The sequence below is a fragment of the Streptomyces sp. NPDC051217 genome (assembly GCF_044455465.1).
Classification (GTDB): Bacteria; Actinomycetota; Actinomycetes; order Streptomycetales; family Streptomycetaceae; genus Streptomyces.
The window spans coordinates 1-55790 of the sequence record NZ_JBITEV010000018.1 but is presented as its reverse complement, the minus strand read 5'-3'; the positions used below and the strand labels follow the sequence as shown (position 1 = coordinate 55790).

At 70.9% G+C, this 55790-nt stretch carries 52 protein-coding genes and 1 pseudogene; 34 read left to right on the top strand and 19 right to left on the bottom strand.

Annotated elements, in window-relative coordinates; translation table 11 throughout:
• The first annotated feature begins 67 nt into the window (after positions 1–67).
• Positions 68–1042 (top strand): glycine betaine ABC transporter substrate-binding protein, encoded by a 975-nt coding sequence (locus ACIBBB_RS30985; protein ID WP_398987858.1) that lies wholly within the window; start codon positions 68–70, stop codon positions 1040–1042.
• Between the two features lie 116 nt (positions 1043–1158).
• Positions 1159–2325, top strand: coding sequence for a hypothetical protein (locus tag ACIBBB_RS30980; protein ID WP_398987856.1), 1167 nt, complete (start codon positions 1159–1161; stop codon positions 2323–2325).
• A 113-nt stretch (positions 2326–2438) separates the two neighbouring features.
• On the opposite strand, the gene ACIBBB_RS30975 is transcribed toward ACIBBB_RS30980, so the two are convergent.
• The 3 genes from ACIBBB_RS30975 to ACIBBB_RS30965 form a co-directional block, all read right to left on the bottom strand.
• Positions 2439–3503, bottom strand: a complete 1065-nt coding sequence (locus ACIBBB_RS30975; protein WP_398987854.1) for an aldo/keto reductase — start codon at positions 3501–3503, stop codon at positions 2439–2441.
• A 189-nt stretch (positions 3504–3692) separates the two neighbouring features.
• Positions 3693–4844 (bottom strand): NADH-quinone oxidoreductase subunit D, encoded by a 1152-nt coding sequence (locus ACIBBB_RS30970; protein WP_398987852.1) that lies wholly within the window; start codon positions 4842–4844, stop codon positions 3693–3695.
• Positions 4841–5827, bottom strand: a complete 987-nt coding sequence (locus tag ACIBBB_RS30965) for an SAM-dependent methyltransferase (protein ID WP_398988020.1) — start codon at positions 5825–5827, stop codon at positions 4841–4843. The genes ACIBBB_RS30970 and ACIBBB_RS30965 overlap by 4 nt, the downstream gene beginning before the upstream one ends.
• A gap of 174 nt (positions 5828–6001) precedes the next feature.
• On the opposite strand from ACIBBB_RS30965, the gene ACIBBB_RS30960 reads away from it, so the two are divergent.
• Positions 6002–7204: a sensor histidine kinase gene (locus tag ACIBBB_RS30960; RefSeq protein ID WP_398987850.1), complete on the top strand. Its 1203-nt coding sequence runs from the start codon at positions 6002–6004 to the stop codon at positions 7202–7204.
• Positions 7205–7269: 65 nt separating this feature from the next.
• Positions 7270–7947 carry a response regulator gene (locus tag ACIBBB_RS30955; RefSeq protein ID WP_398987848.1) on the top strand — a complete coding sequence of 226 codons (678 nt, stop codon included), beginning with the start codon at positions 7270–7272 and terminating at the stop codon, positions 7945–7947.
• A gap of 78 nt (positions 7948–8025) precedes the next feature.
• On the opposite strand, the pseudogene ACIBBB_RS30950 reads toward ACIBBB_RS30955, so the two are convergent.
• Together ACIBBB_RS30950 and ACIBBB_RS30945 are read right to left on the bottom strand one after the other, a co-directional pair.
• Positions 8026–8427 (bottom strand): annotated as a pseudogene (locus ACIBBB_RS30950) (DUF5937 family protein); the annotation flags it as partial.
• 67 nt (positions 8428–8494) lie between these two features.
• The gene (locus ACIBBB_RS30945) at positions 8495–9733 is read right to left on the bottom strand and encodes a threonine aldolase family protein (RefSeq protein ID WP_398987846.1); all 1239 of its coding nucleotides are present in this window, start codon (positions 9731–9733) and stop codon (positions 8495–8497) included.
• A 153-nt stretch (positions 9734–9886) separates the two neighbouring features.
• Here ACIBBB_RS30945 and ACIBBB_RS30940 point away from each other — a divergent pair, with 153 nt between their 5' ends.
• The 10 genes from ACIBBB_RS30940 (at position 9887) to ACIBBB_RS30895 (ending at position 18147) form a co-directional block, all read left to right on the top strand.
• Positions 9887–10825, top strand: a complete 939-nt coding sequence (locus tag ACIBBB_RS30940) for a Rossmann-like and DUF2520 domain-containing protein (RefSeq protein WP_398987844.1) — start codon at positions 9887–9889, stop codon at positions 10823–10825.
• Complete coding sequence (gene panC / locus ACIBBB_RS30935; protein ID WP_398987842.1) at positions 10822–11895, top strand: pantoate--beta-alanine ligase; 1074 nt, start codon at positions 10822–10824, stop codon at positions 11893–11895. The genes ACIBBB_RS30940 and panC overlap by 4 nt, the downstream gene beginning before the upstream one ends.
• Entirely contained in the window at positions 11892–13685 is a 1794-nt protein-coding gene (locus tag ACIBBB_RS30930) for an L-aspartate oxidase (RefSeq protein WP_398987840.1), read from the top strand. Before panC ends, ACIBBB_RS30930 begins: the two co-directional genes overlap by 4 nt.
• On the top strand, positions 13682–14704 hold the full coding sequence (nadC, locus tag ACIBBB_RS30925) for a carboxylating nicotinate-nucleotide diphosphorylase (RefSeq protein WP_398987838.1): 1023 nt from the start codon (positions 13682–13684) through the stop codon (positions 14702–14704). The genes ACIBBB_RS30930 and nadC overlap by 4 nt, the downstream gene beginning before the upstream one ends.
• A complete protein-coding gene (locus ACIBBB_RS30920) occupies positions 14704–15501 on the top strand; it encodes a type III pantothenate kinase (RefSeq protein WP_398987836.1) in 798 nt (265 codons plus the stop codon). Before nadC ends, ACIBBB_RS30920 begins: the two co-directional genes overlap by 1 nt.
• A 164-nt stretch (positions 15502–15665) precedes the next feature.
• Positions 15666–16292 carry a hypothetical protein gene (locus ACIBBB_RS30915; RefSeq protein WP_398988018.1) on the top strand — a complete coding sequence of 209 codons (627 nt, stop codon included), beginning with the start codon at positions 15666–15668 and terminating at the stop codon, positions 16290–16292.
• Between the two features lie 13 nt (positions 16293–16305).
• The gene (locus ACIBBB_RS30910; RefSeq protein ID WP_398987834.1) at positions 16306–16485 is read left to right on the top strand and encodes a hypothetical protein; all 180 of its coding nucleotides are present in this window, start codon (positions 16306–16308) and stop codon (positions 16483–16485) included.
• 140 nt (positions 16486–16625) lie between these two features.
• Positions 16626–17123 (top strand): BlaI/MecI/CopY family transcriptional regulator, encoded by a 498-nt coding sequence (locus ACIBBB_RS30905; RefSeq protein WP_398988016.1) that lies wholly within the window; start codon positions 16626–16628, stop codon positions 17121–17123.
• Between the two features lie 10 nt (positions 17124–17133).
• Positions 17134–17667 carry an amino-acid N-acetyltransferase gene (locus ACIBBB_RS30900; protein ID WP_398987832.1) on the top strand — a complete coding sequence of 178 codons (534 nt, stop codon included), beginning with the start codon at positions 17134–17136 and terminating at the stop codon, positions 17665–17667.
• A gap of 144 nt (positions 17668–17811) precedes the next feature.
• The gene (locus ACIBBB_RS30895) at positions 17812–18147 is read left to right on the top strand and encodes an Lsr2 family protein (RefSeq protein ID WP_023539576.1); all 336 of its coding nucleotides are present in this window, start codon (positions 17812–17814) and stop codon (positions 18145–18147) included.
• On the opposite strand, the gene ACIBBB_RS30890 is transcribed toward ACIBBB_RS30895, so the two are convergent.
• Positions 18126–18821 (bottom strand): SCO3374 family protein, encoded by a 696-nt coding sequence (locus tag ACIBBB_RS30890; protein WP_398987830.1) that lies wholly within the window; start codon positions 18819–18821, stop codon positions 18126–18128. The two genes, ACIBBB_RS30895 and ACIBBB_RS30890, sit on opposite strands and share 22 nt — an antisense overlap.
• Positions 18822–19273: 452 nt before the next feature.
• Between ACIBBB_RS30890 and ACIBBB_RS30885 the strand changes: the two genes are divergently transcribed.
• Positions 19274–21799: an ATP-dependent Clp protease ATP-binding subunit gene (locus tag ACIBBB_RS30885; protein WP_398987827.1), complete on the top strand. Its 2526-nt coding sequence runs from the start codon at positions 19274–19276 to the stop codon at positions 21797–21799.
• 608 nt (positions 21800–22407) lie between these two features.
• Positions 22408–23064, top strand: coding sequence for a M23 family metallopeptidase (locus ACIBBB_RS30880; RefSeq protein WP_398987825.1), 657 nt, complete (start codon positions 22408–22410; stop codon positions 23062–23064).
• Here ACIBBB_RS30880 and ACIBBB_RS30875 read toward each other — a convergent pair.
• On the bottom strand, positions 23054–23635 hold the full coding sequence (locus ACIBBB_RS30875) for a TetR/AcrR family transcriptional regulator (RefSeq protein WP_398987823.1): 582 nt from the start codon (positions 23633–23635) through the stop codon (positions 23054–23056). The two genes, ACIBBB_RS30880 and ACIBBB_RS30875, sit on opposite strands and share 11 nt — an antisense overlap.
• A 143-nt stretch (positions 23636–23778) precedes the next feature.
• Here ACIBBB_RS30875 and ACIBBB_RS30870 point away from each other — a divergent pair, with 143 nt between their 5' ends.
• The 3 genes from ACIBBB_RS30870 to ACIBBB_RS30860 all read left to right on the top strand — a co-directional run bounded on the left by ACIBBB_RS30870 (position 23779) and on the right by ACIBBB_RS30860 (position 26555).
• Positions 23779–25368 carry an MDR family MFS transporter gene (locus tag ACIBBB_RS30870; protein WP_398987821.1) on the top strand — a complete coding sequence of 530 codons (1590 nt, stop codon included), beginning with the start codon at positions 23779–23781 and terminating at the stop codon, positions 25366–25368.
• A 248-nt stretch (positions 25369–25616) separates the two neighbouring features.
• A complete protein-coding gene (locus ACIBBB_RS30865) occupies positions 25617–26030 on the top strand; it encodes a helix-turn-helix transcriptional regulator (RefSeq protein ID WP_398988014.1) in 414 nt (137 codons plus the stop codon).
• A gap of 81 nt (positions 26031–26111) precedes the next feature.
• Entirely contained in the window at positions 26112–26555 is a 444-nt protein-coding gene (locus ACIBBB_RS30860) for a VOC family protein (RefSeq protein WP_398988012.1), read from the top strand.
• 55 nt (positions 26556–26610) lie between these two features.
• On the opposite strand, the gene cseC is transcribed toward ACIBBB_RS30860, so the two are convergent.
• From cseC to ACIBBB_RS30830, 6 genes are all read right to left on the bottom strand, one after another.
• Positions 26611–27924, bottom strand: a complete 1314-nt coding sequence (cseC, locus tag ACIBBB_RS30855) for a two-component system sensor histidine kinase CseC (RefSeq protein ID WP_398987819.1) — start codon at positions 27922–27924, stop codon at positions 26611–26613.
• A complete protein-coding gene (cseB, locus tag ACIBBB_RS30850) occupies positions 27921–28625 on the bottom strand; it encodes a two-component system response regulator CseB (protein ID WP_398987817.1) in 705 nt (234 codons plus the stop codon). Before cseB ends, cseC begins: the two co-directional genes overlap by 4 nt.
• A 19-nt stretch (positions 28626–28644) precedes the next feature.
• Positions 28645–29400: a hypothetical protein gene (locus tag ACIBBB_RS30845; RefSeq protein WP_398987815.1), complete on the bottom strand. Its 756-nt coding sequence runs from the start codon at positions 29398–29400 to the stop codon at positions 28645–28647.
• A 59-nt stretch (positions 29401–29459) separates the two neighbouring features.
• Positions 29460–30083, bottom strand: coding sequence for a SigE family RNA polymerase sigma factor (locus ACIBBB_RS30840; RefSeq protein ID WP_398987813.1), 624 nt, complete (start codon positions 30081–30083; stop codon positions 29460–29462).
• 326 nt (positions 30084–30409) lie between these two features.
• Positions 30410–31330 carry an A/G-specific adenine glycosylase gene (locus tag ACIBBB_RS30835; protein ID WP_398987810.1) on the bottom strand — a complete coding sequence of 307 codons (921 nt, stop codon included), beginning with the start codon at positions 31328–31330 and terminating at the stop codon, positions 30410–30412.
• Positions 31331–31497: 167 nt separating this feature from the next.
• Positions 31498–32247 (bottom strand): phosphatase PAP2 family protein, encoded by a 750-nt coding sequence (locus ACIBBB_RS30830; protein ID WP_398988010.1) that lies wholly within the window; start codon positions 32245–32247, stop codon positions 31498–31500.
• Positions 32248–32428: 181 nt separating this feature from the next.
• Here ACIBBB_RS30830 and ACIBBB_RS30825 point away from each other — a divergent pair, with 181 nt between their 5' ends.
• Positions 32429–33292: a hypothetical protein gene (locus ACIBBB_RS30825; RefSeq protein WP_398987808.1), complete on the top strand. Its 864-nt coding sequence runs from the start codon at positions 32429–32431 to the stop codon at positions 33290–33292.
• A gap of 124 nt (positions 33293–33416) precedes the next feature.
• Here ACIBBB_RS30825 and disA read toward each other — a convergent pair whose 3' ends face one another.
• Positions 33417–34550 (bottom strand): DNA integrity scanning diadenylate cyclase DisA, encoded by a 1134-nt coding sequence (gene disA, locus ACIBBB_RS30820; protein WP_398987806.1) that lies wholly within the window; start codon positions 34548–34550, stop codon positions 33417–33419.
• A gap of 44 nt (positions 34551–34594) precedes the next feature.
• Positions 34595–36007, bottom strand: coding sequence for a DNA repair protein RadA (gene radA, locus ACIBBB_RS30815; protein ID WP_398987804.1), 1413 nt, complete (start codon positions 36005–36007; stop codon positions 34595–34597).
• Positions 36008–36160: 153 nt separating this feature from the next.
• On the opposite strand from radA, the gene ACIBBB_RS30810 reads away from it, so the two are divergent.
• On the top strand, positions 36161–38083 hold the full coding sequence (locus ACIBBB_RS30810; protein ID WP_398987802.1) for a hypothetical protein: 1923 nt from the start codon (positions 36161–36163) through the stop codon (positions 38081–38083).
• A gap of 24 nt (positions 38084–38107) precedes the next feature.
• Here the strand turns inward: ACIBBB_RS30810 and ACIBBB_RS30805 are convergent, their stop codons facing one another.
• Positions 38108–38950, bottom strand: a complete 843-nt coding sequence (locus tag ACIBBB_RS30805; protein WP_398987800.1) for a hypothetical protein — start codon at positions 38948–38950, stop codon at positions 38108–38110.
• Between the two features lie 39 nt (positions 38951–38989).
• Between ACIBBB_RS30805 and ACIBBB_RS30800 the strand changes: the two genes are divergently transcribed.
• The 4 genes from ACIBBB_RS30800 to ilvD all read left to right on the top strand — a co-directional run bounded on the left by ACIBBB_RS30800 (position 38990) and on the right by ilvD (position 43600).
• Entirely contained in the window at positions 38990–39946 is a 957-nt protein-coding gene (locus tag ACIBBB_RS30800) for a Ppx/GppA family phosphatase (protein ID WP_398987798.1), read from the top strand.
• Between the two features lie 111 nt (positions 39947–40057).
• Entirely contained in the window at positions 40058–40972 is a 915-nt protein-coding gene (locus tag ACIBBB_RS30795; RefSeq protein WP_398987796.1) for a sugar phosphate isomerase/epimerase family protein, read from the top strand.
• Positions 40969–41580, top strand: coding sequence for a TetR family transcriptional regulator (locus tag ACIBBB_RS30790; protein ID WP_398987794.1), 612 nt, complete (start codon positions 40969–40971; stop codon positions 41578–41580). The genes ACIBBB_RS30795 and ACIBBB_RS30790 overlap by 4 nt, the downstream gene beginning before the upstream one ends.
• A gap of 169 nt (positions 41581–41749) precedes the next feature.
• Entirely contained in the window at positions 41750–43600 is a 1851-nt protein-coding gene (gene ilvD, locus ACIBBB_RS30785) for a dihydroxy-acid dehydratase (RefSeq protein ID WP_398987792.1), read from the top strand.
• 109 nt (positions 43601–43709) lie between these two features.
• On the opposite strand, the gene ACIBBB_RS30780 is transcribed toward ilvD, so the two are convergent.
• Positions 43710–45932, bottom strand: coding sequence for a PQQ-binding-like beta-propeller repeat protein (locus ACIBBB_RS30780; protein ID WP_398987790.1), 2223 nt, complete (start codon positions 45930–45932; stop codon positions 43710–43712).
• A 139-nt stretch (positions 45933–46071) separates the two neighbouring features.
• Between ACIBBB_RS30780 and ACIBBB_RS30775 the strand changes: the two genes are divergently transcribed.
• From ACIBBB_RS30775 to proC, 8 genes are all read left to right on the top strand, one after another.
• Positions 46072–46422 (top strand): hypothetical protein, encoded by a 351-nt coding sequence (locus tag ACIBBB_RS30775; RefSeq protein ID WP_398987788.1) that lies wholly within the window; start codon positions 46072–46074, stop codon positions 46420–46422.
• Between the two features lie 56 nt (positions 46423–46478).
• Positions 46479–47072 (top strand): hypothetical protein, encoded by a 594-nt coding sequence (locus tag ACIBBB_RS30770; RefSeq protein ID WP_398987786.1) that lies wholly within the window; start codon positions 46479–46481, stop codon positions 47070–47072.
• A 69-nt stretch (positions 47073–47141) separates the two neighbouring features.
• Positions 47142–47927, top strand: coding sequence for a class I SAM-dependent methyltransferase (locus ACIBBB_RS30765; protein WP_398987784.1), 786 nt, complete (start codon positions 47142–47144; stop codon positions 47925–47927).
• 43 nt (positions 47928–47970) lie between these two features.
• Positions 47971–48843: an RNA polymerase sigma factor SigJ gene (gene sigJ / locus ACIBBB_RS30760; protein WP_398987782.1), complete on the top strand. Its 873-nt coding sequence runs from the start codon at positions 47971–47973 to the stop codon at positions 48841–48843.
• Positions 48844–48912: 69 nt separating this feature from the next.
• On the top strand, positions 48913–50013 hold the full coding sequence (locus tag ACIBBB_RS30755; RefSeq protein WP_398987780.1) for an NAD(P)/FAD-dependent oxidoreductase: 1101 nt from the start codon (positions 48913–48915) through the stop codon (positions 50011–50013).
• 53 nt (positions 50014–50066) lie between these two features.
• Complete coding sequence (locus tag ACIBBB_RS30750; protein WP_398987778.1) at positions 50067–50837, top strand: ABC transporter ATP-binding protein; 771 nt, start codon at positions 50067–50069, stop codon at positions 50835–50837.
• Complete coding sequence (locus ACIBBB_RS30745) at positions 50834–51643, top strand: ABC transporter permease (protein WP_398987777.1); 810 nt, start codon at positions 50834–50836, stop codon at positions 51641–51643. Before ACIBBB_RS30750 ends, ACIBBB_RS30745 begins: the two co-directional genes overlap by 4 nt.
• A gap of 117 nt (positions 51644–51760) precedes the next feature.
• Entirely contained in the window at positions 51761–52570 is an 810-nt protein-coding gene (gene proC / locus ACIBBB_RS30740) for a pyrroline-5-carboxylate reductase (RefSeq protein ID WP_229700964.1), read from the top strand.
• Positions 52571–52597: 27 nt separating this feature from the next.
• On the opposite strand, the gene ACIBBB_RS30735 is transcribed toward proC, so the two are convergent.
• Entirely contained in the window at positions 52598–53188 is a 591-nt protein-coding gene (locus tag ACIBBB_RS30735; protein ID WP_398988008.1) for a cysteine hydrolase family protein, read from the bottom strand.
• 81 nt (positions 53189–53269) lie between these two features.
• Between ACIBBB_RS30735 and ACIBBB_RS30730 the strand changes: the two genes are divergently transcribed.
• Entirely contained in the window at positions 53270–54271 is a 1002-nt protein-coding gene (locus ACIBBB_RS30730; RefSeq protein ID WP_398987774.1) for a GlxA family transcriptional regulator, read from the top strand.
• Here the strand turns inward: ACIBBB_RS30730 and trpS are convergent.
• Positions 54238–55236, bottom strand: coding sequence for a tryptophan--tRNA ligase (gene trpS, locus ACIBBB_RS30725; RefSeq protein ID WP_398987771.1), 999 nt, complete (start codon positions 55234–55236; stop codon positions 54238–54240). The two genes, ACIBBB_RS30730 and trpS, sit on opposite strands and share 34 nt — an antisense overlap.
• Between the last annotated feature and the right edge of the window lie 554 nt (positions 55237–55790).

Here is a 55790-nt window from a genome sequence, read left to right as displayed (position 1 = left end):
ACGACCGTGTGACGACCGACTTTCCAGGCCTCCTCCCCAGGCCTCCCTCAACGGATGGTGAACTTTCATGAGCAAGACCTCGCGCATCGCGGGTGCGGTACTCGGCGCTGTCGTCCTTACCGGGTCGCTCGCCGCGTGCGGCGGCGACAGCCTGGAGTCGGACGGCGGCTCGGACAAGGGCTCGGGCTCCGACAAGAAGGGCTCCCTCGTCGTCGGCGCCGCGGCCTTCACCGAGTCCAAGGTGCTGGCCGAGCTCTACGCGCAGATCCTCGGCGACGGCGGATACGACACCTCTGTCACGACGGTGAAGAACCGCGAGCTGTACGAGCCGTCCCTGGAGAAGGGTGAGATCGACGTCGTCCCCGAATACGCGGCGACGCTCACCGAATTCCTCAACGCCAAGGTGAACGGCGCGGACGAGGCCCTGAAGAAGCCGCTCGCCTCCAGCGACACGGCCGCCACGGTCGCCGCCCTGGAGAAGCTGGCGGAGCCGCTCGGCCTGAAGGTGCTCCCCGCCGGCAAGGCGGTCGACCAGAACGCCTTCGCGGTGACCAAGGAATACGCCGAGAAGAACAAGCTCAAGACCCTTTCGGATCTGGGCGCGTCGAAGCTCAAGGTGAAGATCGCCGCGGGTGACGAGTGCGAGGTACGGCCGTTCTGCGCGCCCGGTCTCAAGGAGACGTACGGAATCGACGTCACCGGCATCGACCCGCAGGGCGTCGGCACTCCGCAGGCCAAGCAGGCGGTCAAGGACGGCAAGGACCAGCTGGTCCTCAGCACCACCACCGACGGCACGCTCGACAGCTTCGGTCTGGTGGTCCTGGAGGACGACAAGAAGCTGCAGAACGCGGACAACGTACTTCCAGTGGTCAATGCCAAGGACGCCGGTTCTCAGGAGATCGCGGACATTCTCGGCAAGCTCACCGACACCCTCACGACAGACGATCTCGCGAAGCTCAACCTGAAGGTCGACGCCGAGCGCGCGAAGCCCGCGGATGTCGCCAAGGAGTATCTGGAGTCAAAGGACCTGATCGGCAAGTAGCCGCAAGTAGTGGGAAGCGGCGGGAAGTAGAGGGACCGGAGCGGAGTCGGCAACGGACGGGGAAAGATTGTCCGGCCGACCCCCATTCCGGGGCGACGCGCGGTAAATTTCTGGCCATGCCACGTGGACGCCACCGCCATTCCCCGCCCCTCCACAGGATTCTGCCGCCGTCGGTCGTGGCCGGGGCCGCGGCTCTGTGCGCCGCGGGGGCCTGGCTCCTCGCCGAACCCGTGGCGCTCCGCGGCCTGGTGGTCGTCACCGCGGCCACCGGCGCCACCGGCGCCTATCTGATGCGCAGTTGGGACCGGGCCGCGGGTCGGCGCGTCGCCGAACTGCTGCGCGCGCAGGCGAACGAGGAGTGGAAGACCGAAGAGCGAATAGCCGAACTCGAAACCGATATCGACGAATCGCGCGAGATCCGCACCCGGCTCGACACCAAACTGCGCGCCAAGCGGGTGGAACTCGCGAAGCTGCGCGGCGAGCACGCCGCGCTCCTGCGCCGGTACGCCACGGCGGAGACCGCGCGCGCCAGCGCGCTGGAAGGCCGGCGGCAGCTCGCCATCGAAGCGGCCGCCGAGCCGAAGGCGCTGCCGCCCGCGGGTAGTACGCCCACCGCGTCGGCGTACTACCGCGCCGCGCAGGCCCTTGAGGACCTGACGCGCAACGGCGTGACACAGCACACGAAGCGGATCCTCGAAGAGGCCCGTCGGCGTGAACTCGCCGAGCGCGCGGCCCGGGACGCCGCGGCGGAGGCCGAGCGGGCGAAGCAGGCCGCCAAGGCCCGCGCCGAGAAGGCCGGGCAGGAGAAGGAAGCCAGGAAGCGGCGCGCGGCGGAAGCGGCGGCGGCCACCGAGCACACACGTCCCTCGTCCGCGCTTCCCTTGAAAGCCCGGCCGTCGACGTCCCTGCCCGCCACCCGCCCCCACCCGGGCGCCTCGGCGATCGTCCCGTACAACCGGCGGCACCGGCTCCAGCGGGGCCCCGAGGGAGGTTTCGACTTCTTCGGTACGCAGAAGGACGGCGCGTCGGCGATCGAACCGTCCGCCGCCGACGCGGAGGACGGCCCCGCCGACCCGGAGGCCACGCAGACCGGGGCCGGACAGCCCGCGCCGGCGGAGCTGGAACGGGCGCAGAGCGAGGACCTCGCCGATGTCACCGGCGAGGAGGCCCTTTCGGTGCGGCGCAGGACCGACGACCGGGCGGTGGGCCAGGTCATCGACCTGACCGAGCACGACGAGGCCGAGCCGCTGCCGCGGGGCCTGCGCAGCGCGATCGGCTCCTAGGGACTGATCCAGCCGAAAGGTCTTCGGGCCTGTCATCGAGCGGTTCGGAACTGACGGTGACGCCGAACTCCCGCAGGCGAGCGACGGCCCGTGCCGGATCGATCGAACACCGATCAGCCCCGCATCCGCTGCCGGTAGCCGTCGAGGAAGGGGGCTTCCGCCGGGTCGGGACGGTCGGTGGCGTTGATGATCCGGTGCCAGTACGGGTAGTACGCCGGGAGCTGGGTGGCCTCGTTGATACGGGCCGTCTCCTCGTCGGTCAGCAGCAGATCGGGCGCCGAGAGGTTGTCGAGCAGTTGCTGTTCCGTACGACCGCTGATGACCAGGCCGGTGATACCGGGCCTGGCGAGTTCCCAGGCGAGGATGAGGCGGGGGATGGAGACCTGCCGGGCGTCGGCGATCTCGGCGAGCAGATCGATGATGTCGTACGCGCGCTCCCGGTCCACCACGTGCGGTTCCGGCCAGTCGGTGCCCTGCCGGGTGGTCGAGGCGACGTCCTGGCCGCGCCGGACCTTGCCGCTGAGCAACCCCTCGCCCAGGGGACCCCAGACGAGGGTGCCGAGTCCCTGGTCGAGCGCCGCGGGGATGATCTCGTACTCGGACTCCCGGGCCTCCGGCGTGTAGTAGACCTGCTGGACGACCGGTGCGCTGAGGTGGTGCAGACGCGCCGTGTACCTCGTCTTCATGATCTGCCAGCCGTTGAAGTTGGAGATCCCCAGGTAGCGCACCTTGCCGGCGGCGACGAGCCGCTCGACGGCGGTCAGCGACTCCTCGATGGGTGTCTGACCGTCCCATTGGTGCAGGTAGAGCAGGTCCAGGTGGTCGGTGTCGAGACGGCGGAGGCTTTTCTCGACCTCGCGGATGATGTGGTACGCGGACGCACCGCCGTCATTGGGCCCGTCGGCCAGCCGCATACGTACCTTGGAGGCGATGAGGACATCGTCGCGCTTGCCCCGGAGTGCCTGGCCGATGAGTTCCTCGGACTGCCCGTAGGAGTACATGTTCGCCGTGTCGATCATGTTCACGCCGGCGTCCAGGGCGACATCGAAGAGTCGGCGCGCTTCATCGAGTCCCAGCCCGCCGATCTGCGCGAACTGCTTGCGGTCGCCGATGTTCATCGATCCGAGCACCAGTCGGGACACTTTCAGACCCGAATTGCCGAGAGTCCGATATTCCACGTCTCCTCCTCGTGTAGCCAGGATTCCGACGTCCCACCCGGCGCCCCGGGGCTCCGAAACGCCCGGCCGGCGCGGGAACGCCGCGGACACCCGTCCGCGCCCCCTCATCCAGCCTCAGGCCGACGCGGGAATCTCGCACCACGACAGCGGCACCGGCGAGACCCGGGGAGGCGGCTGCGGCGCGCCCCGCTACTTGTCGATGTCGCCGACGACGAAGAAGAGCGAGCCGAGGATCGCCACCATGTCGGCGACCAGGGTGCCCGGAAGCAGCTCGGTCAGCGCCTGGATGTTGTTGAAGGACGCCGAGCGCAGCTTCAGCCGGTAGGGGGTCTTCTCGCCCTTCGACACCAGGTAGTAGCCGTTGATGCCGAGCGGATTCTCGGTCCAGGCGTACGTGTGTCCCTCGGGCGCCTTGAGGACCTTGGGCAGCCGCTGGTTGATCGGCCCCGGCTCCAGATCGGCGATGCGGTCCAGGCACGCGTCCGCGAGGTCGAGGGAGTTGTGGGTCTGGCTCAGCAGGCACTCGAAGCGGGCCAGACAGTCGCCCTCCTCGCGCGTGACGACCTTCAGCGTGTCCTGGAGTTCGCCGTACGCGAGATACGGCTCGTCGCGGCGCAGGTCGAAGTCGACACCCGAGGCCCGCGCGATCGGCCCCGAAACCCCGTACGCGTGCACGGTCTTCGCCGTCAGGACCCCCACGCCACGGGTCCGGCCCCGGAAGATCTCGTTGCCGAGGACCAGCCTGTCGTAGACGTCCATCCGGGAACGGACCTCGGCGACCGCGTGCCTGGCACGGTCCAGCCAGCCCGCGGGCAGGTCCTCCTTGAGACCGCCGACCCGGTTGAACATGAAGTGCATCCGGCCGCCGGAGATCTCCTCCATGACGGCCTGGAGCTCCTCGCGCTCCCGGAAGGCGTGGAACACCGGGGTGATCCCGCCCAGTTCGAGAGGGTAGGAGCCGAGGAACATCAGATGGTTGAGCATCCGGTTCAGCTCGGCGAGCAGGGTCCGGGTCCAGACGGCGCGCTGCGGCACCTCCATGCCGAGCATGCGCTCGACGGCCATCACCACACCCAGCTCGTTGGCGAACGCCGACAGCCAGTCGTGGCGGTTGGCGAGCATGATGATCTGGCGGTAGTCGCGCGCCTCGAACAGCTTCTCGGCGCCCCGGTGCATATAGCCGATGACCGGCTCGACCTCCCGGATCACCTCGCCGTCGAGCACCAGACGCAGTCGGAGCACACCGTGCGTCGAGGGGTGCTGGGGCCCGATGTTGAGCACCATGTCCGTGCTCTCGGCCGCGCCGCCGATGCCGACCGTCGTGCGGGTGGTCTCCGTCATGCGGGCCAGTCTCTCAGAGCCGTGCCCACTGGAAGCATCAGCCAGCCGAAGTCCCCGAGGCCGCCCCGCGCGGTCAGTTCGGCGGCCTCGCCGGCGGTGGCGAGCGCGCGTACGTAGGAGGCGGGGTCGGCCGTGGCGAGAGAGAGCGGCGGGCGCTCACCGCTGACGCCGAGGCGGCGCAGGGCCTCGCGCTGGCTCAGTACGAAGGACCCCGCGCAGGACCCCGTGCCCTCGGCGCCCTTCGTTCCCGCCGAGCCGCCGGCCGCCGCGCACGCGTCGAGCGCCACATGGGCGGTGATGTCGCAGCTGCCGTCCGGCACCGGCCGTACCTCCCGGCCGTCCCGGAAGCCGGTCAGCGTTCCGAACAGCGGCCGGTCGCCCCGTACATGCGCGTAGTCGACGGCCACCGCGAGCCCCCGGTCCAGCGTTGCCACAGCCGCGGCCCATGCCTCGTCACGGGTGCGGCCGATCTCCGCCCGCGCGCCCGGCTCGGTCATCGGCCACCAGCGCGCCAGCCACTCCGCGTCCGGGCCCTCGACCGGGGCGCCGGGCCGCTCCGTACCGTCGGGGGCCACCAGGACGTACCGCACCGTCCCGTCGGGCCCGGTCTCGGCGACGTCCACCGGAATGTTGTCCAGCCACTCGTTGGCGAACAGCAGCCCCCGGACCCCGTCCGGCGGTCTGTCGGTCCACTCGACGCGCGGATCCGGCCGGGACGGGCGCGCGGCCCGTTCGACGGCGTACGGCCGCACGGCCAGCCCGTCCGGCACGGCGGCCAGGACCCCCGTCAGCAGTTCCCCTCGCCCCGCGCCCATGTCGACCAGGGCGATCTCGTCGGTCTCCAGCGCCTCGGCGGTCGCCACCAGAAGCCGCCCGACGGCAGCCGCGAAGAGCGGTGAGGCGTGCACGGAAGTGCGGAAGTGCCCGGCAGGCCCCTCAGTGCGCCGGTAGAAGCCCTCCGGGCCGTACAGCGCGCTCTCCATCGCCGCGGCCCATCCGCAGGCCTCCACGCCCCACGGAGCCCCCTCGGCCTCGTCGCGCTTACACGTCTCATCCGTCACGGGCCCAAGTCTCCACCTTGGGGAGTACGCGCAGGCCGACCGGATCGGCCCTCCGGTTGACCCTTCTACCTTTGTGGCTTCCCTACGCTGGGTTACGTGCAGCGTCTCTATGACTTTCTCCGTAGACACCCGACGGGCGTCGACAGCTTCTGGGCTGTGGTGCTCTTCGGGTTTTCCATGCTGTGGGTGGTCGCGGAGGCGGGTCCCGGCGCCGAGCCGGCGGCCGTGGCGGGGGTGATCGTTCTGCTGCTGTCGCTGACGGTCGCGCTGCGGCGTCGCGCTCCGGAGAAGATGCTGCTGCTCGTGGCCGGTCTGGGCGTGGTCCAGATGGTGACGGACGTGCGGCCCAACCCGGCGGACTTCGCCATGCTGGCGCTCATCTACACGGTCGCCGCACGAGGCGGCCCGCGCTGGGCCACCCAGCTGGGGCTGATCGGCGGCCTGGCCGCGGCGCCGCTGGCCCAGATCCGCTGGCCCGCGAGCGAGGAGAGTGCCGGCGGGCAGTTCTTCCTCACCGTCGTGCTGGCGGTGCCCTTCGCGCTCGCCTGGGTGCTCGGCGACTCCGTCCGCACCCGACGCGCGTACTTCGCCCAGCTGGAGGAGCGCGCCACCCGCCTGGAGAAGGAGCGGGAGGCACAGGCCAAGGTCGCCGTGGCCGCCGAGCGCGCGCGGATCGCCCGCGAGCTGCACGACGTCGTCGCGCACAACGTGTCGGTGATGGTCGTCCAGGCCGACGGCGCCGCCTATGTCCTGGACGCCGCGCCCGAGCAGGCCAGGCAGGCCCTGGAGACCATCTCGGGCACCGGGCGGCAGGCGCTGGCGGAGATGCGCCGGCTGCTCGGTGTGCTGCGGACCGGGGACGTCAAGGAGAGCGGCGAGTACGTGCCGCAGCCCGACGTCCAGCAGATAGAGGACCTGGTCGAGCAGGTGCGGTCGGCGGGGCTCACCGTGGACTTCAAGGTCGAGGGCACCCCCCGGTCGCTGCCCAGCGGGGTGGAGCTCACCGCGTACCGGATCGTGCAGGAAGCGCTGACTAACAGCCGCAAGCACGGCGGACCCGATGTGGGAGCCAGTGTCCGTCTGGTCTACTTCGACGACGGGCTGGGACTTCTGGTCGAGGACGACGGGCGCGGCGCGGGCCACGATCTGTACGTGGACGGTGGCGCGGACGGCCGGGGGCACGGCCTCATCGGGATGCGGGAGCGCGTCGGCATGGTCGGCGGCACGCTCGACGCGGGGCCGCGGCCGGGGGGCGGCTTCCGGATCAGCGCGCTGCTTCCGTTGAAGCCCGCGCACTGAAGCCCGCGCACCTGGACACCGACTTTGCCACCGACCGCCCGCCCCAACGGAGAAGGAACCCGCCGATGTCGATCCGCGTGATGCTCGTCGACGACCAGGTGCTGCTGCGCACCGGTTTTCGCATGGTGCTGGCCGCACAGCCGGACATGGAGGTCGTCGCGGAGGCGGGCGACGGCGCGGAGGCGATCGAGAATCTGCGTTCCGCCGCCGTGGACGTCGTCCTCATGGACGTACGCATGCCACGGCTGGACGGTGTGGAGGCGACCCGCCGTATCTGCGCGGAGCCCGGCGCGCCCAAGGTGCTCATCCTGACGACGTTCGACCTCGACGAGTACGCCTTCTCCGGTCTCAAGGCGGGCGCCAGCGGCTTCATGCTCAAGGACGTGCCGCCGTCCGAGCTGCTGAGCGCGATCCGCGCCGTGCACAGCGGCGACGCGGTCGTCGCGCCATCCACGACGCGGCGGCTGCTCGACCGCTTCTCGGCGATGCTGCCGAGCGGCCGGGAGAACAGCGCCGCCACCGGCGCGCTGGAGCGGCTGACCGGCCGCGAGCGCGAAGTCATGCTGCTGGTCGCCCAGGGTCTGTCGAACGGCGAGATCGCCGCCCGCCTGGTCCTCTCCGAGGCGACCGTGAAGACCCACGTCGGCCGCATCCTCACCAAGCTCGGTCTGCGCGACCGGGTGCAGGTCGTGGTGCTCGCGTACGAGTCGGGGCTGGTGCGCGCCGGAGGCGGCGCCGTCTGATGCTCCTGTGGGTCAACGGGCACGACGTACGCCACTTCGCGCTGCTCGCCGAGCGCGCGAGCGTCCTGAAAAGGCTCATGGAACGCGCGCCGCCGCCAGCTCCAGCGTGCGCTCGCGTGCCCGGTCGTCCACCAGCGGGGACGTCGCGCCCGTGTCGTAATGGCTCGCGCAGGAGATCTCCAGCACCGCCGCCACATACCGCTCGTCCGGCATTGTGTCGAGATCGTCCAGCTCCTCGGCCGGCGTCTCGTGGGGACAGGCCGGCAGCAGGATGTCCGAGCGGGTGGACCGCCACAGGAACTCCGCCTCGTGCAGCCGGTCGGCCGGCTCGGGCTTGAGCCCGGCCGATGTGGACGTGACCCAGCCGTGCAGCCGCGCCTGGTGGCCCGGCTCGGACAACGCGTGCAGGGCGGCGCCGAGTTCGGCGAGCGGCGACGGTCCGAAGACGATCCGCTCGTGGGGCAGCCCGGTGATGTCGATGGTTCACGCTCATGCACCCATGCCGCACGCCGCCACTGACAGCGCGGCGGACGATTGACGGCGCCCGTCAATCGGCGGGCCCGTTCCCCGCCTCCGCCTCAGCTGCCGCCTCCCCCTTCACGCGGGCCATGAACTCCCGTACGGCCTGCCGGACGTCGTCCGCCGTCCACTCCAGCCCGGCCTCCGCGACCGTCACCTCGGTCACGGAAACGCCCGGCGGGCCCGAACCGGAGTCGAACCAGCGGCGGAAGAGGGCCACACCGGTCTCCTCGGCCTGCCGCACGGCCGCCTCGTTCAGCACCTGGGCGTCGTACGGAAGCCAGACCTGGAACTGGTGGGTGTGCGGCTGCCTGGGGTGCACCCGGAACCACGGCGCGACGGGCACGGCTCCCGATGCGGCCGCCGTCCCCGACCCCGTTCCCCGCGCCGGCTGCGCGAACTCTTCCGCCAGCGCCGCCGCGACCACGCGCGCGTGGGCCACGTACGACGGCAGCCGTGGCAGTTCCCGCGCCAGTCCCAGCAGCGCGGACAGCGCCGCCGGATACTGCTGGAAGACCTGGCCTCCGTACCGATGCCGCCACACCCGCGCCTCCTCGACCAGCGTCGAAGACCCCACGAGCATCGCCCCGGACATCCCGCCGAGGGACTTGTAGAAGGACACGTACACGCTGTCCGCGAGCCCCGCGATCTCCTTCAGCGGTCGGCCGAAGTGCGTCGTGCTCTCCCACAGCCGCGCGCCGTCGAAGTGCACCACCGCGTCGCGCTCGCGCGCCGCCGCCACGACGGCGACGAGCTCGTCCCACGTCGGCAGGACGAATCCGGCGTCGCGCAGCGGCAGTTCCAGCATCAGCGTGCCGAACGGCTCGTCCGTGGCCCGGATCTCCTCGGCCGTGGGCAGCCGTGGCTCGGACGTCGGATGGATCGTCCGCAGACGGCTCACGACCGACAGGGCGCCGCCCTCGTGCACCTCCGGGTGCGCCATCGGATGCACGGCCACGGTCGCGTTGCCGGTGCGACCCGCCCAGGACCGTAGGGCCACCTGCTGCGCCATGGTGCCGGTCGGGAAGAACGCGGCGGCCGGGAAGCCGAGGAGGGCCGCCACCCGGCTCTCCAGCTCGGCGACGACCCCGTTCCCGTACACGTCCGCCCACTCGCCGAGGTCGTGGACCGACGACGCGTCGGCCGCCAGCGCGGCCAGCTGTTCACCGAGCGGCCGGTCGGCGTGGCTGCGCCAGAGGATTCGTCCGGAGGCGTGCCAGGCGGCCAGCCGCCGCCGTCGTTCGTCCTGCTCGCTCGTGTCTGCCATGGGGCGATCATCGTCCACGGGGCGCGGCACGCCCAGTGCTTTTTCCGGGGCCGCCCACACTCTGTGGAGTCGGGGAATGCCACGAAACGCTGGCGTAGCATGGCGAGAAATCGTCCGGTACCCGTCGCGGACTGGAACGGAAGGCCCCGCCGCGTGAACGCATCAGCAGTCCCCCTCGATCCCCGTGACCCGCGGGACAGGCCCGCCCGGCTCACGGTCGGAGTCGTCGGATCCGGGCGCGTCGGACCGGCGCTGGCAGCGGCTCTCCGGCTCGCCGGCCACCGCCCGGTCGCCGCGTCGGGCGTGTCCGACGCCTCCGTACGGAGGGCGGCCGTCCTGCTGCCCGAGGTGCCCCTCGTGACGCCCGCCGAAGTGCTCGCCCGCGCGGAGCTGGTGCTGCTGACCGTCCCGGACGACGCGCTGCCAGGTCTGGTCGAAGGGCTCGTCGAGACCGGAGCCGTCCGTCCGGGACAGCTGCTCGTCCACACGTCGGGGCGGTACGGCACGAAGGTGCTCCTCCCCGCGCTGCACGCGGGCGCGCTGCCGCTCGCGCTCCATCCCGCGATGACGTTCACGGGCACCTCCGTGGACGTCCAGCGGCTGGCGGGCTGTTCCTTCGGGGTCACCGCTCCCGACGAACTGCGGCTGGCCGCCGAGGCGTTGGTCATCGAGATGGGCGGCGAGCCCGAGTGGGTCGAGGAGGACGCCCGCCCGCTCTACCACGCGGCCCTGGCGCTCGGTGCGAACCATCTGGTCACGCTCGTCGCCCAGGCCATGGAGCTGCTGAGCAAGGCGGGTGTCGAGGCGCCGGACAGGATGCTCGGCCCGCTTCTCGGTGCCGCCCTCGACAACGCGCTGCGCTCCGGCGACGCGGCGCTCACCGGCCCCGTGGCGCGCGGCGACGCGGGCACGGTCGCCGCGCACGTCGCCGAGCTGCGCGAGCACGCGCCCGCCGCCGTGCCCGGCTATCTGGCGATGGCCCGTACGACGGCCGACCGGGCGCTCGCCCACGGCCTGCTCAAGCCGGAGCTGGCCGAGGACCTGCTGGACGTCCTCGCCGACGGTGACCGCCGGCCGGGGAGCGACCGATGAGCCTCGAACTGGCCTCCACGCGCGCGGAGCTGGACGGACTGCTCGCCCGGCACGGCAGCGCGCGGGCAGCCGCACGGGAGCAGGCAGCCCCGCGGGAGGGAGCCTCTTCCCCCCGTACCGCCGTCGTCATGACCATGGGCGCCCTCCACGACGGCCACGCCGCGCTGGTACGCGCCGCCCGCCGGCACGTCGGCCCGGCCGGCTTCGTCGTCGTCACCGTCTTCGTGAACCCGCTCCAGTTCGGCGCGAACGAAGACCTGGACCGCTATCCCCGGACCCTCGAATCGGACCTGAAGACGGCCGAGGCGGCAGGCGCCGACGCCGTGTTCGCGCCGTCCGTCGACGAGGTGTACCCGGGCGGCACGCCCCAGGTACGGATCTCCGCCGGGCCCATGGGGGAGCGCCTCGAAGGCGCCGTACGGCCGGGGCACTTCGACGGCATGCTCACCGTCGTCGCGAAACTGCTGCACCTCACCCGCCCCGACGTCGCCTTCTACGGACAGAAGGACGCCCAGCAGCTCGCGCTGATCCGGCGGATGGCCCGCGACCTGAACTTCCCGGTGGAGATCGTCGGCGTGCCGACGGTCCGCGAGGACGACGGTCTCGCGCTCTCCAGCCGTAACCGTTACCTCTCCGCCGCCGAGCGCCGGACCGCGCTCGCGCTCTCCCGCGCGCTCTTCGCCGCGAGCGACCGCCTCGGCGCCCAGCACGCGCTGCGCGCCCGCGCGGATTCCGCGCCCACGTCCAGGGGCCGCGCGGCGGCCCTCTCCGCGCTCGGCGAGGCCCGAGCCGCCGCCGACAGCCACGCCGTGGCCCACGCGGCGTCCCGTACACCGCGGACGCGGGCCTGTGGTGCGCACGCCGTGCGGTCGGCGGCCCGCGTCGTCCTCGACCAGGCGGTCAGGGACAGCGACTCCTTCACCCTCGACTACCTCGCCCTCGTGAACCCCGCGGACTTCACCGAGGTCCCGGACGACTACACCGGCGACGCGATCCTCGCCGTGGCCGCGCGGGTCGGCGCGACGCGGCTGATCGACAACATCCCCCTGACGTTCGGAGCTTCCCAGTGACCGCCGAGTCCGTACGGGAGCCGAGGCCCGCCCGCCCGGCCGGCATCCAGCTCACCGCGCCCGTGCCCGGCTGGGCCGTCGACGCCGACGTGGTCGTGGTCGGCTCCGGTGTCGCCGGGCTCACCGCGGCCCTGCGCTGCACGGCGGCCGGGCTCAGGACGGTCGTCGTCACCAAGGCCCGACTCGACGACGGCTCCACCCGCTGGGCGCAGGGCGGCATCGCCGCCGCCCTCGGTGAGGGCGACACCCCCGAGCAGCATCTGAGCGACACGCTCGTCGCGGGCGTCGGTCTCTGCGACGAGGAGGCCGTACGCACCCTGGTCACCGAAGGGCCCGACGCCGTGCGCCGGCTGATCGGGACGGGCGCGCGGTTCGACACGTCGGCGGCAGGCGATCTCCAGCTGACCCGCGAGGGCGGCCACCACCGCCGCCGTATCGCCCACGCGGGAGGCGACGCGACCGGCGCGGAGATCTCCCGCGCCCTGGTCGACGCGGTGCGCGACGCGTCTCTCCGTACGGTCGAGAACGCGCTGGTCCTCGACCTTCTTACGGATGAGCACGGCAACACCTCCGGCGTCACCCTCCATGTGATGGGCGAGGGCCAGCACGACGGTGTCGGCGCCGTCCGCGCCCCCGCCGTCGTCCTGGCCACCGGAGGCATGGGCCAGGTCTTCTCGGCGACGACCAACCCCGCCGTCTCCACCGGCGACGGGGTGGCCCTCGCGCTGCGGGCCGGGGCGGAGGTCTCCGACCTCGAATTCGTGCAGTTCCACCCGACGGTGCTCTTCCTCGGCGCCGGATCGGAGGGCCAGCAGCCGCTGGTGTCCGAGGCGGTACGGGGCGAGGGCGCGCATCTCGTGGACGCGGACGGTGTCCGCTTCATGCTCGACCAGCACGAACTGGCCGAGCTGGCGCCCCGTGACATCGTCGCCAAGGGCATCATGCGCCGCATGCGGGAGCAGGGCGCCGAGAACATGTATCTGGACGCCAGGCACTTCGGCGCCGAGATGTGGGCGACCCGCTTCCCCACGATCCTCGCCGCCTGCCGGTCCCACGGCATCGACCCGGTCACCGAGCCGATCCCGGTCGCGCCCGCCGCGCACTACGCGTCCGGCGGCGTCCGCACGGACCTGCGCGGCCGTACGACCGTGCCGGGCCTCTACGCCTGCGGCGAGGTGGCCTGCACGGGCGTCCACGGCGCCAACCGGCTGGCTTCCAACTCCCTCCTCGAAGGTCTCGTGTTCGCCGAGCGCATCGCGGCGGACATCGCCGCGGTCGCGGCGGCCCCCCGCCCCGCGCCGCCCACCACGCCACCCGCCGACCGGCCCGCCCCCGCAGCCCTCCTGCCGCTCATCGCCCCCGAGGCGCGCCTGAGGATTCAGCGGATCATGTCCGAGGGCGCGGGGGTCCTCAGGTCCGCGAGGAGCCTGGGTGTGGCAGCCGAGGCCCTGGAGGCCGTGTTCCAGGACGCCCCGCGTCCGACGGACCCGAGCGACCCGGCCGACCCGGCGAACCCCGGCAAACCCGCTCAGCCGGGCGTCGAGTCCTGGGAGACCTCCAACCTCCTCTGCGTCGCGCGCGTCCTCGTGGCGGCTGCCCTGGAGCGCGAGGAGACCCGCGGCTGCCACTGGCGCGAGGACTTCCCCGAGCGGGACGAAACCGACTGGCGCCGCCACCTCGTCGTACGCCTCGGCACGGGCCGTGCCTTGGAGCTGAGCCGGACCGACACCCCCGCATTTCCCGCCGTAACCCCCGTAGATCTCTCCGTCCCCAGGGAGCCGTCACCGTGAGCACGCCCGAAGACAGTCCGCGCCCCGAGGCCGTGGACGTACCGCTCATCCAGATCGGCGCCCCGGCGTCCGCCGCGGGGGGGTGTGGCGACGGCTGCGGCTGTTCGGACGGTGAGGACTCCCTGGAATGCGGTCTGGACCCCGCGCTCGCCGAGCTGCTGGCCGAGGCCGGACTCGACCCGGTCCAGGTCGAGGACATCGCCCACGTCGCCATCGGTGAGGATCTCGACCACGGCCTGGACGTGACGAGCGTGGCGACCGTCCCCGCCGACGCCGTGGCCACCGGCGACTTCACGGCCCGCACGAGCGGCACGGTCGCCGGACTGCGTGTCGCCGAGGCCGTCCTGTCCATCGTCTGTACCGAGGACTTCGAGGTGGAGCGGCACGTCGAGGACGGCGCCCGCGTCGAAGCCGGCGACAAGCTCCTCAGCGTCACCACCCGCACCCGTGACCTGCTGACCGGGGAGCGCAGCGCGCTCAACCTCCTGTGCAGGCTCTCCGGTATCGCGACCGCCACGCGCGCGTGGGCCGACGCCCTCGAAGGCACCGGCGCGAAGGTGCGCGACACCCGTAAGACGACGCCGGGCCTTCGCGCCCTGGAGAAGTACGCCGTGCGCTGCGGCGGCGGTGTCAACCACCGGATGTCGCTCTCCGACGCCGCGCTCGTCAAGGACAACCACGTGGTCGCTGCCGGCGGGGTCGCCGAGGCGTTCAAGGCCGTACGGGACCGGTTCCCCGACCTGGCGATCGAGGTGGAGACCGACACGCTGGAGCAGGTCCGCGAGGTCCTCGACGCGGGGGCCGACCTGATCCTGCTGGACAACTTCACCCCGGCGCGGACCGCGGAGGCCGTCGCACTCGTCGCCGGCCGGGCACTGCTGGAATCGTCCGGCACGCTCTCCCTGGAGAACGCACGCGCGTACGCCGAGACCGGCGTCGACTATCTCGCCGTCGGCGCCCTCACGCACTCCGCCCCGATCCTCGACATCGGTCTCGACCTGCGTGAGGCGGCGCTCTGATGCTGCTCACCATCGACGTCGGCAACACCCACACCGTGCTCGGTCTGTTCGACGGCGAGGAGATCGTCGAGCACTGGCGGGTGTCCACCGACGCGCGCCGTACGGCCGACGAACTGGCCGTCCTCCTTCAGGGACTGATGGGGATGCACCCGCTGCTCGGCGACGAGCTGGGCGACGGCATCGAGGGCATCGCCATCTGCTCCACCGTGCCGTCCGTCCTGCACGAGCTGCGCGAGGTGACCCGCCGCTACTACGGAGACGTGCCCGCCGTCCTCGTCGAGCCGGGCATCAAGACCGGCGTGCCGATCCTGGTGGACAACCCGAAGGAGGTCGGCGCCGACCGGATCATCAACTCGGTCGCCGCCGTCGAGCTGTACGGCGGTCCCGCGATCGTCGTGGACTTCGGCACCGCCACGACGTTCGACGCGGTCAGCGCGCGGGGGGAGTACACGGGCGGGGTCATCGCGCCCGGCATCGAGATCTCCGTCGAGGCGCTCGGCATAAGGGGCGCCCAGCTGCGCAAGATCGAGCTGGCGAGGCCGCGCAGCGTCATCGGCAAGAACACGGTCGAGGCGATGCAGTCGGGCATCGTGTACGGGTTCGCCGGCCAGGTCGACGGGGTCGTGACCCGGATGGCGCGCGAGCTGGCCGAGGACCCGGGCGAGGTCACCGTGATCGCGACGGGCGGTCTGGCGCCGATCATCCTCGGCGAGGCGACGGTGATCGACGAGCACGAGCCGTGGCTGACGCTGATCGGGCTGCGACTGGTGTACGAGCGCAACGTGTCGCGCATGTAGCTCGCGGCCGGTTCGTCATCGGCCGCCGGCGGCCCGCGAGGAGCCCGTCCGGCGGTGTAGGACGCGTGAGATCCCGGCGCGCCGCAGCTGTCGCGTTTAGACGATTTTGTGCGATTCGTGAGTATCGTCACCCCATGCCCACGCCCTACGGATCCCGCGGCGGCATGGCGTTCGGCGCAGACGAATTGCGTGTGCTCCGAGGCGCCCTCGCCGTCGCCCTCCACCCCGCTCCCCTTCCCGACGAGGACGTCCAGGCCTGCCTGCGGCTCGCCGAGTCCGTGGACGAGGCGGTCCGCGAGGCCGGCCGGCTGCGCGCGTTCCTCCTTGCCGATCTCGCGCGCTACCGTGCCGCGCTTCCCGGCTCGGCCGTCGGCTATCTGGAGCTCCTCCAGGACGCTCTGGCGGCCGGGTACGACCCACGCCCGGAGGACCTCATGGCTCTGCGCACCCTGCGCGCCGCACCCCTCGCCGCCGCGCTGCTCGACCACTGTCAACGGGCCGCCGAGAACTCCGTACGGGCCCGTCTCGCCGGCCGGTCTCCCGCCGCCCCCGCGCCCCGCGCCCGGCTGCTCGCGCTCCAGGGCGGCCGTGCCGCGGCCGACGACCCGCAGCGGCCCAAGGAGGAGCCCGGCAAGGCTCCTGGAAAGGCGCCGGGGAAGCAGCCCACGCCGCCGCGCCGCCCGACGGCCCCCGGGCGCCCCTCCACCGAGCGCCCGATGCCCAAGCCGTCCGAGGTCTTCCCGCCACGCCGTAAGCCCACGCCCCCACCGGAGCGGCGGGTCGCCGGATAGCTACTCTGGGGCCATGGACTACGTATCCGCTCTCCTGCCTCCCGTGGTGATGGCCGCCTTCTTCATCGGCCTGGTCGTGACGATCGTCAAGAGCCAGGGCGGCGACAACAAGTCGAAGGAGGACGCGGTCGTGGACGCGGCGATCGCCCGCGCGGAGGCCGTGGAGCAGCAGGGCGGGCCGTCCGGCGCCTGACGGCGTCACGGCCGTGGATCAGGACGTACGACTGCCGTGAAGTCGTACGTCCTTTTGTAATGTCAATAACCGACCATTCGGACATCTCGCACTATGGTGACGATGTGCCCCGCCAATTGGGAGACCTGGAAGACGCCGTCATGAGCCGCGTCTGGGAATGGAACCGTCCGGTCACCGTCCGGGAAGTCCTGGAAGACCTTCAGCGGGAACGGTCCATCGCCTACACGACCGTCATGACCGTAATGGACAATCTCCATCAGAAGGGCTGGGTACGCAGGGAAGTCGACGGCCGCGCCTATAGATATATGGCGGTGTCCACCCGCGCCGCCTACGCGGCCGCGCTGATGAACGAAGCCTGGTCGAAGAGCGACAACCCGGCGGCCGCTCTTGTCGCCTTCTTCGGGATGATGTCGCCGGCGCAGCGCGAAGCCCTGGAGGACGCGGTCCGGATGGTGAGCGGCGACCGGCCGGAAGCCGCGGACGAAGGCGCGTCCGAGGCGGCGCCGGAAGGCCCGCCGGAAGCATCGCGGGAAGCGAGCGCCGAAGTACCGGGCGAAGTACCGCCCGAAGTCGGGCCCGAAGTGGGCCGCGAAGTCCCCGCCGAGGGCGCCGACCGAGAGCATCCCGCCGGGCGATAGCGTCCAGCTCATGTCCTCCGAGCCTCGAGAAGTCGATGTAAATGCCATCACCGTCCGGCGGGCCAGGACGAGCGATGTGTCCGCGGTCCGTCGTCTCCTCGACCCGTACGTGAGTGATGGCATCCTGCTCGACAAAGCGACGGTGACGCTTTACGAGGACATCCAGGAGTTCTGGGTCGCCGAACGCGACGACGACGCGAGCGTCGTCGGATGCGGCGCACTCCATGTCATGTGGGAAGACCTCGCCGAAGTGCGCACACTCGCGGTGGATCCCCGCTTCCGGGGTGCCGGCATCGGACGGCATGTGCTCGACAAGTTGTTGCGGACGGCTCGGTGGCTCGGGGTGCGGCGCGTATTCTGTCTGACCTTCGAAGTCGACTTCTTCATCAAGCACGGCTTCGTGGAGATCGGTGAGACTCCTGTCGACGGAGATGTCTACAGTGAGCTGCTGCGTTCCTATGACGAGGGAGTCGCCGAGTTCCTCGGTCTCGAACGGGTGAAGCCGAACACCTTGGGTAACAGCCGGATGCTTCTGCACCTGTGAGCGGCGGAAGAACCCGGAACCCTATGTCCGAATCGCGCACGTTTCCCGTGTTCTTGTGCTACTGAACCTCTGCCGGGGGTTTGTGTTTTCCTGAGAAAAGCGGTTTCCTTTCGGCGTACTGCATTTTCGATGAAAGGAAAACCGGTGGCACAGAAGGTTCAGGTCCTTCTTGTTGACGACCTCGACGGTGGCGAGGCGGACGAGACCGTCACGTTCGCGCTGGACGGCAAGACCTACGAGATCGACCTCACGAACGCGAATGCGGACAAGCTTCGTGGGCTCCTCGACCCGTACACCAAGAGTGGCCGTCGTACCGGTGGCCGCGCCGCCGGTGGCCGTGGCAAGGGCCGCGCCGCCGCGGGTGGGAACAAGGACACCGCGGAAATTCGCAAGTGGGCCAAGGAGAACGGCTACAGCGTCAACGATCGAGGTCGCGTTCCGGCCGAGATCCGCGAAGCCTACGAGAAGGCCAACGGCTGAGATTTCGTACCTGTCGATTCTCCACGAAGCAATCGGGCCCGGTGGCACTCCGTCGCCGCCGTGTCCACGAGTCGAACGAGATCGGGGACACCCCCACCCCTGTCCCCGAGTCCGGCACTGCCTCCGGGTCCGTGTCCGAAATGAGTGAGAGCCGGCAGCGTCGGCTCCACCTCGCGTCCAGGCTCGGGGGGCCGCAGCCATACGGCGGCCCCCTGCTCCGCCCCCGGCCGCCCGCTTCCCGCCCCGCCACCGCCTCGTCGCGCGGCCCCCGTCGGACCCCTGGGCCCCTGAGGGCCTCTTGGCCCCGTCGCCCCTCCGGGCGGCTCCGGAGCGGTCATCCGGCCGTCGGTGCCGGTCGCGGTCAGATCGAGCGCGATGCCGCCCCATTCCAGCCAGTCGAGCAGCCCCGGCAGTTCGTCGGCGCTCCCCGCGGCCACCAGCAGCCGCATCCGGCCCGCCGCGCGCGCCACCGGCCCGGTCCCGGCCGCGTCGATGCGCCGCAGTACCGCCGCGCCCGCGTCGGCGGGCAGCTCCAGAACGTCGAAGCGCAGCCCGGTCAGCAGGGCGACGGGCGGCCCCGGCACCGTGGCCCAGCCCAGCTTCCGCTCGTACCAGAGGGCGCTGCCGACTTTGGCCGGCAGCGGCACGCGGGGGGACGGAACGGGGAGAGCCATGGTCGGACCAACTCCCCGCCCTGGCATTGAGTTACGCAGAGTCGACACATGCTTGCTCTATGTGTTCACCATGGGGGCGTGCGGAAGCATTCGGGAGTGCAAGGGTGTTCGCCCGTAGCGGAGCGAACGGGGGTGCGCCGCATGGAGTGTCAGTGCTTACGGGTAAGACATTCCTAGTGGGAAGGGGCGACACGCGGTCCTGGACGTCTCACGTTCGCCATCGGCGTACCGATAGCGGGGGTATCTGTCTGGCCTGCGGGAACATCGTCTCGCACCATCAGGTTGGAGCAGGTGTCGGCTGTTCGTGAGGAAAGTTCGCCGCCGACGGCGGGGTGATCACGGCGGATGTCGGCAGTTGGAATGAGCGGTCCCCGCTTGCGGGACTAAGCTGCGGAAGGACAGGGAGGGGACCGACCCCTTTACTGCCTGACCGCTCTGAGGAGCGATTAACGATGTTCGAGAGGTTCACCGACCGCGCGCGGCGGGTTGTCGTCCTGGCTCAGGAAGAAGCCCGGATGCTCAACCACAACTACATCGGCACCGAGCACATCCTCCTGGGCCTGATCCACGAGGGTGAGGGTGTCGCCGCTAAGGCCCTGGAGAGCCTCGGGATTTCGCTCGAGGCGGTCCGCCAGCAGGTGGAGGAGATCATCGGGCAGGGCCAGCAGGCTCCGTCCGGCCACATCCCCTTCACGCCCCGTGCCAAGAAGGTCCTGGAGCTGTCGCTCCGCGAGGCCCTTCAGCTCGGCCACAACTACATCGGCACCGAGCACATCCTGCTCGGCCTGATCCGCGAGGGCGAGGGCGTCGCCGCCCAGGTCCTCGTGAAGCTGGGCGCCGATCTCAACCGGGTGCGGCAGCAGGTCATCCAGCTGCTCTCCGGCTACCAGGGCAAGGAGGCCGCCACCGCCGGCGGCCCGGCCGAGGGCACGCCTTCGACCTCCCTCGTCCTGGACCAGTTCGGCAGGAATCTCACCCAGGCAGCTCGTGAGTCCAAGCTCGACCCGGTCATCGGGCGCGAGAAGGAGATCGAGCGGGTCATGCAGGTGCTTTCCCGCCGTACGAAGAACAATCCGGTCCTCATCGGCGAGCCCGGCGTCGGCAAGACGGCGGTCGTCGAGGGACTGGCGCAGGCCATCGTCAAGGGCGAGGTGCCCGAGACCCTCAAGGACAAGCACCTCTACACCCTGGACCTCGGCGCCCTGGTCGCGGGCTCCCGCTACCGAGGTGACTTCGAGGAGCGCCTGAAGAAGGTCCTCAAGGAGATCCGCACCCGCGGCGACATCATCCTGTTCATCGACGAGCTCCACACCCTGGTGGGTGCGGGCGCCGCCGAGGGCGCGATCGACGCGGCTTCGATCCTGAAGCCCATGCTCGCCCGTGGAGAGCTCCAGACCATCGGCGCGACGACTCTCGACGAGTACCGCAAGCACCTGGAGAAGGACGCCGCGCTGGAGCGCCGCTTCCAGCCGATCCAGGTGGCCGAGCCGTCGCTGCCCCACACGATCGAGATCCTCAAGGGTCTGCGCGACCGTTACGAGGCGCACCACCGCGTGTCCATCACGGACTCCGCGCTGGTGGCGGCCGCGACGCTCGCCGACCGGTACATCTCGGACCGCTTCCTGCCGGACAAGGCGATCGACCTGATCGACGAGGCCGGCTCACGGATGCGTATCCGCCGGATGACCGCTCCGCCGGACCTCCGCGAGTTCGACGAGAAGATCGCGAACGTCCGCCGCGACAAGGAGTCGGCCATCGACTCCCAGGACTTCGAGAAGGCAGCTTCGCTCCGCGACAAGGAGAAGCAGCTGCTGGCCGCGAAGACCAAGCGGGAGAAGGAGTGGAAGGCCGGCGACATGGACGTCGTCGCCGAGGTGGACGAGGAGCTGATCGCCGAGGTCCTGGCGACGGCCACGGGCATCCCGGTCTTCAAGCTCACCGAGGAGGAGTCCTCGCGGCTGCTCCGTATGGAGGACGAGCTCCACAAGCGCGTCATCGGCCAGAAGGACGCCATCAAGGCGCTCTCGCAGGCGATCCGGCGTACGCGTGCGGGTCTGAAGGACCCCAAGCGGCCCGGTGGCTCGTTCATCTTCGCCGGCCCCTCCGGTGTCGGTAAGACCGAGCTCTCCAAGACGCTCGCCGAATTCCTCTTCGGCGACGAGGACGCGCTGATCTCCCTCGACATGTCGGAGTTCAGCGAGAAGCACACGGTTTCGCGTCTCTTCGGTTCTCCCCCCGGATACGTGGGGTACGAAGAGGGCGGCCAGCTCACCGAGAAGGTGCGCCGGAAGCCGTTCTCCGTCGTCCTCTTCGACGAGGTCGAGAAGGCCCACCCCGATATCTTCAATTCCCTTCTGCAGATCCTGGAGGACGGTCGGCTGACCGACTCCCAGGGCCGCGTCGTGGACTTCAAGAACACGGTCATCATCATGACGACCAACCTCGGGACCAGGGACATCTCCAAGGGGTTCAACCTGGGCTTCGCGGCCCAGGGCGACACGAAGTCCAACTACGAGCGGATGAAGAACAAGGTCAACGAAGAGCTGAAGCAGCACTTCCGGCCCGAGTTCCTCAACCGTGTGGACGACACCGTCGTCTTCCACCAGCTCACCGAGGAAGACATCATCCAGATCGTCGACCTCATGGTGGACAAGGTGGACGAGCGCCTGAAGGACCGGGACATGGGCCTTGAGCTCAGCCCGAGCGCCAAGGCGCTGCTCGCCAAGAAGGGTTACGACCCCGTTCTGGGCGCCCGGCCGCTGCGCCGGACGATCCAGCGCGAGATCGAGGACATCCTCTCCGAGAAGATCCTCTTCGGTGAGCTGCGCCCCGGTCACATCGTGGTCGTGGACACCGAGGGCGAGGGCGAGGAGAAGAAGTTCAGCTTCCGCGGCGAGGAGAAGTCGGCACTGCCCGACGTCCCGCCGATCGAGCAGGCGGCCGGCGGCGCCGGTCCGAACCTGACGAAGGAAGCGTGAGCCGGAGCTGAACCAAGGCTGAGGCGAGACTGAGCCCAGCCCGAGGGGTGGGGGGGGGGCGGGGCGGGGGGGCCGGGCCCCCCCCCCCCCCCCCGCCGGGGCGGGGGGCGGGGGGGGGGGCCCCCCCCCCCCCCCCCCCCCCCCCCCCCACCCCTCTGTCGTGCTCCGTGGCGGCTTCCGTCGGGGCCTTCCTCCACCCCCTCGTCCACCTTCTTCGCGGCTCCGACCGTCCTCCGTCGTGACAAGCCGCACACCCGTTTCCGAGCCTACGACCAGGAATAGTGGCGAAGGAGATGATTCCGGCGGGACCTTCGGAAAGGTCCGTCTCGGGACCTTGGTCCTGAGGCCCCGGGACGGGATACGGCCCGGCGATATGGCGGGTGTGCGCCCCTCTGACGTGCGGATAAACAGTATTTAACTCGGACATTTCGGATCGGGCGAAGGAGATGTTTCAGGTCGTCAAGAGGTCGAGTTACCGATGGGACAGCTACGACGTCATGTCGTAGATGGGCTGTTTGGGGTGTGATGGGCGGTCGGGTTACCAAGGGATGGCACGCCAGCCCCCGGTGCTCTGAGCGCCGGGTCCCTTGATGCCCGGAGGTTTCTCAATGTCGCAGCGCACCACGCCCCGCCAGTCCACGCTCCGTACCCGTGCCGCCATCCTGGCCGCCGGACTCGGAGTGACGACGGCGCTCGGAGCGGGGGTCGCGTTCGCCGCGAACAGCAGCGGCGACGCGGGTACCACCCACGCGTCGGCCGCCGCCGTCGAGAAGAAGGCCGCCGACGCCGAGAAGGGGAGCGTCACCAAGGCGGCCGACAAGGCGAAGGCCAAGAAGTCGCCCACCTGGGGCAAGCCGGTCTCCAAGTACGAGCTGAGCGCCTCGTTCGGCCTCGGTGGCGGCAGGTGGGCCCACAAGCACTCGGGCCAGGACTTCGCCGTCCCCGTCGGCACGAACGTGAAGGCCGCGCACACCGGCACCGTCGTGAAGGCCGGACCCAACGGTGCCGGTGACGGTCCCGCGTACGGCAACGCGATAGTCATCAAGCACGGCACCAAGAACGCGAAGTACTCGCAGTACGCCCACCTGTCCAAGGTGAAGGTGCACGTCGGCCAGAAGGTCGACAAGGGCGAGAGCATCGCGCTCTCCGGCAACACCGGCAATTCGAGCGGCCCGCACCTGCACTTCGAGATCCGTACGACCCCGAACTACGGCAGCGCGATCAACCCGCTGACCTTCCTGCGCTCGGCCGACGTCACCGTGTGACGCCGCCGTGAGCCTGCACCAGCAGATCGATGGCGACCCCGAGGATGGCTTCGCGCTTCTCCTCGGGGTCGCCTTCCACGTCCGTGAGGGCGAGCATGCCGGCGTGCATCGTGAAGATCGCGGTGAAGCAGCGCACGCGGTCGGACATCGAGCCGTCGGGCCGGTTGAGCAGCTCCATCAGCCGCAGCATGCGGCCCTTGAAGGTCTCTCCCACGCTCAGGTCGCGCATCGTCGCCTGGTTCTCCTGCATGAAGCGGAACAGGGGCGCGGCCGCGCCGAGCGCGTCGCTGTAGCGCCGTAGGAGCTCCTTCTTCACATCCAGTGTCCTCGGCTGTGTCTCGCCCCAGACGATCAGGTCGTCGATCGGCCGGGCCAGATCCTGGAAGAGGCCGACCACGATGTCTTCCTTGGTCTTGAAGTGGTAGTAGAGCGCGGCCTTGGTCACATCCAGGTTCTCGGCGATCTCGCGCAGCGAGGTCTTCTCGTAGCCCTGCTCGGCGAAGAGTTCCAGCGCTACGTCCTGGATGCGCTGACGGGTGTCGCCCCGACGCGGCTGCGCTGTGCTGCCCATGACTGCTCTCCCGAAAATTACTTACTTGACGACCGGCAAGTGACAGGTCTACTTTCCCCAGTGTACTTAGCTTGCCGGTCGGCAAGTAAGTAGTGAGGCAGACGCAGAAACACAGAACACCAGGAAACAGGGGAGTGGGGGCCATGTCGCTCGACGCGGTGGGGTCGGAACAGAAGAAGAAGGCTGAGCCACAGCCACGCAGCGTGCGAGTGGTACTGCTCGCGCTCATGATCGCGATGCTGCTCGCCATGCTGGACAACATGATCGTCGGCACCGCGATGCCGACGATCGTCGGCGAGCTGGGCGGTCTGGAGCACCTGTCCTGGGTGGTCACCGCCTACACCCTCGCCACCGCGGCCTCGACCCCGATCTGGGGGAAGATCGGCGACATGTACGGGCGGAAGAACATCTTCCTGCTCTCCATCGTCATCTTCCTCATCGGCTCCGCGCTCAGCGGCATGGCCCAGGACATGGGCCAGCTCATCGGCTTCCGCGCCATCCAGGGGCTCGGCGCCGGCGGACTCATGGTCGGCGTCATGGCGATCATCGGTGACCTCATCCCGCCCCGTGAGCGCGGCAAGTACCAGGGCATGATGGCCGGTGTGATGGCCCTCGCCATGATCGGCGGACCGCTGGTCGGCGGCACCATCACCGACCACCTCGGCTGGCGCTGGAGCTTCTACATCAACCTGCCGCTCGGCGCCGTCGCCCTCGCGATGATCGTGACCGTGCTGCACCTGCCCGCGGTGGAGCGGAAGAAGCAGAAGGTCGACTATCTCGGCGCCGCCCTGCTCACGGTCGGGATCACCTCGATCGTGCTGGTCACGACCTGGGGCGGTACGGAGTACGCCTGGAGCTCCACGGTGATCATGGAGCTGATCGCCATCGGCGTCGTCACCCTCGTCTCGTTCGTGTACGTGCAGACCAAGGCGCCCGAGCCGATCATGCCGCTGCACATATTCCGCAACCGCAACTTCAGCCTGATGCAGGTGATCGGCTTCCTGACCGGCTTCGTGATGTTCGGAGCCGTCCTCTTCCTGCCGCTCTACCAGCAGTCCGTGCAGGGTGCCTCGGCGACCAACTCCGGGCTGCTCCTGCTGCCGATGCTGCTGTCGATGATGGTGGTCTCGCTGTTCGCGGGCCGGATCACCACCAGCACCGGCAAGTACAAGATCTTCCCGATCGCGGGCAGCGCCCTGATGGTCGCCGGGCTCTTCCTGCTCGCGCAGATGGACACCGAGACCTCCCGGCTCACCTCCGGCATCTACATGGCCGTCCTCGGCGCCGGTATGGGCTTCCTGATGCAGATCACCATGCTCGTGGCGCAGAACAGCGCCGAGCCGCAGGACATGGGCGTCGCCTCGTCCTCGACCACCCTCTTCCGTACGCTCGGCAGTTCCTTCGGCGTGGCCATCATGGGCGCGCTGTTCACCAGCAAGGTGCAGGAGGAGATGGCTGCGCGCGGTGGTGACGCGGTGACGCAGCAGTCCGCGCAGCTCGACGCGGCGAGCCTGGCCAAGCTGCCGGACGCGGCGCGTGAGGCGTACCAGATCGCGGTGTCGTCCGGTACGCACGTGGCCTTCCTGCTGGCCGGTTCGGTCGCGGTGATCGGCTTCCTCGCGGCGTTCTTCGTCAAGGAGGTCCCGCTGCGGGGAGCGGGGCCCCAGAAGGCGGGCGAGCCTGGCGAGGGCGCGGCAGCGTCCGAGGGGGACAAGATCCCGCAGTCGGCCTAGGGCGACAACGCGGCGAGGCGCCGTGCCAGGCGTCCCGGGCCCCCGAAGATCCGCCGGACAGGGCCTAGTCCCGCAGTCCGCCCAGGTCCTGCGGTCCGCTTGTAGGACCGCAGGGGCGCGCTGTGGACGGCGGGGGGCCGTTGTCAGTGGGGCGTGCCAGCATCGAAGACGTGGACAGTGAAGAAGCAGGTCAGCCGCCGCAGGTGCCCCTCACGCACCTGCGGCAGCTGCGTCTGGCCAAGGACGCGATGGACCGCGACTGGGCGGGCCCGCTCGACCTGGACGCGGTCGCCGCGCACGCCGGGTATTCGCGGTATCACTTCGTGCGCGCCTTCAAGGCGGTGTACGGGCAGACGCCCGGCCGCTATCTCTCCCGCAGACGTATAGAGCGCGCCGAGGAGCTGCTGCGCTCGGCGAATCTCACCGTCACCGAGATCTGCGTCCTCGTGGGCTTCAGCAGCCTCGGCACGTTCTCCAAGCGCTTCAAGGAGCAGACCGGCAGCAGCCCGAGCGCCTATCGCGCGAAGCACGCCGGCCGCGGGGCCGCGCTCATACCGGGGTGCTACGCGCTGCTGTGGGCCGGCGGCTTCCCGCCCAGGGACGCCACGGCGCCGGCGCCGGACCGGCCCGGTGACGACCGCAATTCTGGAGAAGCCCTCTGACTGCGCCGGTGCCTACGGTGGACAAGGAAGCACGGGCCGGTGAGCGGCCCGCGTACGGCACATCTCTCCAAGGAGCACGTCATGATCAAGGGTCTCGCCATCTCCACCGTCTGGGTGCTCGACCAGGATCGGGCCAAGGAGTTCTACGTCGACAAGCTCGGCCTCGAAGTGCGCACCGACATGACCTTGGGCGAGGGCGGGATGCGCTGGCTGACGGTCGGCGCCAAGGACCAGCCGGACGTGGTGCTGACCCTGATGCTGCCGGGCGGACACGCGATGGACGAGGAGTCCGCCGCCGCGATCAAGACGCTCATCAGCAAGGGCATGCTGGGCGCGGGCGTGCTCGCCACGGACGACATCCAGGGGGACTACGAGAAGCTCAAGGCCCGGGGCGTGGAATTCCTCCAGGAGCCGCAGGAGCGGCCGTACGGCACGGAGGCGATATTCCGCGACGACTCCGGGAACTGGTTCTCGTTCACCCAGGCCAAGGAGGGTGACCTCGACCTGGAGAAGGAGTGGTCGTAGCGCTCGGGGCCGTCTCGCCGACCGGCGGGTGAGCGGGGTCGTGGCTCTCGGTCCGTCACTCCGGGAGTTTGATCATCGGGAAGCTGCCGGTCGTCGTCGGGGCGTGCTCGGGGAGCCAGAGGACCGCGATCGCGCCGCCCGTCTCGTCCGGGGCGGGCGTCAGACTCTCCGGCGCCGCGTTGCGGAAGGTCAGCCGCGCCCCGAGGACGCGCGCCTGACCGGCGGCGATGGTCAGACCGAGACCGTGGCCGTGGCCCGCGCGGTCGCTCGCGCCCGTACGGAATCGGCTCGGCCCGTCGCGCAGCAGCGCGTCGGGAAAACCGGGACCGTGGTCGCGGACGCGCACCACACGGCCCTCGACGGTCACCTCGACAGGGGTGCCGCCGTGCTTGGCCGCGTTGGCCAGGAGATTGCCGAGAATGCGCTCCAGCCTGCGCGGATCGGTGTTCACCCAGCTGTCGTGCGCGACGTGGATCCGCACATCGGGATCGAGCAGCGCCACCCGCCTGCTGACGAACTCGCCGAGCGCGATCTCCTGAAGCTCGGCGCGTTCCGACGCGCTGTCGAGCCTGGCGACTTCGAGGACGTCCTCGACCAGCGTCCGCATGGCCTGCGCGCGGTCCCTGACCAGCTCGGTCGGGCGGCCGGGGGGCAGCAGCTCGGCGGCGGTGAGCAGGCCGGTCACCGGCGTACGGAGTTCGTGCGCGATGTCGGCGGTGACCCGTCGCTCGGCCTCGATACGTTCGTGCAGCGCGTCGGTCAGGGCGTCGACCGCGCGTGCCAGCTCGTCGGTCTCGTCCCGTACGACTCCGCCGACCGCCTCCCGTACCCGCACGTCCGTATTGCCCTGGGCGACCTTGCCCGCCGCGGCAGCCGCCTTGCGCAGCCGGCGCGAGAGCTGTCCGCCGATCAGCACGCCCAGCGCGCAGCCGCCGACGACCACACAGACCGAGCCGATCAGCAGGGCCCGGTCGAGATCCTTCATGATCGTCACGGAGCGGTCGGCGAACTTGCTGTGCAGGGAGAGCACACCGTTCTCCAGCGGTACGGCCGCCCAGACGTCCGGCGTCCCGGCCGCCGAGTCACGCACATAGGTGGCCCGCCTGCCCTGCTGAGCCTTCTCCCGCAGGTCGTCGGGGAGGGCGGGGTCGTTCAGCTTCGTACCGAACTTCAGCTCATGGGTCGAGTCGTACATACGCTGCGCGAACAGCAACCGCTCCAGCTGCACCTCGCGCGCGTTGTCGAGCATCGACACCTGGGCCGCGTTGTGCACGACAAGACTCAGCGCCATCGCTGTGAGTGCGCCCACCGCCGCGATCGCGATGCTGATCTTCCACCGGACACCGGTGCGCAGGGCGAACCGCTTCATGCCTTGAGCTTGTAGCCGAAACCGCGGACCGTCTCGATCCGGTCCTGTCCGATCTTCGTACGCAGCCGTTGCACATGGACGTCCACCACCCGTGTGTCACCGCCCCAGCCGTAGTCCCAGACGCGTTCGAGCAGCTTGTCACGGGACAGGACGGTGCCCGGCGCGGCCGAGAACTCGATCAGCAGCCGCATCTCCGTCGGTGTCAGCGCCACCGGCTCGCCCCCTTTGCGCACCTCCATGCCCTCCGTGTCGATCTCCAGATCGCCGAAGGACCGGGCGCCGCCCTCGTCCGCCCGCTCCTGCCCGCCGTGCTCCCCGGCGGGTCCGCCCGCGTGCCCGAAGCGGCGCAGCACGGCACGGATCCGGGCGACCAGCACCGCGCCGTCGAAGGGCTTGGTCACGTAGTCGTCGGCCCCCGCCTCCAGGCCCAGCACCACGTCGATCGAGTCGGCGCGCGCCGACAGCATGATCACGGGCACGGTCGACTCGTCCCTGATGCGACGGCACAGACTCACCCCGTCCAGGCCCGGCACCATCACGTCGAGCAGCGCGATGTCCGGCCGGTCGGCCCGGAACGCCTCCAGGCCGGAGAGGCCGTCCGGCATGGCCGTGACCACGAAGCCGTCGCGCTCCAGCGCGAGTTGGGTGGCCTCGCGGATGACGTCGTCGTCCTCGACGAAGAGGACATGGGTCTCCACCATCCGACAGCTCTCAGCTCTCTCAGTCGTCGTTGTCGCTGGTCGTGGACGGCGCGGGGGCGTCCACCGGGCCGTTGCCGACCGCTCCGCTGTAGTTGTTGCGCACCCGATAGCGCTCGGCGAACCTCGTGTCGGCCCAGGCGTAGGTCACGACGTCCTCGCCGGACGGGTACGAGACCGGGTCGCCCTTCGCGTACACCTGGCGGGTCACCACCAGCTCACCACGGTCGATCGTGGCGTACACGGCGGGTTCCTCGGCGACGAAGACGTTCTCGTACCGCCGGTCGGACTCACGATAGACGTACGTCCCGAGCCCCACGGCGTCGTCGCAGGTCATCACGTTGATCACCACGTCGGGCGCGGTGCCGCCGGTCAGATTCCCGTACGAGGTGTCCACCGGGTACGCGTCCCGGGCGCACGGCTTGAGGTCGGCCTTGACCTGCCCGCTCACCTTGGGGTCCCGTCGTAGCAGGGCCACCGGGTCGATGTCCTGGGCGGGCAGGGCGGAGGGCTCGGAGGTCGGCGGCGAGACGGGCTCGGCGGTGGCGACGGAGGCGGCGCCCTCGTCCCTGGTGCCGGTCGCGTTCGTGGAGCAGCCGATGACGAACAGGCCGAAGCCGATGAGCGCGGCCAGCGCCACACCGCCGGTGGCGGTCGTCGCTGTCAGCGTCACCGTCTTGGGGAACCGGCTCGGCGGGGGCGCGTCACCGGTCGCCGGGCCGTCCGCACGCCACTCATCGTTCGCGTGCCACTCGTCGGCCGCACGGTCGTCCGCCATCCGCACGTCCGCCGCCCGGCCGGTCGTTCTCGGGACAGGCGTGCTCTCCCCATCGCGCCTCAGGCCGCGCACCGCTCCTGCCCCCGTCCGTCGCGACGATAACCGGCACGCTGCGGAGCGCGGGCCCGCGGCGTGCGGTGCTCGGACTGCCGGATCCCCGGCGCCGTCCGGCGCTCCGCGTCGCGGCGCTCCAGCTCCCGGGCCTCCAGCTCCTCGCGGAGTCTGGCGAGTGCCCGGTGCAGCGTGCTCTTCACGGTACCGGTAGACATCCCGAGCGCCGCCGCCGTCTCCTCCGTACTCATCTGCTCCCAGTGCCGCAGCACGACGACGCTGCGCTGCTTCGGCGCCAGGACGCCGAGGATGTCGATGAGCAGGGCGCGGTTGGCGCGCTGGTCGGCGCCGTCCTCGACGCAGGCCTCGGGCAGTTGCTCGGTCGGCACCTCTTCGAGCCTTCGCGCCCGCCACCACTCCGTACGGGTGTTGATCATGACGCGGCGCAGATAGGCGTCGGCGAGCGACTTGTCCGCGATGCCGTCCCAGCGGCCGTACGTACGGGCCAGGGCGGTCTGGAGCAGGTCCTGGGCGTCGACGGGATTGGGAACCAGACGCCGGGCACTGCGCAGAAGTGCCTCCTGCCGGGTGCGTACGTACTCCTCGAATTCGAGCACCTCGCCGTGCGCCATGCCAACCGCCTCCACCCCGTGAACCGCACCGTGTACCGCGCTGCCGTGTTCTTCGCTGACGTTCCAGAAGTTACGGAGGGGTTGTCACGAGGCCGTGCGCGCCAGCCGTCGGCGGGCGCACGGACATCCATCGGTTGTGTAACGGCGGGGATGGAACGGACGAACGAGCAACGAGCCAAGTAACGGGCGAACGGCACGGCGGCGGAGCAGCACAGACGAACGGCCGGCCCGGAGGGGCCGGCCGAACCGGCCAGGCGGGGCGGTGCCAAGCCGGTCGTACGGTCGTCAGGGGCCCGGCCGAACCGGCCAGGCGGGGCGGCGCGGTGTCAGGTCAGCGGCAGCCGGTACAGATCGTCCGCCATCGGTTCGACCAGCCCGTCGGCCACGAGCCCGTCGAGCGCCCTGGCCCGCTGCACCGGTTCCTCCCACACGGCGTCGAGCACCGCGAGCGGTACCGGCGCCACCGCCTCGCGCAGCACGGCGAGCAGCTTGCCGCGCACCTGCCGGTCCGTGCCCGCGTACGTCTGGCCGCGCCGGGCCGGACCCTGGTGCACGGGTTTGCCGGCCAGCCGCCAGGCGCACTGCGAGGCGATCGGGCAGCGCGCGCAGTCCTCGTTCTTCGAGGTGCAGACGAGCGCGCCGAGTTCCATGGAAGCGGCGGCCCAGCGGGCGGCCGTCGGCTCGTCGGCGGGCAGCAGCGCGCGGGCCAGTTTGCGCTCCGCGGCCGTCGTCGCGTTCGGCGGGTACTGGATTCCGGCCGCCGCACGCGCGAAGACGCGCCGCACGTTCGTGTCGAGGACGGCATGCCGTTGTCCGTACGCGAACGAGGCCACGGCGGCCGCCGTGTACTCGCCGATCCCGGGCAGCGCGAGCAACTGGCTGTGCTCGCGCGGTACGTCGCCGCCGAACCGCTCCGTTATCGCCAGCGCGGCCCCGTGCAGCCGCAGCGCTCGGCGCGGATAGCCGAGTCTGCCCCAGGCGCGTACCGCTTCGCCGGGCGCCTCGGCGGCCAGGTCGGCAGGGCGTGGCCAGCGCGCGAGCCACTGTTCGTACACCGGGAGCACCCGGGCGACCGGGGTCTGCTGGAGCATGAACTCGCTGACCATCACGCCCCAGGCGCCCGTGTCGGGTCGGCGCCAGGGCAGGTCGCGGGCGTGCGCGTCGAACCACGCGATGACGGGGTCGTGAAGGGCGGCGGGGGTGATGGCCGGCGCCGTGGTCGCGGAAGTCGCAGGGGTCGCAGTCATGACAGGACCGATCCTGGCACGTTCGACGGTGGGGGCGGTGCAGCCGCCCGCTGTGCGCCGGGCGTCGCGGGGTGGTGACGGGGGCGCGAAGGGGGCGCGTCGGGAGTCGTACGGTACCGGCCGACCGGGGATGAACCGTGTGTGGACCTGGGGTGAACCGTCTGTGCTCAGAGGCGCGAATCGGGCCGTTCGCTCTGCCGGCCGAGGACGCCGGAGTCTTCCGCCGCCCCGCTTCCGGCCCAGCCCGCCGCACGGTGGTCCGCATCGTGACCCGGCCCCGAGCCGCGGCCGACGGTGACCTGCGGAACACGCGGTCCCGGTCCCGCGCACCAGACCACGACCCCCGTACGGCTCGTCCGCATCGTCTCGATCAGCACCCGCGCGGGTCGCGTCAGCGTCAGGACCACGAGCGTCGCGACCAGCCCGCCGAGCAGCAGCCCCGCGGCCACGTCATGCGGATAGTGCACGCCGACGAAGACCCGCGAGAAGGCGGCGAACAGCGCCAGCGGGAGCGTCAGGAAAGCGATCGTCCGCCAGGCGATGGCGAGCGCGACCGCCGAGGCGGCGGCGATGGTCGAGTGGTTGCTGGGGAACGACCAGTCGCCGACCGGCGGGCAGGTCGCCAGCGACGCGGCGGCGCCGGAGACCGCGCGGCACGGACGCTCCTCCTGGATGGCGCTCTTGGCCAGTTCGCTGCACACGTACGCGACGGCGGTCGCCAGTGGCCCAACTACCGCCCTGGCCATGGCCCGTGAGTCCCCGGAACGCGTACGCCACCAAGCGGCGAGAAACAGAACTCCCAGGATGACGATCACGGCCTCCGTCCCGATCTCGACGAAGTGCCGTACCCAGGAGGGCGATTGATGGGCGAGATCAGTAATGTCGCGGTAAAGGCCGCTGGTGACGGAGGGGTCCATGGTCACGGACCGTACCCTCCGACCCACCGCTGACGCATCTTGCCATCGGCGGCCGAACCCCTGACGAAAGTGGTAAGTGGGGCCACGCCGGGCGGCCGTCGCATGATGATGATCCGTAAAACTTGCGAGACGAGCGCCATGTGGGGCGGGAGTTGGCCCTGAACTCTCGTAGAGTTGCGCCGTGGGATCTATGCGCAATCCGGTCGGGCCGCTTCCCTCCTCCATCTACTGGCGACGGAGGGCGGTGGCGGCGACTCTGATCGCGCTGCTCGCGTTGCTCGTTGTATGGGTCGTCACATCCGGTGGTGACGACGGCGGAAAGAAGCGTGACGACGGCGCGAACGGCGAGGCGCCCCCTCCCTCGATCACCCCTGGACCGTCCGGATCCGGACCCGCGATCAGTGAACAGCCGGGCGGACGCGACGAGTCGGGCGAGACCGGCGGGAGCGACGGCCCCGGCAGCGGCGGTACGGACGCCGGCTCGGGCGCCGACGGCGGCGCCGGTGGCGACAACGGCGGTGCCGGCACGGGCGGTTCGGCCGGCTCGGGCGGCGGCGCGGCGAGCGGCGGCAGTGGTGGCAGTGCCGGTGACGGCGCGAGCGGCAGCACCACAGGCGAGCAGGTACCGGTCGGATCGAGTCTCCCCAACTGCTCGCCGAGCGCGCTGACGGTCAAGCTGGAGAGCCGCAAGGTCGCCTACGAGCCGGGCGAGAAGCCCTCGTTCAGGCTCGTGGCCACCAACGGGTCGGGCAAGGACTGCAAAGCCGACCTCGGGCCGAAGTCCGTGGTGCTGACCGTCACGAACTCCGAGAGCGACGAGATCTGGTCCTCCAAGGACTGTCCCCGGATCGGCCAGTTGCTGCTGAAGGTGCCCGCGGGCGGGACGGTCACGCGGACCGTCGTCTGGGACCTCACGCAGAGCGTGCCGCGGTGCGCCACACCGCCGCCCGGCAAGGCGAAGCCCGGCACCTACCTGGTCGAGGCGGCGGCACCCGACGCGACCGTCAGGCAGGGCCAGACCTCGATCCGGCTGGACAAGGACTGAGTCGGCGACCCGCCGACGACGGCGACCCACCTACGAGGCGACCTACGTACGGAGGAGGGCAGCGCCACCGCCCGCTGAGCGGTGGCGCGGCTCTTCCTCGTACGCGGGCGCTTGCCCGTACGTGTCAGACGTACCGCTCCAGGATGGACGACTCCGCCAGCCGCGACAGGCCCTCGCGCACGCTGCGCGCCCGCGCCTCGCCCACCCCGTCCACCGTCTGGAGATCGTCGACGCTCGCCGCCAGCAGCTTCTGCAGCCCGCCGAAGTGCTCGACCAGCCGCTCGATGATCGCGCCCGGCAGCCTCGGCACCTTGGCCAGCAGCCGGTAACCGCGCGGCGAGACCGCCGAGTCGAGCGTCTCGGGCGATCCGCTGTAGCCCAACGCCCGTGCGACCACGGGCAGTTCCAGCAGCTCGGTGTGGGAGAGCGCGTCCAGCTCGGTCATCGCCTCGGCGACCGTACGGGACCGCTTCGCCGTCGGCTCGGGCACGTAGTCCCGTACGACCAGCTCACGCTCCGGCTCGACGCCCGCGATCAACTCGTCGAGCTGGAGGGAGAGAAGTCGCCCGTCGGTGCCCAGCTCGACCACGTACTCCGCGATCTCCGTGGCGATCCTGCGCACCATCTCCAGGCGCTGCGAGACCGCCGTCACGTCCCGGACCGTCACCAGGTCCTCGATCTCCAGCGCGGAGAGCGTGCCGGCGACCTCGTCCAGCCGGAGCTTGTACCGCTCCAGGGTCGCCAGGGCCTGGTTGGCGCGGGACAGGATCGCCGCCGACTCCTCCAGGACCCGGCGCTCCCCGTCCACGTACAGCGCGATCAGCCGCATCGACTGCGACACCGAGATGACGGGGAACCCGCACTGCTTGGACACCCGGTCCGCCGTGCGGTGGCGGGTGCCGGTCTCCTCGGTCGGGATGGAGGCGTCGGGGACGAGCTGGACACCGGCCCGCAGAATCTTGGTGATGTCTTTGTCGAGAATGAGCGCGCCGTCGAGCTTGCACAGCTCACGGAGCCTCGTCGCGGTGAATTCCACGTCCAGCACGAAGCCGCCCGTGCACATCGCCTCGACGGTCTTGTCCATGCCGAGGACGATGAGACCGCCGGTGTTCCCCCGGAGGATCCGCTCCAGGCCGTCACGCAGCGCCATGCCGGGCGCTACCGCGCTCAGTGAGGCGCGCATCAGCGCTTCGGTGCCGGATCCACCGGAGCCGGCACCGGATTTTCCGGGTGCTGCTGCCCGGTCGTTGGCTGCCACTGCACTCCTCCGGCTCGTACGGATGGGCGAGACCAGGGCAAAGTCTACCGGCGGTCCTTGCCATCCCGTGGGGCCTCCGCACGACCCCGGCGCGGAAGCACGCTGAGAGCGGCCCCCATGTCGGCGACTTCCGTGACCTTCATACCGGCCGGGATCTTCCCCGGATCGGTCGGGACGAGGGCGTGTGTGAAGCCCAGACGGTGCGCCTCGGCCAGCCTGCGCTGGACGCCCGTCACCCTTCTGACCTCGCCCGCGAGACCCACCTCGCCGATCGCGACGAGGTTCTTCGGCAGCGGGGTGTCGCTCGCCGCCGAGGCCAGGGCGAGGGCGATCGCCAGGTCCGCGGCCGGCTCCGAGAGCTTCACACCGCCGACCGTCGCGCTGTAGATGTCGCGCTTACCGAGCGCGCTGATCCGGCCGCGCTGCTCCAGGACGGCCAGCATCATCGAGACGCGGGAGGTCTCCAGGCCCGAGGTGGTGCGCCGGGGGGACGGGATCTGGGAGTCGACCGTCAGCGCCTGCACCTCGGCGACGAGCGGGCGGCGGCCTTCCAGGGTGACCGTGAGGCACGTGCCGGGGACCGGCTCGTCCCGGCGTGTGAGGAAGAGGCCGGAGGGGTCGGCGAGCCCCGTGATGCCCTCGTCGTGCAGCTCGAAGCAGCCGACCTCGTCCGTCGTGCCGTATCTGTTCTTGACGCCGCGCACGAGCCGCAGCCGCGCGTGCCGGTCGCCCTCGAAGGAGAGCACGACGTCCACCAGGTGCTCCAGCAGCCGGGGGCCCGCGATCGCGCCGTCCTTGGTGACGTGGCCGACGAGCAGGGTGGACATGCCCCGCTCCTTGGAGACCCGGATGAGCGCCCCCGCCACCTCCCGGACCTGGGCCATGCCGCCGGCCGCCCCGTCGATCTCCGGCGACGCCACCGTCTGTACGGAGTCCAGGATGAGCAGGGACGGCTTGACCGCGTCGAGATGCCCGAGGACGGCGGAGAGGTCTGTCTCGGCCGCGAGATAGAGATGGTCGTCGATCGCCTTGATGCGGTCCGCGCGCAGCCGTACCTGGCTCGCCGACTCCTCGCCGGTCACGTAGAGCGTGCGGTGCTCCGGGCCGGCCGCCTTCGCCGCGACATCCAGGAGCAGCGTGGACTTGCCGACGCCCGGCTCGCCGGCCAGCAGCACGACGGCTCCCGGCACGAGGCCGCCGCCGAGGACGCGGTCCAGCTCGTCCACGCCCGTCGAGCGGGCCGTGGCCGTCCGGCCGTCGACCTGGCCGATCGGCAGGGCCGGGGTGCTGACGCGTCCGACCGCCGTCGTCCGTACGGCGGGCGCGCCGTACTCCTCGACGGTGCCCCAGGCCTGGCACTCGGGGCAGCGGCCGAGCCACTTGACGGTCGTCCAACCGCAGTCGGTGCAGCGGTAGGACGACCGGTCCTTGGCGGATTTCGTACGGGCGACAGCCATGGCGCCACCGTATAGGCGACCACTGACAACCCTTGCCGCGGTGGTCACTTCGGCGGTCCCGGCCCCGGGGCGGGGACCTGTCGGTGAGGAAGATACGGGCATGGCGGACGTTTCATCCGTACGGATTAAAAGTAGGCAAGCGTCGGGAAGGTTGTGCGCTCCCCTGTCTACCGTCGGCGGGTGACGAGCAGCAGACTGGAGCCCCCCGCACACACCACCGGCGCACACCGTGCGCCCCGTCGCGCGCCCCGATCGGGTACGCACCGGTCGGGAACCCACCGGCCGGAGCCGCACAGCCCGGATACGAACGCGCCGGGCACCCACCGCCCCCCCGTGCGTTACGAGCCGTATCTGGACGGGCTGTTCACGTACTGCCTCTCCGTGCTGTGCGACCACGACGCGGCGACCGAGGTGCTGGGCCAGGTCCTGGCCATCTCCGAGCGCCACTACGGGCGTTGCCCGGACGGCGAGGGCGAGCGCAGGGCCTGGCTCTACGCGCTCGCCCGATGGGCCTGTCTGCGCCGGCTCGGTGAACAGCGTGCGAGCCGCCCGGGGGCGCACACGGGCCGTCGCGAGCCGGATCCGGCCGAGGGCGCGTCCCATGACGCTCTGCCTCCGGAGGTCGCCGCCCGCCGTCGGCGTGAACTCGCCGTGCTGGCCTGGCCCGAGGCCGCCGGTACGACGCCCGAACAGCGCGAAGCGCTCGAACTGGCCGTACGCCACGGGCTCGGCGCGCGCGACGTCGCCGCCGTCCTGTCGATGGAGCGGCTGCCCGCCCGCGAGCTGCTCAACTCCGCCGCCTGCGAGGTCGAGCGCACCAGGGCCGCGCTGGCCGTCGTCCAGATGGGCAACTGCCCCGCCGTCGCCCAGCTCACCGGCGACGACCAGGTGCTTCTCTCGGCCGTGCTCCGCCGCGAACTGGTCCGGCACGTGGACGACTGCCCGCGCTGCCGCCGCGCCGCCGAGCGCGCCGAGGCCGCGGGCCCCTGGCCCGGCTCGGCCGCCTCCACACGCGCCGCCGGGCCCAGCTCGTCGGGCGTGCCCTCCTGGGCCGCGGCACCCGCCGTCCTGCCGCTCGTCGAGGCACCTCGGCCCGCGGCGTACAACGCCATGACGAACACCCCGCGCGCCCGTGCCACCACCCCGCGCTTCGGCCGCAACGGCTTCCCCATGGACCCCAAGGACCGCGCCGCCCGCCGCGACCGGCTGCGCGCGCGGGCCGTCACGACCACCGTCGTCGCGACCGTCGTCGCCGCGCCCGTGCTCGCCCTCTGGGCGGCGTACCGGGGCGCGCCACCGACCGGGGAGGGCCACGGCGGGACATCGGTCAGCGCCGGTGACGCCGAGCGGCGCGGCGCGCAGGGCGCCGATCCGTACGACACCTACGAGAACGCGGGCAACGCCCAGAACCGGCCCGGCGGTCCCTTCGCCGACGGCAGCCAGGACCCGGACGTCTCCGTCGAGGTCATCAGCGACGGCACGGGCGGCACGCCCGGAGCGGCCGGAGCGGGCTCGGGACGGCTCGCGGTGACGGCGGAGTCGAGCGGCGACCGTACGAGGATCACGCTCACCGCGACCGGCGGCGAGCCCGTCTCGTGGTCGGCCTGGACCGGCGCGTCCTGGCTGCGGCTGAGCCGTACGTCCGGCACGCTCGCCCCCGGCAGGTCGGTGACCGTCCACGTCCACGTGGACCACTCGCGCGAGCCGTCCGGCGCGTGGCGCGCCCGTATCGGGCTGAGCCCGTCGGGCTCGGCGGTCGCGATCAGCGGTTACGGTTCCAGGCCGCCGTCCTCGTGGCATCCCGGCCCCGGGCCCGGCCCCGGCCGGCCGACGCATCCGACGCGCCCGCCGTCCTCACCGCCGCCGGGCACGGGCGACCCCGGCACGGGCGACCCGACCGATCCGCCGACCGACCCCACCGACCCGCCGCCCGGCACGGGCGACCCGACGGATCCGCCGGACCCGACCGGCCCGCCGCCCGGTTCCGTCGACCCGAGCCCGCCCGGCGACCCGTCCGGTCCGAGCGACTCGGGCGGCCCGGACGGGTCGCCGGACACGCCGCCCGCGTCCCCGTGAGCGGCCGCGCCGCGTCCTCCGCCGTCAGGCCGAGGGCGCGGTCGCGGGCGCCGGTCCCGGGTCCGCCGGGTGCGGAGCGACGAGCGGCAGCGCGCTCGCCAGCCGTGCCTCACAGAGCCCGACCAGCACGTCATACCCCGCCTTGCCCATCAGCTCCGTCAGCTCGGGCCCGTACGTCCGGTACACCGGCTCGCCCGCACCGTGCGCCGACGTCGCCGATGTGCACCACCAGTGCAGATCGTGCCCGCCGGGGCCCCAGCCCCGCCGGTCGTACTCACCGATCGTCACCTGGAGCACCCGCGACTCGTCGGGCCGCTCGATCCAGTCGTACGTACGCCGGACCGGCAACTGCCAGCAGACGTCGGGCTTCGTCTCCAGCGGCTCGCGGTCCTCCCGCAGCGCCAGGATGTGCAGCGCGCAGCCAGCGCCGCCCGCGAAACCGGGCCGGTTCTGGAAGACGCATGAGCCGTCCCAGCGGCGCGTCTTGCGGGCGCCGTCGTCGTCCGTCTCCACCCAGCCGCTGTCCGTCCCCACGTCGTGGAACTGCCACAGCTCCGGCGTGAGCCGTTTCACGTGCCCGGCGACCCGCTTCTCGTCGTCCTCGTCGGAGAAGTGCGCCCCCAGCGTGCAGCAGCCGTCGTCGGCGCGGCCCGCCTCGATGCCCTGGCAGCCGCTGCCGAAGATGCAGGTCCAGCGTGAGGTGAGCCAGGTCAGATCGCACCGGAAGACCTGATCGTCGTCCGCCGGATCAGGGAATTCGACCCAGGACCGCGCGAAGTCCAGCCCCTTCTCGTCGGGCGGAACCTGCTCATGCTGCTTCTTGGCGCGTCTGGCTTTGCCCGGCTTCGCCTTGTTCGTCTTTGGCACGGGTCCAGCGTATGCGTGTCGTCGCAGTAGCGTTCGCTCATGAGACTCGGAGTTCTCGACGTCGGTTCGAACACCGTCCATCTGCTGGCGGTCGACGCGCATCGCGGAGCGCGCCCGCTGCCCGCCCATTCGCACAAGACCGAGCTGAGACTCGCCGAACTGCTCGACGCGGACGGCGCGATCGGCCCCGAGGGCGTGGACCGGCTGGTGGCCACGGTCGCCGAGGCGCTCCAGGCGGCCGAGGACAAGGGCTGCGAAGCGGTGCTGTCGTTCGCGACGTCCGCCGTGCGGGAGGCGAGCAACGCCGACCAGGTACTCGCGAGGGTCAAGGAGGAGACGAACGTTGACCTCCATGTCCTGACCGGCGACGAGGAGTCCCGGCTGACGTTCCTCGCCGCCCGGCGCTGGTTCGGGTGGTCGGCGGGGCGGCTGCTGGTCCTGGACATCGGCGGCGGCTCGCTGGAGATCGCCTACGGCATCGACGAGGAACCGGACGCCGTGGTGTCCCTGCCCCTGGGCGCCGGCCGCCTCACGGCTGCCCGGCTGCCCGGCGATCCGCCCGATCCGGCGGCCGTACGGGACCTGCGCCGCCATGTGCGCGCCGAGATCGCTCGTAGCGTCGGCGAGTTCACCCGCTTCGGCGAACCGGACCACGTCGTGGCCACCTCGAAGACCTTCCGGCAGCTGGCGAGGATCGCCGGGGCCGCCCGCTCCGCCGACGGGCTCTATGTACAGCGTGACCTCAGCCGTAAATCGCTGGAGGAGTGGGTCCCCAAACTGGCGGTGATGTCCGCCGCGCGCCGTGCCGCGCTGCCCGGTGTGTCGGAGGGGCGGGCGCCCCAGCTGCTCGCCGGCGCGCTGGTCGCGGACGCGGCGATGGATCTCTTCGGCGTCGATGAGCTGGAGATCTGCCCCTGGGCGCTGCGCGAGGGCGTGATCCTGCGACGGCTGGACCAGCTTCCGACGACGGAGGTCGGAGTGCCGACCGCGCGCTGAGTCCCGACTGCTGTGAACCGCTCGCCCTCCTCAGGAGGGCGAGCCGTTGCACTCGTCACTTTCCCCTCCGCTGCCCGCGAAGCCCCCCGCCGCTGCCCGTACCCTGTCCCCGTGGCAGAACCAGTGGTGCGCATCCCGGATGCGAAGGTCGCGCTGTCGACGGCCTCCGTCTATCCGGAGTCCACGGCGACGGCCTTCGAGATCGCCGGGCGCCTCGGGTACGACGGCGTGGAGGTCATGGTCTGGACGGACCCCGTCAGCCAGGACATCGAGGCACTGCGACGGCTTTCCGACTATCACCGGGTGCCGATCCTCGCCATCCACGCGCCCTGTCTGCTGATCACGCAGCGCGTCTGGTCGACGGACCCGTGGACCAAGCTCCAGCGGGCGCGGGCCGCCGCGGAGCGGCTGGGCGCCTCCACCGTCGTCGTACACCCGCCGTTCCGCTGGCAGCGCCAGTACGCGCGCGACTTCGTCACCGGCATCTGGCGCATGGCCGACGAGACGGACGTGCGCTTCGCCGTCGAGAACATGTACCCGTGGCGCTACCGGGACCGTGAGGTGCTCGCGTACGCCCCCGACTGGGACGTGACGAAGGACGACTACCGCCACTTCACCGTCGACCTGTCGCACACCTCCACCGCCCGCGCCGACGCGATGTCCATGGTCGGCCGCATGGGCGACCGGCTGGGACACATCCATCTCGCCGACGGCAACGGCTCGGCCAAGGACGAGCACCTGGTGCCCGGACGCGGCACCCAGCCCTGCGCCGAACTTCTCGAACAACTGGCGGACAGCTCCTTCGACGGGCATGTCGTCATCGAGGTCAACACCCGGCGCGCGATGTCCTCGGCCGAACGCGAGGCCGACCTGGCGGAGGCGCTGGCCTTCACCCGGCTGCACCTGGCGTCGACGGGAGCCGCCGCCGGTTCCCCCGCGGGATCGCCGTCGGGACCGCCCTCCGCGGAGACCCGGCCGCCGCAGCCGCGTGTGTCGTACGGCCGGCCGCGGATCCGCCGCCCATGACGAATACGGCCCCGCGCCGCCGTGGCCGCCCCGCACGCTCGGACACGGACACCGGCCCCGGCGCGCGCGAGCGGATCCTGGAGGCGGCCCGTACGGAGTTCGCCGAGCGCGGCTTCGACAAGACCTCCGTACGAGGCATCGCGAAGGCGGCCCAGGTGGACCCCGCCCTCGTGCATCACTACTTTGGTACCAAGGAGGAGGTCTTCGGCGCTGCCATCGAGGTCTCCTTCGAGCCGGCGATGGTGCTCCCCGCGCTGCTGAGCGGCGGCAAGGACGGCATCGGCGAGCGGCTCGCGCGCTACTTCATCGGCGTGTGGGAGAACCCGGCCTCCCGCGCCCCGCTGCTCGCGATCATCCGTTCCGCGGTGACGAACGAGGCGGCGGCGGCCCTGCTGCGCAAATTCGTGCTGCGGCGGCTCCTGGAGCGGATCGCGGTGGAACTGGACGTACCGGACCCCACCCTCCGCGCCGAACTCGCCGCCTCGCACATGATCGGGATAGCGATCCTGCGGTACGTGATCAAGGCGGAGCCGCTGGCCTCCGTGGACACGGACGAGATCGTCCGACTCGTCGCGCCGACGCTCCAGCGGTATCTGACCGAGGCCTGACCGAGGTCTCCCGAGGCCTGAGCGAGGCTTGACCGGGTCCGGCGCGAGGAGGGCGCGGAACCTGAGCAGGTGTCCCGCATTCCGGACGGACCGTCCAGATCTTGGAGCGGTGGGCGTAGGCTCGAACAAGTCATTTCCACCGAAGGATCTGCCGAAGGAGCGAGCGACGATGCCCGAGCTGAGGTCCCGCACTGTCACCCACGGCCGCAACATGGCGGGCGCACGCGCCCTTATGCGGGCTTCGGGCGTAGCGAGCGAGGACATCGGCAAGCCGATCGTCGCCGTGGCCAACTCCTTCACCGAGTTCGTCCCCGGCCACACCCACCTCGCCCCCGTCGGCCGGATCGTCTCCGAGGCGGTCAAGGCCGCCGGAGCCGTCCCGCGTGAGTTCAACACCATCGCCGTCGACGACGGCATCGCGATGGGCCACGGAGGCATGCTCTACAGCCTGCCGTCCCGCGACCTGATCGCCGACTCCGTCGAGTACATGGTCGAGGCGCACTGCGCGGACGCGCTGATCTGCATCTCCAACTGCGACAAGATCACGCCAGGCATGCTGATGGCCGCGATGCGCCTCAACATCCCCACGGTCTTCGTCTCCGGCGGCCCGATGGAGGCCGGCAAGGCCACTTTGGTCGACGGCACGGTCCGCAAGCTCGACCTGATCAACGCGATCTCGGACGCCGTCAACGAGTCCGTCTCGGACGAGGACATCCTCCGTATCGAGGAGAACGCCTGCCCGACCTGCGGCTCCTGCTCCGGCATGTTCACCGCCAACTCCATGAACTGCCTCGCGGAGGCCATCGGCCTCGCCCTGCCCGGCAACGGCTCGGTCCTCGCCACGCACACCGCGCGCAAGGCGCTGTACGAGAACGCGGGCCGCACGGTCGTCGACATCGCCCAGCGCTACTACGAAGGCGGCGACGAGACCGTCCTGCCGCGCAACATCGCCACCCGCGCGGCCTTCGACAACGCCATGGCGCTCGACATCGCCATGGGCGGCTCCACGAACACGATCCTGCACCTCCTCGCCGCCGCCCAGGAGGCCGGTCTCGAATACGGCCTGGACGAGATCGACGCCGTCTCGCGGCGCGTCCCGTGCCTGTCGAAGGTCGCGCCGAACGTCGCGCCCGGCGGCACGTACTACATGGAGGACATCCACCGCGCCGGCGGCATCCCCGCCATCCTGGGCGAGCTGTACCGAGGCGGCCTCCTCAACGAGGACGTGCACTCGGTGCACTCCGACTCGCTCGACGAGTGGCTCAAGACCTGGGACGTGCGCGGCGGTTCACCCTCCGAGGAGGCCGTGGAGCTGTGGCACGCGGCGCCCGGCTGCAAGCGCTCGGCGACCGCGTTCTCCCAGTCCGAGCGGTGGGACACACTCGACCTGGACGCCGAGGGCGGCTGTATCCGCTCGCTGGAGCACGCGTACTCGAAGGACGGCGGACTCGCCGTGCTGAAGGGCAATCTGGCCGTCGACGGCTGTGTGGTGAAGACCGCGGGCGTGGACGAGTCGATCTGGACCTTCGAAGGCCCCGCCGTCGTCTGCGAGTCGCAGGAGGACGCCGTCGAGAAGATCCTCCGTAAGGAGATCGCGGAGGGCGATGTGATCGTCATCCGCTACGAGGGTCCGCGCGGCGGCCCCGGCATGCAGGAGATGCTCTACCCCACGTCGTATCTGAAGGGGCGCGGCCTGGGCAAGGCGTGCGCTCTGGTCACCGACGGCCGCTTCTCGGGCGGTACGTCGGGTCTGTCGATCGGCCACGCCTCGCCCGAGGCGGCGTCCGGCGGGACGATCGCGCTGGTGCGGGACGGCGACCGGATCCGGATCGACATCCCGGGGCGTTCGATCGAACTGCTCGTCGGGGACGAGGAGTTGGCGGTCCGGCGGGACGCGCTGAACGGTGTGTACGAGCCGGTGGCCCGCGAGCGCAAGGTCTCCGTGGCGCTGCGCGCGTACGCGGCGATGGCGACGAGCGCGGACAAGGGCGCGGTCAGGGACGTCTCCCTGCTGGGCTGAAGCGGCAGCCAGAAACGGCAGCCAGAAGCGGCAGGCGGAAGCGGTAGGCGGAAGCGGTAGGCCGAAGAGCCGGCCCGACGTCGAGCGCGACCCCGTCACCCGGTGCGTGTCACCAGGTGTCGGGGTTTTCGCTGTCCACGGCGAAGACGGACCCGTCGGGCGCGCCGGCGTAGATCCGGCCGGGTGCGGTCGCGGGGGTGGGCAGCGTCGACATGTAGGCGAGCTTGCCCGACAGCAGACGTGGTTTCGTACGCCCGACCAGCGAGCCGTTCGCCGTGTCGACGGTGATCAGCTGTCCGTCGGCGGCGGAGAAGTAGAGCCGGTCGCCTGCCGTCACGACGGGGCTGGACGAGCGGGCGACGTCGGTCTCCAACTCCCAGCGGGGCTCGGCTTCCTTCCCCTTACGGGTGGTGTCGAGGGCCACCAGGGTCCCGCCGCGCGCCAGCAGATACGCGGTGTCGTCGCGCACGGCGAACTGCGCCTCGGCCATGACGTAGGGCAGCGGGATACGGCGCACGTCGCCGCTCGCGGGGTCGTAGCGCACGACCGCGTCCGTCATCGAGTCCGGATCGAGCGACGTGAGGAACAGGGCGCCGCTCTCGGTGCCCACCGGATCGAGGTTTCCGTCGAGCCGCCGCTGCCAGGCGAGATCGCCGGTCTTCGGGTCCACCGCGCTGACCAGCGTGGTGCGGCCGTCGGCCGAGGACTCGGCGGCGTAGGTGTGACCGGTCCCCGGGCTGTGGAGGGCGAGGACGGGGTCGGTGTGGCCGGGCAGGGGATGCTCCCAACGCCTCTTGCCCGTCGCGCCGTTCAGCGCCTCCACCCGGCCGTCGCCCTTTACGAGCAGGACGGTGTCGCCCGCGTGATGGACGCCGCCCTGGTGGCCGGAGACGTCCGCGCTCCAGACCGGTGTGCCGTCGTCCTTCTCGTACGCCCGCAGCCGCGCGCTCTTCGCCGAGGTGAGGACGGCGTGCACGAGTCCGCCGGAGACGACGGGTACGGACGCCGTCTCGGCGCCCGCGCCGTGCGACCAGATCACCTGCCCGTCGGCCGGGTCGAGCCGGGCGACGGCGACGCCGGCCGTGGAGCAGAGCAGGGTCGCCGAGACGCCGGAGACACTCGGCGTGTACGAACACGCCGGTGCGGTGCCGGGCTCGGCGGTCTTCCCGATGGTCGGGGCCAGCCACGGCTCGAAGGCCACGCCCGCCGTCTCCGCGGCGCCTGAGCCCCGCGGGGCGGACGAGGGCGCCCGCGTATCGCCGAATCCCTGTGCGGCCCAGAGGCCCCCGTACACGAGCACCACGGCGCCGATCGCCAGCGCCGGCCACTTGACGTGCTGACGCCGTCCGCCGCCGCCCGCGGTCTTCGGCTCGACCGGCTCGCGCCTGCCGGTCCGCTTCGAAGCGGGGCGGGGAGACGGTTTGGGCTGGGGCGCACTCCCGGAAGCGGACGGCGACCGCGTCCGGACATGGGTGCGCTGCTCGCCTCCCGGCACCGCCAACGGCCGCTTCACGGAACGCCGTTGAGCCGGTATGAACGCGTCCGCCTCGTACGAAGGCGGGCGCAGCTCCGACATGATCTCGTCCGGTGTGGGACGTTTCCCGGGATCCTTGGCGAGGCAACGCCCCACCAGCGGCGCCAGATCGGCGGGCAGCCCCACCAGATCCGCCTCGTCGTGAACCACCTGGTAGGCGACGATGTACGGGCTGTCCGAGTCGAACGGCCCCCGCCCGGTCGCCGCGTGCACCAGCAGCGACCCCAGCGCGAACACGTCGGCCGCGGGCCCCACTTCACGCGGACGCTGGAACTGCTCCGGCGCCATGTACGGCGGCGAGCCGATCAACTTCCCCGTCTCGGTGCGCAGATCGCTGTCGACCGGCCGCGAGATTCCGAAGTCGATGACCCTGGGGCCGTTGTCCGTAAGGAGTACGTTGCCGGGCTTGAGGTCCCGGTGGACGACACCGGCCCGGTGGATGTCCCGCAGCGCCTCGGCCAGCCCCGCCGTCAGCCGGCGCAACTCGGCGGGAGACATGGGCCCGTTGCTCTTCACCTGCTCGGCGAGGGTCGGACCCGGGATGTACGAGGTGGCCATCCAGGGACGCTCGGCATCCGGGTCCGCGTCGACGACGGGCGCGGTGAACGCACCGCTGACACGGCGTGCGGCGGCGACCTCCTGACGGAAGCGGGCGCGGAACTCCGGGTCGGCCGCGTACTGCTGGTGCACCACCTTCACGGCGAGGCGCAGTCCGGACGCGGAACGTGCGAGATGTACGACGCCCATCCCACCGGAGCCGAGGCAGGCCTCCAGGCGGTAACTGCCGGCGTATTCCATGTGTGATTCCCCCGTGTCGCTTTCAGCGAGCGCGACTCACGGAGCCTAGTCGATGGTGCGGCTGTGGCTGAAGGGTGTTGCTAGCCTGCGCGTCGCGGAGAGTGAACATTCAACAAGATCAACAACGGGGAGGGCAGCGATGGCTGTTGAAGAGGTAGGGGAAGTGGCAGAACTCGCGGTCACCGACGTGGCTGTCGAGGCAGGGGACGCGGACGTCGAGGCGGGGGCGTTCGCCGCGGCGGTCGTCAGATACCCGATCGCGCCGGGCTACCGCGTCAATGTGCGCTCGGGTCCGGGCACGCACTACTCGGTGGTCCGCACCCTTCCGTACGACGTGAAGGTGCCGGTCTACTGCCAGAAGCCCGGCACGTCGGTGAACGGGCCGTACGGGACGTCGAATCTCTGGGACAACATCGCCAACGGCCAGTTCGTCTCGGACGCGTACGTGAAGACGGGCAGTGACGGGTACGTCGCCCCGCGCTGCGCCTGAGCCGCCGAGGCCCGGGCCCCTCGCCCCACGTGATGGCTCGCGGGGATAATCGTCCTGTGAGCCGGAGAAAGAGCGTGAGCCCGAACGAGGGCGGCGAAACCGCCGAGACCCCCGCCGTCGCGGCAGCGGCAGCGCCGTCCACGGGCGGCGGCACCCACGACGGTGGTGGTCCCGGCGGTCCCCGGCCCGAGCCGATCCGCTTCTTCGGCACGACCTGGGTCGCCCACGACTCCGGGTACGCGGCGCGCCGCGTCGGCGTCGCCGCCGGCTCGCTGACCGCCGCCGTGGGCGCGTGCTTTCTGCTGCGCTTCGCCTACCAGGGCCTGGAGATCGCGAACGCCAGTCCCTTCGTCGGCGTACTCGTCATCGTGATGTTCTCGGTGTGCGGCGCCATCGCCTTCCGCAAGACCTGGGAAGGGTTCTCCAAGCGCCCGGTCGACGCCGCCCGCGAGGAGGCGCTGCGCAGTCTCAAGGGCATCGGCTTCATCGGCTCGCTGATCGCGTACTTCCTGCGCTCGCTCGCCGAGGCGCCGGGGGAGGGGCTGCGGCGTGCCGAGTACGAGACGGCCGTCACGCGGTACGAGCGCGGGCGCACCGCCCGCACGCGCAACCCCGCTGCCCGCAGGAGCGGACGTACCAGGCGCAAGTGACTCGGGGCGGTCCGAGCGCTTGAGGACACGGCACCCGGACACCTCCGCACCCTTGTCAGGATGGGACGCATGACCGATCGCGCGCTCTCCTTCGATGTCGTCGCCGGCCAGTACGACGCCGCCCGGCCCGGCTATCCGCCCGTGCTCTTCGACGCCGTCGAGGAACTGTCCGGCCGTTCCCTCCGAGGCTCCCGCGTCGTCGACGTCGGCGCCGGGACCGGCATCGCCACCCGTCCGCTGTGTGCGCGCGGCGCCGAGGTCATCGCGGTGGAGCCGGGGCCGGGCATGGCCGCCCAGCTGCGCCGGGGGCTGCCCGACACCCCGCTGGTCAGGGGTCTCGGCGACGCCTTGCCGATCGCGGACGCGTCCGTCGACCTGGTGACGTACGCCCAGTCCTGGCACTGGACCGACCCGGCCCGCTCCGTCCCCGAGGCCCTTCGGGTACTGCGGCCCGGCGGCGCGCTCGCCCTGTGGTGGAACGTCGCCGACTCCACCGTGCCGTGGGTCGCCGCGCAGGAGGAACGGCTCCACCGGCTCGCGGGTGAGGGCGAGAGCTCCCACGGCTCGGGGGGCCGTCGCGCCGAGAGTCTGCCCGCGGGCCTGCCGCGCGTACGGCGCGTGCTGCACTGGACCCGCACCGTCCCGCTCGACACCCACCTCGCCAATCTCGGCAGCCACTCCTTCTTCCGTGTCCTCGGCGAGGAGGCCACGGCCGCCTGCCTCGTCGGGGAACGCGCCGAACTGCTCAAGATCTTTCCGGCCGGTTATGTGGACGAGGCGTACTCGGTCGAGCTGACTGTCACATTTCGCGACTCTGCGTCGTCTGTCCTTCAAGGCCCGTTGTCCGACGCCTGACGGCGGGGCATGACACCGGCACAGGGGAGAGGAGCGCCGACGCATGGCCGATCTGGCGGCTTTCGAGCACGAGCGCAAGAGGCTGTGGGGCATCGCGTACCGCATCACCGGATCGGTCGCCGACGCGGAGGACGCGGTCCAGGAGACCTGGCTGCGCTGGCAGAGGCTGCCCGACGACGAGGCGGACGACACGAGGTCGTATCTGACGACAGTCATCAGCCGGCTCTGTTACGACCAGCTCGGCTCCGCGCGCGCCCGCCGTGAGTCGTACGTCGGGCCGTGGCTGCCCGAGCCGGTGGTCACCGACAGCGGGCCCGAGGACCGGGTCACGCTGGACGAGTCCGTCGGGCTCGCCATGCTCACCGTGCTGGAGCGGCTGACACCGGCGGAGCGCACCGCGTTCATCCTGCACGACGTCTTCGCCGTGCCGTTCAAGGAGATCGCGGAGGTCGTGGGGCGTACGCCCGATTCCGTACGGCAGTTGGCCTCCCGCGCCCGCCGCCGGGTACGCGCCGACGCGCCGCGCCGCTCCGTCGACCGGGGCGAGCACCGGCGGGCCGTCGAGGCGTTCCTGTCGGCCGTGCTGGGCGGGGACTTCGACGGGCTGCTGGAGATCCTCGATCCGGAGGTGGTGTGGCGCTCGGACGGGGGCGGCAAGGTCACGGCGGCCAGACTGCCCGTCATCGGCGACGAGAAGGTCGTCCGTTTCTCACGGCGTCTCATGCGCGCCTTCGACCCCGAGACGATGCACGCCTCCGTACGGGAGGTGAACGGCGCCCCCGGCCTGGTGGTCACCGATCCCGCCGGCGACCGCGGCATGGTCTTCGCCTTCAGCGTGCACGGCGGGCTGATCACCGAGATCGACGCGGTGATCAACCCGGAGAAGCTGCGCCACCTCGACCTCGGGAGTCTGTGACCGCGCTCACCGTCACATGCGGGGGTGCTACGTCGTCCCCCTTGTATGACACCCACCAGCACGCACCCCTTGCCCTCGGAAAAGCCGCAGGTCGTCGTGGTCGGCGCGGGCTACGCGGGGATGATGTCCGCACTGCGCCTCGCCCCGCACGCCCACGTCACCCTCGTCGACCCCGCCGACCGGTTCACCGAACGCGTCCGGCTGCACGAACGCGCGGCCGGACGCCCCGACGTCACGCACCCTCTCGGCTCGTTCCTCCGCCCGACCGGGATCGTCCATGTCGCCGCCCGCGCCACGGAGATCGACACCGCGGGCCGTGAGGTCCGTACCGACGACGGCCGTGTCCTGCCGTACGACCGGCTCGTCCACGCCCTCGGCAGCCGCACCCGGTCCGTCGGCCCCGGCGACCGGGACCGCGCGTACACGGTCGAGTCGGCCACCGAACTGCACAAGCGCCTCCAGGACGGACCCGGTTCCCTGACGGTCGTGGGCGGCGGCCTCACCGGTATCGAACTGGCCACCGAACTCTCGGAGACTCACCCCGGCTGGCGCGTCAGCCTTCTTACGGAGAGCGCCGTCGGCCCGGGGCTCTCCGAGAAGGGCCGCGCCCATGTCCGTACGGTGCTCACCGCCCGCGGCGTACATATCGAGGAAGGCCGCCGCATCGCCGGGCCGGACGACATCGACACCGACGTCGTCGTCTGGGCCGCCTCCATGACCCCCAACACCGAACTGGCGCGCGCAGCCGGGATCGCCACCGACGCCGGGGGACGCGTCGAGGTCGACGCGGCGCTGCGGTCGGTGTCCCATCCGGAGGTGTACGGGGTGGGGGACTCGGCCGCCGGGCACACCGCCGCGGCCGGTTCGCTGCGCATGGGTTGCGCGGCCGCGCTTCCCGGCGGTTCGCAGGCCGCGAGCGCGATCATCGCCGAACTGCGCGGCCAGGAGCCGAAACCCCTGGACTTCTCGTACCACCTCCAATGTCTGAGCCTGGGCCGCCATGACGGGCTGGTCCAGTTCGTACGGTCCGACGACTCGCCCCGCGAACGCGTCCTCACCGGCCGCCCCGCGGCGTACGTGAAGGAGGGCATCGTCCGCGCCACGGTCCGCTCGCTGAAGCTGGCGTCCCGTCAGCCGGCCCTGCTCGCACACATCCCGGGCTTCGGCTGAGCCCCCCCCGGCCTTGACGGTGCGGCGCGGACGGGAGCATTATTCATCACGTGATGAATAAAGCAGAAGCTGCCATCCGCGCTCACCGGCTGCGCGTAGTACGGGGCGAACGCACCGTGCTGCGCGACCTCGACTTCGCCGTACCGCCCGGTCGGATCACCGGCCTCCTCGGCCCCTCCGGCTGCGGCAAATCCACCCTGATGCGCGCCGTCGTCGGCACCCAGGCCAAGGTCACCGGCACCCTGGACGTCCTCGGCCGCCCGGCCGGCGATGCCACGCTCCGCGCCAGAATCGGCTATGTCACCCAGGCACCCTCGGTCTACGACGACTTGACGGTCCGTCAGAACCTGGAGTACTTCGCGGCCATCCTCAACCCCGGACGCTCCCACCGCGACGCCCGCGACGAGACCGTCCACCGCGCCATCGCCGACGTCGACCTCGCGTCCCACGCCGACGCCCTCGCGGGCAGGCTCTCCGGCGGACAGCGCAACCGCGTCTCGCTCGCCGTCGCCCTGCTCGGCACGCCCGAACTCCTCGTCCTCGACGAACCGACCGTCGGCCTCGACCCCGTCCTGCGCCGCGACCTGTGGGAGCTCTTCCACCGCATCGCCGCCGACCGCGCGGCCACGCTCCTCGTCTCCTCCCATGTGATGGACGAGGCCGAACGCTGCCACCGCCTCCTCCTGATGCGCGAGGGCGACATCCTCGCCGACGACACCCCCGACTCCCTGCGCACCCGCACCGGCCGCGAAACGGTCGAAGAAGCCTTCCTCCATCTGGTCGACGAGGCCAACGCCCACGCACTCCAGGAGACCCCGCGATGACCACCTCGACCCCGGCCCCGACCTCGGCCGCCGCCCCGGCCCAGATCTCAGCCCACCCGCCGCGCGCCTTCTCCGGCGCCCGGACCCTGGCCACCGCCGCCCGCGTCCTGCGTCAACTCCGCCACGACCCCAGGTCCATCGCGCTGATGATCCTCGTCCCCTGCGTGATGCTCTTCCTCCTCCGCTACGTCTTCGACGCCGACGCCCGCACCTTCGACGCCATCGGCGCCTCACTGCTCGGCATCTTCCCGCTGATCACGATGTTCCTGGTCACCTCCATCGCCACCCTCCGCGAACGCACCTCCGGCACACTGGAACGCCTGCTCGCCATGCCCCTCGGCAAGGCCGACCTCATCGCCGGCTACGCCCTCGCCTTCGGCGCCCTCGCCGTCGTCCAGTCCCTCCTCGCCACCGGGCTCGCCGTCTGGGGTCTCGGCCTGGACGTCGTCGGCTCACCCTGGCTGCTCCTGCTGGTCGCACTCCTCGACGCCCTGCTCGGCACGGCACTCGGACTCTTCGTCTCTGCCTTCGCCTCCTCCGAATTCCAGGCGGTCCAGTTCATGCCGGCGGTGATCTTCCCCCAACTGCTGCTCTGCGGACTGTTCACCGCACGCGAGAACATGCAGCCGGTGCTCGAAGCGATCTCGAACGTCCTGCCCATGTCCTACGCCGTCGACGGCATGAGCGAGGTCCTGCGCCACTCCGACGTGACCGGCAACTTCGTCCGCGACATCCTGATCGTCGCGGTCTGCGCGATCCTGGTCCTCGGTCTGGGCGCCGCCACCCTCCGCCGCCGCACCGCCTAGACCCGCCCGCCGTTCCGCCACGCGGACACGGCGGGCCCGCCCCCGCCGCCGGTGCGAGGATGGTCACGGATGTTCCGTACGACAGCTCGACCCACCCCACCGGCGAGGTGACCCCGCATGACCAAGACCATCGCAGTCCTCGGTACCGGCAAGATCGGCGAAGCTCTCCTCAGTGGCATGATCCGCGCCGGCTGGCGCCCCGCCGACCTCCTGGTCACCACCCGCCGCGCGGAGCGCGCCGCACAGCTCCGGGACCGTTACGGCGTCGAACCCGTCACCAACGCCGAAGCCGCCAAGCGCGCCGACACGCTCATCCTCGCCGTGAAGCCGCAGGACATGGGCAAACTTCTCGACGAACTCGCCCCCCACGTCTCCGCCGACCGCCTGGTCATCAGCGCCGCCGCGGGTATCCCCACGTCCTTCATCGAGGAACGCCTCACCACCGGTATCTCCGTCGTACGCGTCATGCCCAACACTCCCGTCCTCGTCGATGAAGGCATGTCCGTCATCTCCGGCGGCAGCCACGCCACCCCCGCCGACCTCAACCACACCGAGGAGATCTTCGGCGGCGTCGGCAAGACCGCCCGCGTCCCCGAGTCCCAGCAGGACGCGGCGACCGCCCTCTCCGGCTCGGGCCCGGCGTACTTCTACTTCCTGGTCGAGGCCATGACCGACGCCGGCATCCTCCTCGGCCTGCCCCGCGCCCAGGCCCACGACCTCATCGTCCAGGCCGCCATCGGGGCCGCGGTGATGCTGCGGGACAGCGGCGAACACCCGGTGAAGCTCCGCGAGGCCGTGACCTCCCCGGCCGGCACCACCATCAGCGCCATCCGCGAGCTGGAGAACCACGGCGTACGGGCCGCCCTGATCGCCGCCATCGAAGCCGCCCGCGACCGCAGCCGCGAACTGGCCTCCGGCAACGGCTGACCGGCCCGCCCCACCGTCGGCGCGCGGTCAGACAGACGCCGCCTGCACCACCTCGTCCGTCGTCACGACCCTCGCGAAGCCACCCCCGTGCAGCGACACCGCCGTCGCCCGCGCCAGCTCCTGCGCGGTCAACTCCCAGCCCCAGGGCCCCTTCTGGCCGAAGGTGTACGTCGCGTCGAACGGGACGAGCACCTCGTACCCGAGATTCCCGGCCATGCGCGATGTCGTCTCCACACACATGTTGGTCTGGATCCCCGCCATCACCAGCTGCCCGATCCCCGCGGCCTTCAGCCACGCACCCAGATCCGGTGTGCCGTAGAAGGCGGAGTTCACCTTCTTCACCACCAGCAGCTCCGACTCGGCCGCGCCCTTCCCCCGCCGCCGCTCGACGTACTCCTTGAAGCCATTCCCCTCGTACCCCTCGCGCAGCGGCGAATCAGGAGTCACCGAGTCGTGCCGCGTGAACACGACCGGCCGCCCACTCGCCTGCCACACGTCGATCAGCGCGGCGATGTTCTCGTCCGCCTCCGGGTTGTTCCGCGCACCCCAGTACTCCACCTCCTCGAATCCCTGCTGTACATCGATGACCACCAGCGCCGCGTTCTCCGCTATCTCCATTGCCATGGACACCATGCTCCCGCCCGGCACCCACCCCCTCCAGAGGCGCAGAAGCCAGCGACCGATGGTTTACTGCCACGCATGGCGGACGCACCCACCCCCACCCCCCAACGCATCGCCCTCCTCTCCTTCCCCGGCATCCGCGCCTTCGACGTCTCGGTCATCACCGAGGTCTGGGGCGTCGACCGCACCGACCGAGGCGTACCCGCCTTCGACCTCCACCGCCCGGCCGCCGACCCAGCGCCCATTCCCCTACGCGGCGGACTCACCCTCACCCCCGACCGCACCCTCGCCTGGCTCACCCGCGCCGACCTGATCGTCGTCCCCGGCCTGGACGACCACCTCACCCCGGCCCCCACGCCGGTACTCGACGCCCTGCGCCGCGCCCACGCCCGAGGCACATCCATCGCCGCGCTCTGCGGCGGCGCCTTCACCCTTGCCCAGGCCGGGCTCCTCGACGGCCGCACCGCCGTCACCCACTGGAACCTCACCTCCCTCCTCCGCGAGCACCACCCGCGGGTCACCGTCGTGCCCGACGCCCTCTTCCTCCACGACAACAACATCTGGACCTCCGCCGGTACAGCAGCCGGCATCGACCTCTGCCTCCATCTCGTACGAACCGCCCACGGGGCGGAGACCGCGGCGACCATCGCCCGCTCGATGGTCACGGCGCCCTACCGCACCGGCACCCAGGCCCAGTTCATCGAACGTCCCACCCCCCGCGCCGACCGGGACGAGGACGCCCTCGCCTCCGTACGCGCATACGCCCTGCACCATCTCGACCAGCCACTCACCATCACCGACCTCGCCGCCCACGCGGGAATGTCCCCCCGCTCCTTCGCCCGCCATTTCCAGGCCACCACCGGCACCACCCCTCTCCGCTGGCTCATCGCGCGGCGCCTCGCCGCAGCCCAGAAACTCCTCGAACGCACCGACCTCCCCATGGTCGAAGTCGCGGGCCGCACGGGCTTCGGCAGCGAGGTGACCATGCGCCAGCACTTCGCCGGCCACCTCGGCACCAGCCCGCGCGACTACCGCGCCGCCTTCCGTCACCCGGCCGGCAGCAGCCCGACCGCCTCGTAGGCCGCATCCACCACCGGACGGGCCATCTCCCTGGCCCGCTCCGCACCCTCCTTCAGAACCTTGTCCACATGACCGGGATCCGCCGCGAGCTCCGCATGCCGTGCCCGGACCGGCCGCAGCAGCTCGACGACGGCCTCGGCGGTGTCTTGCTTGAGTGAGCCGTACGACTCGTATACACCGGCCAGCTCACTTGGGTTCCCGCCTTCGCACGCCGCGAGAATCTCCAGCAGATTGGCCAGCCCAGGCTTGGCGACCGGGTCGTACTCGACCTCGCGCCCGCTGTCCGTGACGGCCCGCATCACCTTCCTGCGCACCACGTCGGTCTCGTCCAGCAGATAGACGATCCCGGACCCCGACTCGTGCGACTTGCCCATCTTCGAGCTCGGATCCTGGAGATCCATGACCCGCGCCGCCACCGGCGGATTCGTGGCCCTCGGCACGGTGAACGTCGGCCCGTAGCGAAGGTTGAACCGCTCGGCCAGGTCGCGCGTCAGCTCGACATGCTGCGTCTGGTCGTCGCCGACCGGCACCTCGTCGGTCCGGTACGCGAGGATGTCCGCCGCCATCAGCGCCGGATAGGTCAACAGCGACACCCGCACGCTGTGCCCGGCGGCCTTCGCCCGCACGGACTTCTCCTTGTACTGGATCATGCGCCGCAGCTCGCCGTCCGTGGCCGTGCACTCCAACAGATAGGAGAGCCGGGTGTGCGCGCCGACATGACTCTGCACGAAGATGGTGCACCGAGCGGGGTCGAGCCCCGCGGCGAGCATGAGCGTCGCCGCCTGCCGGCTGAGTCTGCGCACACGAGCCGGATCGTGCTCGATGGTCAGTGCGTGCAGGTCGACGATGCTGAACAGGGCGTCGGCCCGGTGCTGATCCACCTCCGCCCACCTGCGTACGGCTCCGAGGTAGTTGCCCAACGTCAGATGGCCCGTCGGCTTGATTCCACTGAAGATCCGCGTCATCTCACTCGTCCCACTCCTGGTCGGAGCCGCCGCCCGGGGGCCGGGCTCTCGGACCTCAAAGAGGGGAGAAACGCCAACGGCCGCCAGAGCGGCGGCCGTTGGTCACATACGTGTCAGCAGGCCGCCGTCAGACGGCCCGCCAGCTGCAAGTGCACGCATGCGTGGTCATGGGAGCAAGAGTACGCGCGCCCTACCCCGATGACCCGAGGTTGACACGTCCAAGTCGTGAACGTAATGTTCTCCAGGCTGTCCGACGTGAGCATCGACCCCGGTCGATCCCCGGACGGTCATTCCGCAAGACCACAGCAAACGTGCGACATCCGGTCGCTTCCTTTTGCGCGCGCTTTTGCGAAATGAGGAATCCGCGTTCGAACGGGACGCGAAACCCCGATTAGCGTCGGGGGAACGGTTCCGCTAAGGTCTCACTTGTCGGAACGGCCGCAGGGCCGGAAAGACAAACCCGCCGACTGGGAATCAGGCGCCGAAAGGTTCTGATAGAGTCGGAAACGCAGGACAGCAAGACCGAAGGGAAGCCCGGAGGAAAGCCCGAGAGG

What these genes read in the sequence shown, in the direction of transcription:
- ACIBBB_RS30875 (WP_398987823.1), bottom strand. Translation starts at nt 23,635, where the DNA reads ATGGGCAGCACAGCGCAGCCGCGTCGGGGCGACACCCGTCAGCGCATC.
- ACIBBB_RS30965 (WP_398988020.1), bottom strand. Translation starts at nt 5,827, where the DNA reads ATGGAGAGCGCGCTGTACGGCCCGGAGGGCTTCTACCGGCGCACTGAG.
- ACIBBB_RS30730 (WP_398987774.1), top strand. Translation starts at nt 53,270, where the DNA reads ATGGCGGACGCACCCACCCCCACCCCCCAACGCATCGCCCTCCTCTCC.
- ACIBBB_RS30880 (WP_398987825.1), top strand. Translation starts at nt 22,408, where the DNA reads ATGTCGCAGCGCACCACGCCCCGCCAGTCCACGCTCCGTACCCGTGCC.
- sigJ (WP_398987782.1), top strand. Translation starts at nt 47,971, where the DNA reads ATGGCCGATCTGGCGGCTTTCGAGCACGAGCGCAAGAGGCTGTGGGGC.
- ACIBBB_RS30860 (WP_398988012.1), top strand. Translation starts at nt 26,112, where the DNA reads ATGATCAAGGGTCTCGCCATCTCCACCGTCTGGGTGCTCGACCAGGAT.
- ACIBBB_RS30845 (WP_398987815.1), bottom strand. Translation starts at nt 29,400, where the DNA reads ATGGCGGACGACCGTGCGGCCGACGAGTGGCACGCGAACGATGAGTGG.
- cseB (WP_398987817.1), bottom strand. Translation starts at nt 28,625, where the DNA reads ATGGTGGAGACCCATGTCCTCTTCGTCGAGGACGACGACGTCATCCGC.
- ACIBBB_RS30915 (WP_398988018.1), top strand. Translation starts at nt 15,666, where the DNA reads ATGGCGTTCGGCGCAGACGAATTGCGTGTGCTCCGAGGCGCCCTCGCC.
- ACIBBB_RS30945 (WP_398987846.1), bottom strand. Translation starts at nt 9,733, where the DNA reads ATGGCAGACACGAGCGAGCAGGACGAACGACGGCGGCGGCTGGCCGCC.
- ACIBBB_RS30955 (WP_398987848.1), top strand. Translation starts at nt 7,270, where the DNA reads ATGTCGATCCGCGTGATGCTCGTCGACGACCAGGTGCTGCTGCGCACC.
- ACIBBB_RS30745 (WP_398987777.1), top strand. Translation starts at nt 50,834, where the DNA reads ATGACCACCTCGACCCCGGCCCCGACCTCGGCCGCCGCCCCGGCCCAG.
- ACIBBB_RS30870 (WP_398987821.1), top strand. Translation starts at nt 23,779, where the DNA reads ATGTCGCTCGACGCGGTGGGGTCGGAACAGAAGAAGAAGGCTGAGCCA.
- ACIBBB_RS30865 (WP_398988014.1), top strand. Translation starts at nt 25,617, where the DNA reads ATGGACCGCGACTGGGCGGGCCCGCTCGACCTGGACGCGGTCGCCGCG.
- ACIBBB_RS30980 (WP_398987856.1), top strand. Translation starts at nt 1,159, where the DNA reads ATGCCACGTGGACGCCACCGCCATTCCCCGCCCCTCCACAGGATTCTG.
- ACIBBB_RS30840 (WP_398987813.1), bottom strand. Translation starts at nt 30,083, where the DNA reads ATGGCGCACGGCGAGGTGCTCGAATTCGAGGAGTACGTACGCACCCGG.
- ACIBBB_RS30735 (WP_398988008.1), bottom strand. Translation starts at nt 53,188, where the DNA reads ATGGAGATAGCGGAGAACGCGGCGCTGGTGGTCATCGATGTACAGCAG.
- ACIBBB_RS30885 (WP_398987827.1), top strand. Translation starts at nt 19,274, where the DNA reads ATGTTCGAGAGGTTCACCGACCGCGCGCGGCGGGTTGTCGTCCTGGCT.
- proC (WP_229700964.1), top strand. Translation starts at nt 51,761, where the DNA reads ATGACCAAGACCATCGCAGTCCTCGGTACCGGCAAGATCGGCGAAGCT.
- ACIBBB_RS30910 (WP_398987834.1), top strand. Translation starts at nt 16,306, where the DNA reads ATGGACTACGTATCCGCTCTCCTGCCTCCCGTGGTGATGGCCGCCTTC.
- cseC (WP_398987819.1), bottom strand. Translation starts at nt 27,924, where the DNA reads ATGAAGCGGTTCGCCCTGCGCACCGGTGTCCGGTGGAAGATCAGCATC.
- ACIBBB_RS30750 (WP_398987778.1), top strand. Translation starts at nt 50,067, where the DNA reads ATGAATAAAGCAGAAGCTGCCATCCGCGCTCACCGGCTGCGCGTAGTA.
- radA (WP_398987804.1), bottom strand. Translation starts at nt 36,007, where the DNA reads ATGGCTGTCGCCCGTACGAAATCCGCCAAGGACCGGTCGTCCTACCGC.
- ACIBBB_RS30900 (WP_398987832.1), top strand. Translation starts at nt 17,134, where the DNA reads ATGTCCTCCGAGCCTCGAGAAGTCGATGTAAATGCCATCACCGTCCGG.
- ACIBBB_RS30780 (WP_398987790.1), bottom strand. Translation starts at nt 45,932, where the DNA reads ATGGAATACGCCGGCAGTTACCGCCTGGAGGCCTGCCTCGGCTCCGGT.
- ACIBBB_RS30985 (WP_398987858.1), top strand. Translation starts at nt 68, where the DNA reads ATGAGCAAGACCTCGCGCATCGCGGGTGCGGTACTCGGCGCTGTCGTC.
- trpS (WP_398987771.1), bottom strand. Translation starts at nt 55,236, where the DNA reads ATGACGCGGATCTTCAGTGGAATCAAGCCGACGGGCCATCTGACGTTG.
- ACIBBB_RS30830 (WP_398988010.1), bottom strand. Translation starts at nt 32,247, where the DNA reads ATGGACCCCTCCGTCACCAGCGGCCTTTACCGCGACATTACTGATCTC.
- ACIBBB_RS30905 (WP_398988016.1), top strand. Translation starts at nt 16,626, where the DNA reads ATGAGCCGCGTCTGGGAATGGAACCGTCCGGTCACCGTCCGGGAAGTC.
- ACIBBB_RS30790 (WP_398987794.1), top strand. Translation starts at nt 40,969, where the DNA reads ATGACGAATACGGCCCCGCGCCGCCGTGGCCGCCCCGCACGCTCGGAC.
- ACIBBB_RS30835 (WP_398987810.1), bottom strand. Translation starts at nt 31,330, where the DNA reads ATGACTGCGACCCCTGCGACTTCCGCGACCACGGCGCCGGCCATCACC.
- ACIBBB_RS30775 (WP_398987788.1), top strand. Translation starts at nt 46,072, where the DNA reads ATGGCTGTTGAAGAGGTAGGGGAAGTGGCAGAACTCGCGGTCACCGAC.
- ilvD (WP_398987792.1), top strand. Translation starts at nt 41,750, where the DNA reads ATGCCCGAGCTGAGGTCCCGCACTGTCACCCACGGCCGCAACATGGCG.
- panC (WP_398987842.1), top strand. Translation starts at nt 10,822, where the DNA reads ATGAGCCTCGAACTGGCCTCCACGCGCGCGGAGCTGGACGGACTGCTC.
- ACIBBB_RS30920 (WP_398987836.1), top strand. Translation starts at nt 14,704, where the DNA reads ATGCTGCTCACCATCGACGTCGGCAACACCCACACCGTGCTCGGTCTG.
- ACIBBB_RS30800 (WP_398987798.1), top strand. Translation starts at nt 38,990, where the DNA reads ATGAGACTCGGAGTTCTCGACGTCGGTTCGAACACCGTCCATCTGCTG.
- ACIBBB_RS30765 (WP_398987784.1), top strand. Translation starts at nt 47,142, where the DNA reads ATGACCGATCGCGCGCTCTCCTTCGATGTCGTCGCCGGCCAGTACGAC.
- ACIBBB_RS30970 (WP_398987852.1), bottom strand. Translation starts at nt 4,844, where the DNA reads ATGACGGAGACCACCCGCACGACGGTCGGCATCGGCGGCGCGGCCGAG.
- ACIBBB_RS30890 (WP_398987830.1), bottom strand. Translation starts at nt 18,821, where the DNA reads ATGGCTCTCCCCGTTCCGTCCCCCCGCGTGCCGCTGCCGGCCAAAGTC.